Source organism: Maribrevibacterium harenarium, assembly GCF_006385675.1.
Classification (GTDB): Bacteria; Pseudomonadota; Gammaproteobacteria; order Pseudomonadales; family Marinomonadaceae; genus Marinomonas; species Marinomonas harenarium.
This window is the reverse complement of record NZ_VFRR01000010.1, coordinates 55651-110646: the sequence shown is the minus strand read 5'-3', so window position 1 is coordinate 110646 and position 54996 is coordinate 55651. Positions and strand designations below refer to the sequence as shown.

52 protein-coding genes and 1 pseudogene (1 of these 53 only partly in view) are annotated in these 54996 nt (G+C 50.3%); 23 read left to right on the top strand and 30 right to left on the bottom strand.

What is annotated here, in order from left to right:
• Positions 1 to 204 precede the first annotated feature (204 nt).
• Complete coding sequence (locus FJM67_RS07105; protein WP_140588089.1) at positions 205 to 822, bottom strand: hypothetical protein; 618 nt, start codon at positions 820 to 822, stop codon at positions 205 to 207.
• Positions 823 to 885: 63 nt separating this feature from the next.
• On the bottom strand, positions 886 to 1617 hold the full coding sequence (locus FJM67_RS07100) for a hypothetical protein (protein WP_140588088.1): 732 nt from the start codon (positions 1615 to 1617) through the stop codon (positions 886 to 888).
• Positions 1618 to 1852: 235 nt separating this feature from the next.
• On the opposite strand from FJM67_RS07100, the gene FJM67_RS07095 reads away from it, so the two are divergent.
• From FJM67_RS07095 to FJM67_RS07085, 3 genes are read left to right on the top strand one after another with little or no spacing between them, the layout of a single operon-like run.
• Positions 1853 to 2698 carry a DUF6502 family protein gene (locus FJM67_RS07095; RefSeq protein ID WP_140588087.1) on the top strand — a complete coding sequence of 282 codons (846 nt, stop codon included), beginning with the start codon at positions 1853 to 1855 and terminating at the stop codon, positions 2696 to 2698.
• Positions 2688 to 3845, top strand: a complete 1158-nt coding sequence (locus FJM67_RS07090) for a DUF5666 domain-containing protein (RefSeq protein WP_140588086.1) — start codon at positions 2688 to 2690, stop codon at positions 3843 to 3845. The genes FJM67_RS07095 and FJM67_RS07090 overlap by 11 nt, the downstream gene beginning before the upstream one ends.
• A gap of 12 nt (positions 3846 to 3857) precedes the next feature.
• Complete coding sequence (locus tag FJM67_RS07085) at positions 3858 to 4922, top strand: AGE family epimerase/isomerase (protein WP_235890008.1); 1065 nt, start codon at positions 3858 to 3860, stop codon at positions 4920 to 4922.
• Positions 4923 to 5194: 272 nt separating this feature from the next.
• On the opposite strand, the gene FJM67_RS07080 is transcribed toward FJM67_RS07085, so the two are convergent.
• A complete protein-coding gene (locus FJM67_RS07080) occupies positions 5195 to 6484 on the bottom strand; it encodes an NAD(P)/FAD-dependent oxidoreductase (RefSeq protein WP_140588085.1) in 1290 nt (429 codons plus the stop codon).
• Between the two features lie 54 nt (positions 6485 to 6538).
• Positions 6539 to 7498 (bottom strand): bifunctional Delta(1)-pyrroline-2-carboxylate/Delta(1)-piperideine-2-carboxylate reductase, encoded by a 960-nt coding sequence (gene lhpI / locus FJM67_RS07075; RefSeq protein WP_140588084.1) that lies wholly within the window; start codon positions 7496 to 7498, stop codon positions 6539 to 6541.
• A 158-nt stretch (positions 7499 to 7656) separates the two neighbouring features.
• Here lhpI (FJM67_RS07075) and FJM67_RS07070 point away from each other — a divergent pair, with 158 nt between their 5' ends.
• A complete protein-coding gene (locus FJM67_RS07070) occupies positions 7657 to 8445 on the top strand; it encodes an AraC family transcriptional regulator (protein ID WP_140588083.1) in 789 nt (262 codons plus the stop codon).
• A gap of 9 nt (positions 8446 to 8454) precedes the next feature.
• On the opposite strand, the gene FJM67_RS07065 is transcribed toward FJM67_RS07070, so the two are convergent.
• Complete coding sequence (locus FJM67_RS07065) at positions 8455 to 9621, bottom strand: aldose 1-epimerase family protein (RefSeq protein WP_140588082.1); 1167 nt, start codon at positions 9619 to 9621, stop codon at positions 8455 to 8457.
• 160 nt (positions 9622 to 9781) lie between these two features.
• Between FJM67_RS07065 and lhpI (FJM67_RS07060) the strand changes: the two genes are divergently transcribed.
• Positions 9782 to 11476 (top strand): cis-3-hydroxy-L-proline dehydratase, encoded by a 1695-nt coding sequence (gene lhpI, locus FJM67_RS07060; RefSeq protein WP_140588081.1) that lies wholly within the window; start codon positions 9782 to 9784, stop codon positions 11474 to 11476.
• A 9-nt stretch (positions 11477 to 11485) separates the two neighbouring features.
• On the opposite strand, the gene FJM67_RS07055 is transcribed toward lhpI (FJM67_RS07060), so the two are convergent.
• Positions 11486 to 11881 carry a winged helix-turn-helix transcriptional regulator gene (locus FJM67_RS07055; protein ID WP_268888262.1) on the bottom strand — a complete coding sequence of 132 codons (396 nt, stop codon included), beginning with the start codon at positions 11879 to 11881 and terminating at the stop codon, positions 11486 to 11488.
• 107 nt (positions 11882 to 11988) lie between these two features.
• Between FJM67_RS07055 and FJM67_RS07050 the strand changes: the two genes are divergently transcribed.
• From FJM67_RS07050 to FJM67_RS17895, 7 genes and pseudogenes are all read left to right on the top strand, one after another.
• Positions 11989 to 12846: an SDR family oxidoreductase gene (locus FJM67_RS07050; protein ID WP_140588079.1), complete on the top strand. Its 858-nt coding sequence runs from the start codon at positions 11989 to 11991 to the stop codon at positions 12844 to 12846.
• A 140-nt stretch (positions 12847 to 12986) separates the two neighbouring features.
• Positions 12987 to 14165: an amidase family protein gene (locus FJM67_RS07045; RefSeq protein ID WP_140588078.1), complete on the top strand. Its 1179-nt coding sequence runs from the start codon at positions 12987 to 12989 to the stop codon at positions 14163 to 14165.
• Positions 14166 to 14262: 97 nt separating this feature from the next.
• On the top strand, positions 14263 to 15105 hold the full coding sequence (locus tag FJM67_RS07040) for a polyphosphate kinase 2 family protein (protein WP_140588077.1): 843 nt from the start codon (positions 14263 to 14265) through the stop codon (positions 15103 to 15105).
• Positions 15106 to 15232: 127 nt separating this feature from the next.
• Positions 15233 to 17224: a methyl-accepting chemotaxis protein gene (locus FJM67_RS07035; RefSeq protein ID WP_140588076.1), complete on the top strand. Its 1992-nt coding sequence runs from the start codon at positions 15233 to 15235 to the stop codon at positions 17222 to 17224.
• 166 nt (positions 17225 to 17390) lie between these two features.
• On the top strand, positions 17391 to 18014 hold the full coding sequence (locus FJM67_RS07030) for an SGNH/GDSL hydrolase family protein (protein ID WP_140588075.1): 624 nt from the start codon (positions 17391 to 17393) through the stop codon (positions 18012 to 18014).
• 118 nt (positions 18015 to 18132) lie between these two features.
• Positions 18133 to 18624, top strand: a pseudogene (locus tag FJM67_RS17900) (NAD(P)-dependent oxidoreductase); the annotation flags it as partial.
• Positions 18625 to 18630: 6 nt separating this feature from the next.
• Positions 18631 to 19020, top strand: a complete 390-nt coding sequence (locus FJM67_RS17895; protein WP_328591926.1) for an NAD(P)-dependent oxidoreductase — start codon at positions 18631 to 18633, stop codon at positions 19018 to 19020.
• Positions 19021 to 19041: 21 nt separating this feature from the next.
• Here the strand turns inward: FJM67_RS17895 and FJM67_RS07020 are convergent, their stop codons facing one another.
• The 13 genes from FJM67_RS07020 to FJM67_RS06965 form a co-directional block, all read right to left on the bottom strand.
• Positions 19042 to 20100, bottom strand: coding sequence for a class I SAM-dependent methyltransferase (locus FJM67_RS07020; RefSeq protein WP_140588073.1), 1059 nt, complete (start codon positions 20098 to 20100; stop codon positions 19042 to 19044).
• The gene (locus tag FJM67_RS07015) at positions 20090 to 20698 is read right to left on the bottom strand and encodes a gamma-glutamylcyclotransferase (protein ID WP_140588072.1); all 609 of its coding nucleotides are present in this window, start codon (positions 20696 to 20698) and stop codon (positions 20090 to 20092) included. The genes FJM67_RS07020 and FJM67_RS07015 overlap by 11 nt, the downstream gene beginning before the upstream one ends.
• Positions 20699 to 20841: 143 nt before the next feature.
• A complete protein-coding gene (locus tag FJM67_RS07010; protein ID WP_140588071.1) occupies positions 20842 to 22029 on the bottom strand; it encodes a hypothetical protein in 1188 nt (395 codons plus the stop codon).
• The gene (locus tag FJM67_RS17650) at positions 22001 to 22237 is read right to left on the bottom strand and encodes a hypothetical protein (RefSeq protein ID WP_219845921.1); all 237 of its coding nucleotides are present in this window, start codon (positions 22235 to 22237) and stop codon (positions 22001 to 22003) included. The genes FJM67_RS07010 and FJM67_RS17650 overlap by 29 nt, the downstream gene beginning before the upstream one ends.
• Positions 22238 to 22270: 33 nt before the next feature.
• Positions 22271 to 23158: a cytochrome c peroxidase gene (locus FJM67_RS07005; RefSeq protein ID WP_219845919.1), complete on the bottom strand. Its 888-nt coding sequence runs from the start codon at positions 23156 to 23158 to the stop codon at positions 22271 to 22273.
• Entirely contained in the window at positions 23151 to 24362 is a 1212-nt protein-coding gene (locus tag FJM67_RS07000) for a methanobactin export MATE transporter MbnM (RefSeq protein ID WP_140588070.1), read from the bottom strand. Before FJM67_RS07000 ends, FJM67_RS07005 begins: the two co-directional genes overlap by 8 nt.
• Before the next feature lie 4 nt (positions 24363 to 24366).
• Entirely contained in the window at positions 24367 to 25998 is a 1632-nt protein-coding gene (locus FJM67_RS06995) for an MbnP family copper-binding protein (RefSeq protein WP_140588069.1), read from the bottom strand.
• Between the two features lie 126 nt (positions 25999 to 26124).
• Positions 26125 to 26646: a copper chaperone PCu(A)C gene (locus FJM67_RS06990; RefSeq protein WP_140588068.1), complete on the bottom strand. Its 522-nt coding sequence runs from the start codon at positions 26644 to 26646 to the stop codon at positions 26125 to 26127.
• A 50-nt stretch (positions 26647 to 26696) separates the two neighbouring features.
• A complete protein-coding gene (locus FJM67_RS06985) occupies positions 26697 to 27092 on the bottom strand; it encodes a hypothetical protein (protein WP_140588067.1) in 396 nt (131 codons plus the stop codon).
• Positions 27093 to 27304: 212 nt separating this feature from the next.
• The gene (locus tag FJM67_RS06980) at positions 27305 to 28834 is read right to left on the bottom strand and encodes a DHA2 family efflux MFS transporter permease subunit (protein WP_235890007.1); all 1530 of its coding nucleotides are present in this window, start codon (positions 28832 to 28834) and stop codon (positions 27305 to 27307) included.
• A 14-nt stretch (positions 28835 to 28848) separates the two neighbouring features.
• A complete protein-coding gene (locus tag FJM67_RS06975; protein ID WP_140588066.1) occupies positions 28849 to 29910 on the bottom strand; it encodes an HlyD family secretion protein in 1062 nt (353 codons plus the stop codon).
• Positions 29911 to 29942: 32 nt separating this feature from the next.
• Complete coding sequence (locus tag FJM67_RS06970; RefSeq protein WP_140588065.1) at positions 29943 to 30395, bottom strand: MarR family winged helix-turn-helix transcriptional regulator; 453 nt, start codon at positions 30393 to 30395, stop codon at positions 29943 to 29945.
• A 232-nt stretch (positions 30396 to 30627) separates the two neighbouring features.
• The gene (locus tag FJM67_RS06965; protein ID WP_140588064.1) at positions 30628 to 31410 is read right to left on the bottom strand and encodes a sulfite exporter TauE/SafE family protein; all 783 of its coding nucleotides are present in this window, start codon (positions 31408 to 31410) and stop codon (positions 30628 to 30630) included.
• Positions 31411 to 31609: 199 nt separating this feature from the next.
• Between FJM67_RS06965 and FJM67_RS06960 the strand changes: the two genes are divergently transcribed.
• Entirely contained in the window at positions 31610 to 32107 is a 498-nt protein-coding gene (locus FJM67_RS06960; protein WP_140588063.1) for a hypothetical protein, read from the top strand.
• A gap of 21 nt (positions 32108 to 32128) precedes the next feature.
• Here FJM67_RS06960 and FJM67_RS06955 read toward each other — a convergent pair whose 3' ends face one another.
• Positions 32129 to 32866, bottom strand: coding sequence for a ferritin-like domain-containing protein (locus FJM67_RS06955; RefSeq protein ID WP_140588062.1), 738 nt, complete (start codon positions 32864 to 32866; stop codon positions 32129 to 32131).
• 198 nt (positions 32867 to 33064) lie between these two features.
• Between FJM67_RS06955 and FJM67_RS06950 the strand changes: the two genes are divergently transcribed.
• Both FJM67_RS06950 and FJM67_RS06945 read left to right on the top strand, forming a co-directional pair.
• Entirely contained in the window at positions 33065 to 33310 is a 246-nt protein-coding gene (locus FJM67_RS06950; protein ID WP_140588061.1) for a type II toxin-antitoxin system CcdA family antitoxin, read from the top strand.
• Positions 33310 to 33627 carry a CcdB family protein gene (locus tag FJM67_RS06945; RefSeq protein WP_140588060.1) on the top strand — a complete coding sequence of 106 codons (318 nt, stop codon included), beginning with the start codon at positions 33310 to 33312 and terminating at the stop codon, positions 33625 to 33627. The genes FJM67_RS06950 and FJM67_RS06945 overlap by 1 nt, the downstream gene beginning before the upstream one ends.
• Before the next feature lie 79 nt (positions 33628 to 33706).
• On the opposite strand, the gene FJM67_RS06940 is transcribed toward FJM67_RS06945, so the two are convergent.
• Entirely contained in the window at positions 33707 to 34060 is a 354-nt protein-coding gene (locus tag FJM67_RS06940) for a RidA family protein (protein WP_140588059.1), read from the bottom strand.
• Between the two features lie 76 nt (positions 34061 to 34136).
• The gene (locus FJM67_RS06935) at positions 34137 to 35390 is read right to left on the bottom strand and encodes a D-amino acid dehydrogenase (protein WP_140588058.1); all 1254 of its coding nucleotides are present in this window, start codon (positions 35388 to 35390) and stop codon (positions 34137 to 34139) included.
• Positions 35391 to 35806: 416 nt separating this feature from the next.
• Here FJM67_RS06935 and FJM67_RS06930 point away from each other — a divergent pair, with 416 nt between their 5' ends.
• A complete protein-coding gene (locus tag FJM67_RS06930) occupies positions 35807 to 36619 on the top strand; it encodes a MurR/RpiR family transcriptional regulator (protein WP_235890006.1) in 813 nt (270 codons plus the stop codon).
• Here the strand turns inward: FJM67_RS06930 and FJM67_RS06925 are convergent.
• A complete protein-coding gene (locus FJM67_RS06925; RefSeq protein WP_140588056.1) occupies positions 36616 to 37041 on the bottom strand; it encodes a GNAT family N-acetyltransferase in 426 nt (141 codons plus the stop codon). The two genes, FJM67_RS06930 and FJM67_RS06925, sit on opposite strands and share 4 nt — an antisense overlap.
• A 204-nt stretch (positions 37042 to 37245) precedes the next feature.
• Between FJM67_RS06925 and FJM67_RS06920 the strand changes: the two genes are divergently transcribed.
• The 6 genes from FJM67_RS06920 to FJM67_RS06895 all read left to right on the top strand — a co-directional run bounded on the left by FJM67_RS06920 (position 37246) and on the right by FJM67_RS06895 (position 44124).
• Positions 37246 to 38427: an amidase gene (locus FJM67_RS06920; RefSeq protein WP_140588055.1), complete on the top strand. Its 1182-nt coding sequence runs from the start codon at positions 37246 to 37248 to the stop codon at positions 38425 to 38427.
• Positions 38428 to 38430: 3 nt separating this feature from the next.
• Positions 38431 to 40002 carry a gamma-glutamyltransferase family protein gene (locus tag FJM67_RS06915; RefSeq protein ID WP_140588054.1) on the top strand — a complete coding sequence of 524 codons (1572 nt, stop codon included), beginning with the start codon at positions 38431 to 38433 and terminating at the stop codon, positions 40000 to 40002.
• Between the two features lie 302 nt (positions 40003 to 40304).
• Positions 40305 to 41123, top strand: a complete 819-nt coding sequence (locus FJM67_RS06910; protein ID WP_140588053.1) for a sulfite exporter TauE/SafE family protein — start codon at positions 40305 to 40307, stop codon at positions 41121 to 41123.
• A gap of 9 nt (positions 41124 to 41132) precedes the next feature.
• The gene (locus FJM67_RS06905) at positions 41133 to 42359 is read left to right on the top strand and encodes a pyridoxal-phosphate-dependent aminotransferase family protein (protein ID WP_140588052.1); all 1227 of its coding nucleotides are present in this window, start codon (positions 41133 to 41135) and stop codon (positions 42357 to 42359) included.
• A 3-nt stretch (positions 42360 to 42362) separates the two neighbouring features.
• Positions 42363 to 43589, top strand: coding sequence for an allantoate amidohydrolase (locus FJM67_RS06900; RefSeq protein WP_140588051.1), 1227 nt, complete (start codon positions 42363 to 42365; stop codon positions 43587 to 43589).
• A gap of 169 nt (positions 43590 to 43758) precedes the next feature.
• The gene (locus FJM67_RS06895; RefSeq protein ID WP_140588050.1) at positions 43759 to 44124 is read left to right on the top strand and encodes an AraC family ligand binding domain-containing protein; all 366 of its coding nucleotides are present in this window, start codon (positions 43759 to 43761) and stop codon (positions 44122 to 44124) included.
• Between the two features lie 70 nt (positions 44125 to 44194).
• On the opposite strand, the gene FJM67_RS06890 is transcribed toward FJM67_RS06895, so the two are convergent.
• The gene (locus FJM67_RS06890; RefSeq protein WP_140588049.1) at positions 44195 to 44395 is read right to left on the bottom strand and encodes a YgaP family membrane protein; all 201 of its coding nucleotides are present in this window, start codon (positions 44393 to 44395) and stop codon (positions 44195 to 44197) included.
• 220 nt (positions 44396 to 44615) lie between these two features.
• Here FJM67_RS06890 and FJM67_RS06885 point away from each other — a divergent pair, with 220 nt between their 5' ends.
• Complete coding sequence (locus FJM67_RS06885) at positions 44616 to 46604, top strand: LTA synthase family protein (protein ID WP_140588048.1); 1989 nt, start codon at positions 44616 to 44618, stop codon at positions 46602 to 46604.
• Between the two features lie 72 nt (positions 46605 to 46676).
• On the opposite strand, the gene FJM67_RS06880 is transcribed toward FJM67_RS06885, so the two are convergent.
• The 6 genes from FJM67_RS06880 to FJM67_RS06855 form a co-directional block, all read right to left on the bottom strand.
• Positions 46677 to 47411, bottom strand: coding sequence for a substrate-binding periplasmic protein (locus FJM67_RS06880; RefSeq protein ID WP_235890005.1), 735 nt, complete (start codon positions 47409 to 47411; stop codon positions 46677 to 46679).
• A 205-nt stretch (positions 47412 to 47616) separates the two neighbouring features.
• A complete protein-coding gene (locus FJM67_RS06875) occupies positions 47617 to 49743 on the bottom strand; it encodes a TRAP transporter permease (RefSeq protein WP_140588047.1) in 2127 nt (708 codons plus the stop codon).
• 89 nt (positions 49744 to 49832) lie between these two features.
• The gene (locus FJM67_RS06870; protein ID WP_219845917.1) at positions 49833 to 50861 is read right to left on the bottom strand and encodes a TAXI family TRAP transporter solute-binding subunit; all 1029 of its coding nucleotides are present in this window, start codon (positions 50859 to 50861) and stop codon (positions 49833 to 49835) included.
• Positions 50862 to 51192: 331 nt separating this feature from the next.
• Positions 51193 to 52563 (bottom strand): sigma-54-dependent transcriptional regulator, encoded by a 1371-nt coding sequence (locus FJM67_RS06865; RefSeq protein ID WP_140588045.1) that lies wholly within the window; start codon positions 52561 to 52563, stop codon positions 51193 to 51195.
• Between the two features lie 7 nt (positions 52564 to 52570).
• Positions 52571 to 54670 carry a sensor histidine kinase gene (locus FJM67_RS06860; protein ID WP_140588044.1) on the bottom strand — a complete coding sequence of 700 codons (2100 nt, stop codon included), beginning with the start codon at positions 54668 to 54670 and terminating at the stop codon, positions 52571 to 52573.
• A gap of 57 nt (positions 54671 to 54727) precedes the next feature.
• Positions 54728 to 54996, bottom strand: the 3' end of a protein-coding gene (locus tag FJM67_RS06855; protein WP_140588043.1) for a sugar MFS transporter. It continues 973 nt past the right edge of the window; only the last 269 of its 1242 coding nucleotides appear in the window; its start codon lies beyond the right edge, outside the window; the stop codon is at positions 54728 to 54730.

The window sequence follows — 54996 nt, the reverse complement described above, 5'->3', positions numbered from 1 at the left end:
CACTTGGGACGAGCTCATCAATGGAGACAAACTCTAGAGTCGATTGGGTTTGGGGGCGTTCTTTAAGCATAAGGCTATTATAAAAAGTCCCCGTACGAAGGCGAGGACTTTATCAGCAGTCTGACCAGCCCGAAGGCTGGCCAAGCTCCCTATCAAATCGTGAAATTTAATCGTTACAGGTGAGGTTTCTCAGTAGCGCTTTGGCTACATGTTGGCAAATAAACGCAGTTGCATGGTGTAGGCTTCTGGATCTGAAGTCGTACTAAACACATCGCCTTGGTAGGCGGCTGGGTTACGGTAGGCGGCTTGGGCATCGATGGAGAAATGACCAAAGTTATAGCCGATGCCAATGGGGGCTTGGATTCCGCTGGCGCCATATTGATTGCCACTGGTCATGGATTCCCAAGTCTCGCTGAAATAGCCAACTCCCACGTAAGCAAAGAAGCCTTCGTCCACCAAAGATGAACCCAACAAGAAGTTCACTTCCAGGCCAGAGTTATCGAACACGGAAGGGCCAGACTCACTGCCCTTGGTATAGCGGCCGCCGCCAAAATTGTAATAGTTGGTCTCTAAGGCAAAATTTTTCGCGGGGATAAGGCGGGCAGAGAATACGGGGGAATTAAAATTCACCGCGTAATCATCATGGGTTTCACTAACAAAACGCCCATGATAGCCACCGCCGATTTGGGCATGTAAATTCGTACCGACGCTCTCTGTCACCGTCGCTGGTGTTGGCGCTATCTCTACCGCTTCCTCGGCATAAGCTTGGGCAACGGCGACTGTAAAAAATAGCGGCATAATAAATGGATTAAATTTGTTCATAACGCCTCCGGGCGAATAGTCTGGTTGAACCGATTCGATAAAATGGTTATGGATCTAGTCGGATTAGTGGCTACGACTACCGCCACCGCCCTTATTACCACCAGAAGCGCCGCCATTTGAGGAGCCTCCAGAAGAGCGGCTGCCGCTGCTTCGCTCAGATCCCGAGGAGGCTGAGTTACTGTGTCCAGATGAGGACTTTGCGGAACCGCCGGACGAAGTCGAGCTGCTCTTTTTTTCAGTGTTGCTGCTTCTGTTCCCTGTCGTAGTCTGTTCTTGGTCTCGATCACGCTCTCGCTCTTGAGTGCGCTCATCTCGTTGCTGGTGGGCAACGTCTTGCTGTTGCTCACCGAACCAACGGGCCATGCGCCCCAGCAAGCCCGTACTCGCTGCCTGCCCTACGGCGCTAGCATGGTCGCTGGCAGGGCCTGTCGCTGCATCGCCACCAACCGAACTTTCTTCGGAACTAGTAGAAGCCGTTTCTTCAGCTGTGACGGATGTGCTGCTATCCGAGCCAACCGTTTCAGACTCAGTACTACTGCTTGCTGCCTCTTCGGCGGCTGCATCGGTGTTGGTTTGCACCATGGTATTTTCTTCTGTTGTGGTGGTTGTGCTGTCCTCGTCAGTTGCTGAGGAAGTAGAGGCTGCCGTCACCGATTCTTCTGTTGTGGTCGAGCCTTCTTCCTCGACCACCGTTTCCCCATGTACATCCGGCTGATAAGTCAACGCTAGGAGCCCTATCATCAGACTCATGGTGAATTTGATTTTCGCTTGTTTACGTCGTTGCGCCCGTGTCATCTGGCCTACCTCGCTGGAGTTGGGAGACATGCTTGGAAAAACTATTTGTGTGATTTTTTCCCACTTGATGTTTTTAGCTTATCGTGTGATTATTTCCCGCGTCAAGAAACTTTACGGATTTTTGACACAGCAAATATTGGCGACAGAGACCAGATCAGCGTTGGCAGAGCTGCAACGGTGGATATATTGACGCTGGCTCCCTAGAATATCGGTGAATCACAAGGTAAAAATATGTATGCCGACCATTGACCCACAACCCACTGACGACACCAGTCAGGACACGAAACAGCTTATCGCCAAGGCTATGAAAAAAGTGCTTGGCTCGTTGGTGCGTTTGTTGCTGCGTCAAGGTATTGACTATGGTGCGGTACAGGAATGGCTAAAACAGGCCTTTGTCGAGGAAACCCGCAAAGAGCTAGAGCGACGCGGTGAGAAAGTCACCCTAAGTCGTATCAGTGTCATTAGTGGTGTGCATCGTAAAGATGTGAAACGCCTGTCGGAAATTCAGGAGCAGGAAACTCCCCGCAACGAAAGAAGTTCAATCACCTCACGCTTGGTAAGTTTATGGCTGGGTGATAGCCAGTATTTGAATGAGCAGGGACAGCCTAAGTGCCTTAGTCGCAGCGGTGAAGACTCATTTGATGCTTTGGTGGAAAGTGTGAGCAAAGATGTCCGCCCCCGCACCATTCTTGATGATTGGCTGCAACGGGGTCTGATCTCTGGTAATGATCAACAGGGCTATGAGCTCAATGCTCAAGCCCTATACCCCTCGGAAGATCAGGCGACCAAAGTCGCGTTCTTTGCCCGTAATACCGCCGATCACATTGCCGCCTGTGAGCATAATTTACGGGGTGAATCCTCCCCCTTCCCGGAACGTTCCGTGTTTTACAACCACCTTTCTAAAGACTCCGTGGATGAGCTACAACAGCTCGCGAGCGAACAAGGCCAAGCGCTGCTAATTCGGCTCAATAAACGCGCTCAAGAGCTCGCCCGCCAAGATGATGCGCAAGGAGGCGGTGACCATCGATTTATTTTAGGCACCTATTTTTACCGGGAACAGGAGCGCAAGGATGATGCTTAACTGGCTTAAACTGATTATTGCCGCTACGGCCTTCGTCACTCTTGTTTGGGCAGGGGAAGACAGGGGCATCGGTGGCACCGGCAAATGGTTAGGCGCAGATGAGGAGCGCGGTCTCGGTGGCACAGGGGTGATTGGCACCTTGACCCAATTCGGTAGCATCTGGGTCAATGGCTTAGAAATCGAAGTCAATAGGCAAACTCACATTACCATGAATGGCATCCCAACCGAGGAAAGAGCCCTACGGCTTGGCCAGCAAGTAAAAGTACTAGCCCTACCAAACCCAGAAGGCAGCCGTTACCAATGGCGCGCCCAGCAAGTTTTAGTTGACCATGCGGTCATCGGCACCGTATCGCAACTCAATGACAATACACTCTGGGTGCAGGGGGTGAAGGTCGTTAGTGACCCAAACCGTCCCGGCGAGTGGCCGACGCTAGCCCTTGGTGACGGTGTAAAAGTGAGCGGATACTTCCATCACAACACCCTGTTTGCCACCGATATACAAACAGCATCGGTGGATCAATGGCAAATTTCGGCGCCAGTATCCCGCAACGCTTTGGGACAATGGCAAGTTGCTGGTTTACCACTACCTGAGGATGTACTGGAAGCTCAAGAAGGTGAAACGCTTACCCTGAGAGGAGAGTCAGATCAGGTACGTTTTATCCGCCATGACGACGGGGTTCCCTTTGCACAAGATGCGACGAAATATGTCATTGAGCGTCGCACCCCAGAGCGCAGCGAAACCATCCATATTGATAAACACAGACCGGAAAAAAATGGCCTTTCGGTTAAAGGTGGTAAGGGTACACCGACCTCCATGTTCGAGCTAATGGGTAGTGTGCCCAGCCATTCCAGTATAGATAAAGGGGATGCTAACGGACAAAACCAACTGCCCCGGGCCCGCTTTGAGCGTCGGCTAGACAGCCCAACATCTAGCAGAGCAAGCAGCTCGAACAAGAACCGCGACCAAACCATCAGTACTGGTAATCCAAGTGGTTCTGGTCAATCATCTCCTTCCAACGAGCGTTCAGCGTCTTCCAGAGAAAGCAGTCGCTCTTCCAATTCCGGCCCCAGTTCGACCAGTCGCGAGCACGGCGGCCCCTCAGCATCCAATAACGGACGGGGGGAACCCCCTAATCGTCGACACTAACGAGGATTTTCCATGACAACACCGGTGTTTTTCTCCTCTGACTTTCTACGCCAACATACTCAAGCCATCTTGAACTTTTACGAGCCAGTTGCCAAAGATCCTAGTGGTGGCTTTTTCCAGAACTTTCTCGATGATGGTACTGTTTTCGATGCTGATAACCGGCACTTAGTCTCTTCTTGCCGTTTTGTTTTTAACTACGCGGAGGCCTACCGCCGAGGTTACGGTGACCATTATGCCGAGTGGGCAAAACACGGTTTGTCTTATTTAGAAAGCCATCACTTTGTCCCAGAGACTGGCCATTACGCCTGGATGACCGGGGCAACGGACGACAAAACCGCCATGGCCTATGGTCAAGCCTTTGTGGTACTGGCGTATGCTCATGCCCATCTCGCCGGTCTTATCGACGCCCGCGACAAACTGCTACAACTCTTTGATTTGCTGGAGCAGCATTTCTACCAAGCTGAGTTCCAGGCTTACGCCGATGAAGCCTCAGGCGATCTGGCAACGCTCGATCCTTATCGTGGGCAAAATGCCAACATGCACATGACCGAAGCCTTCATTGCGGCTTACCGTGCCACCGGCGAGACGGTGTTTCTGGAACGGGCACAGCAGCTAGCTAAGCGCTTCGCTGGGGAATTATGTGACCTAGCTGGGGGCATGATTTGGGAACACTACAACCAACACTGGCAGCCCGACTGGCAACACAATATCGATAAGCCCGACGACCTATTTAAACCTTGGGGGTTTCAACCCGGCCACCAAGTGGAGTGGACCAAACTGCTGCTGCAATTGGATCAGCTGTCACCGGATACTTGGTATCAGGAACGGGCGCAAAGCTTGTTTGATCAAGCAGTGGTAAAAGGCTGGGATCACGACTTCGGCGGTTTGGTATATGGCTTTGCCCCGACCACCGGGGAATTTGCCGATTCCCAAAAATACTTCTGGGTTCAGGCGGAAGCCATCGCCGCCGCTCATCGCTTATACCAGCTTACAAAGGATAGCGCCTACCTCGATTGGTATAACCGCTTGTGGCAATACAGCTGGGATCACCTAATCGACCACCAACACGGTGCTTGATATCGCATCGTGTCCCGGGAAGGACAAAAGATCACTAATGAAAAATCCCCCATGGGTAAGGTGGATTACCATACCCTAGGTGCTTGTTGGGACGTGATGGATACCATGAAAATCACTGACCGCTAAACCAGAGTTCAGACGGTTACGTATAGCCAAGGTCAGGGTAATTTCTTTATCTCGACACAGGGCACAACCCGGACTAATAGGCTTATGGTTTGCTCTCTCGCGCAAACGGCTCTACCCGATATGAGTAGAGCCGTTTTTTATGGCTGCTAGAAGCGATCAACTCGCATGGCATGGAGGGAGATAGAAGCCGGTTGTTTTTGAATTTTCGCCAGCATCAGCTCCGCTGTGATCGCGGCGTGAGTTAACCCCAAATGCTGGTGACCAAAAGCAAATGCCAAACGGGGGAAGCTTGGATGTTGATCAATGACCGGCAAGGAGTCCGGCAAGGTCGGGCGATGCCCCATCCATTCTTCTACCTGGATGCCATCTTTGGTGACATCCGGTAGCAAGGCGGCGGTATGCTCCCGAAGTACCGCAAAGCGTTTCTGGATCGGCGGGAGCCGTACTCCACCAATCTCGCTCATGCCCACCGAGCGCAAACCTGATGCCAGCGGCGACATTACAAAACGACGCTCGGCAGCACCGATAACATGGTTCAGTAGTTGTTCTTGACCCGTATAGGTCACATGGTAGCCGCGCTCCGCCTCTAGGGGCACAGTGAGACCGACCTGTTCCAATAGCTGTTTACTCCAAGCACCGCCACAGATAATCACCTGTCCAAAGGCCTGTTGATCTCGGGCGAGATGCACTTCGATATTATGGGTGCCAGCCTGTAGGGACATCACATGTTCTTGAATGAATACCCCACCCCGCTCTTGAAACGCCTGATACAACAACTGACAAACCGTAAAAGGGTCGCTGACGCGGGTCGCTTTGGGATAGTACAAGGCATGGCTAATACGTTTGGCCAAAGTAGGTTCTAGCTCGGCTAAACGCGCCCCTTCCACATATTCACAAGGAATATTGAAACGCTGCATCTGGGCCAAATGCTCGCGGGCGTCGGTTTTTTTGCTCGGGTCTTCCCATACCAATAGATAACCATCGGAGATCAGGTGTTCTTCCCCACCCACATCTTGCATCAGTCTGTGCCATGCGGGAACCGCTTCCGCATTCAGTGACAGCAATGCCTTGCGGCTATACTCGGCGCGCTCATCACTGGAAGCCGCCACAAACTTGAGTAGCCAGGGTGCTGCCTTGGTAAAGTGCTTCCACGGCAGACAAACCGGCCCCTTCGGATCAAGCCAAAGTTTCGGTGCCATTTTCAGCACTTTTTTCGTTCCCAGTGGGTCCATCAATTCGGTGGCTAAGTAGCCAGCATTACCAAATGAAGCCGCTTTTCCCGGTGGATTGGAATCCAACAGAGTGACATGATAGCCCTCTTTTTGTGCCGCGAGCGCCGTACACAGACCCACCACACCGGCGCCGATAACCGCCAGATTGGGCTTGGTTGCATGGATCGAAGCAGCAAAAGGTGACGCTAAGGTTTGGTCTGACATACGCTAGTCTCTACAAAACAGGCAATCTGCCTAGGTTACAGTTCTGGATAATGGTTATTCAGCGGTGGCTGTTTCATAGGCAAGGATAGCGGCCGCCAAATCCTCCCGTGAATCACCGACCGATTTAAACAAGGTAATGGCTTGCTCTGGGTCAGCTAGCTGGTTGCGACCACTATGTTGCGCGCCACAAAGCTCGGTTAATTCTGCTTGAATCTGCTCCGGGCTAAAAGCGCCAGACTGAATCGGCAGGATCAAGTCGCCAGTCTCCACCAATGCCCCCGCACGGGTATCCACAAACACCGCCGCACGCTGCATCGCACTATCATCCACCTCACGCATGGTCGGAGTAAAGCTACCGACTAAATCCACATGGGTGCCGGGAGCAAGCCATTCACCGCGAATCACGGGCTCCGTTGCCATGGTGGCACAACTGATCAGATCCACCTGCCCCGCTACGGTAGCTAAATCGGTGTCCTCAACCACACGGGCATCCATCCCCTGTTCCAATAAATCGGCCACTAAGCTGGCGCAGTTCTGGGCGCTACGATCCCACACGTAAATGGTTTCAATGGGGCGCACACTGCAATGGGCTGGGATCAAGTTACGCCCCATACGACCGGCCCCGACCATCAGCATAGTACGGCTATCCGGACGGGATAAATAGCTGGATGCCAAAGCAGAAGCCGCCGCAGTACGTAGCCCGGTCAAGACATTGCCATCCATTTGTGCCAAGGTCTCGCCGCTGGCGCCACTGCTTAGGGTGTACAAACTCGTTAGCCCTGGTTTGCCCTTGGCGTTATTGCCAGGAAATACACTGACTTGTTTCACTCCAAGGTATTTACCCTCAATCCAAGCGGGCATTAATAGCAAAGTGGCCTGTGGCTCATTAGGAACATCGATAAAATGATGATGACGTACTGGGGCGATCACATCGGCAATAAAAATATCCCGCAATGCCTCCACTAATTGGGGCCATGGTAGAAAGGTTTGTAATTGTTCGGCACTGATATACATAAAGACTCCTCGCACTGGTTGCCTCCATAGTAGCAACCCTTTCACTATTGGAGTTGATCAAAACTCTGATTCTGTTCGCCAAAACTCTGGACTTGTTTTAGCATGAGGGAATAACACCCGTTCCACTGGATCATACCGTTACCGCGTCAGGATCATTTATGCCCAGTTGTATTCGTCACACCGTCATAGCGACCGCTCAAGGCACCCATTGCCATGAGTACGGCCAGCTATTATTTGGTTGGCAAGGGCAAATGGACTGTGAACTACCAACAACGGGGGTGCGTTTGATTCGGGGCAATTTCGCCATTTCTCCACAAGGAATGCCCCACGGCTTTTCAGGCAAAAATGAAGACTGTGCTCTAATCGTGGTGGACTTGCATCATCAAGACCCGCTCTTGCAACTGATCGAGGAACAGACCCAAACCAACTTGGCAGAGCTGTTGTTAAATACACCGCCTCAAGGCAAGCTGGCAGCAGATATGTTGCCCCTGTTGGAGTTCGCGGCAAAGCGACTCACCAACGCGACCCCAACCCAGCAACAGCGTCTCAGCCAGCAGCTACTCCCCATGCTGTTAGGGGAACTGGTGACGATGAAGGAATGGGCACCAAATTTACGCGCCACGTTGCAACAACGACTCGATGTAAGCGCCCTTGAGCATATCGCCCGACAGCACCCCGGAGACACCATCAGCAATGGGACGCTAGCGGCTTATTTCAATCTAAGCGAAAGCCACTTTTACGCCCTATGTCAGCAACAACTCGGCTGTAGCCCACAAAAGTATTTACTACGTTGCCGCCTGCAAATGGCGAGGGAAGCATTGCTCAATACGTCTATTCCAGTGGCGGTACTGGCGAGCGAATTTGGTTTTGCCAGCACTTCGGCCTTCTCTCGCGCTTATAAAAAGCATATGGGGGTGTCTCCCGCGCAAACCCGGCAAGGTGGTTAGCACAAACGGTCACAGTTGTACTGTTGGTTCTGTTTTCACACAAAGAGTCTGATTCCCCTGAACCCTAACGATATTATCCCGACTCGCAGTTACTTCTTGGGAAGAGGTAAATAACCCAAAGCGGACTTTAAAGACCTTACTCGTTTTAGCAGGAATCGTTGGCACCAATCCTAAATCCCACTGGTGACGGCGGTTATAGGCATAGGAAGTCCCCGGTTCAATACCAACCACATAGCCCTGTTCTCGGGTGTCTACATTCTTCCACAAGGTGAGCACTGGCAAGGTATCGACCGCATAAGCCACCTCGATGCCTTGGGTCTGATCCGCATTTTCTAGCAAGGCATAAGCAGTACCCTCCTCGTCTGCTAACGCTTCGATATTAAAGACCATCTCATCAAAATCTTGGGTTGGCGCTGGCATGGTCATCCAAGTCTCGAGACCCGTCCCTGCATACTCATTAAATGGAGCTATTTGTTTGCCTGTGATATGCAGCCGAGCGCCAGGCTGCAGAATCGGGGTACCGAAGTTATTGTGATAGATCGCCTGGTAGGTATTGTCATAGCTGGCAAGATTGTAAAGGGTGTCTTCTACCTCTAGGTATGGGGAATCAGGCGCTGCGCTCAAGCAGGTATGCAGGGCAAAATTAGTAAATTTAAAGCGCTTTTCATCCACTCGACCACGTAAACGCACTTGATAAGGCGGGGTCAAGTCTACTTCGAGTATCACCTCATCCGCTGGAGTGTTTTGGATACGTCCATGCAAGGTGAGAAACTCGCCTCGATCTTCCCCTGGGTGCCCGGCCCATTGATAGCCGCAGCGCACCAGCATTTCATTAAATCCATCAAGCCAACCGAGGCCACCAGCTGACTCTTGATTGATAAAACTAGGATGTACCACCTCCGTCACTGGGGAGTCCCAACCAAAACGCACCTGGTCCCGTTGCACGTCCAGAATCGCCATCCCACGGGTTGGTACGACGCGAATCTCCTTATCGCCGACCATTAGGGTCAATAGGCGCGAACCCTGTTGTTTACCACCAACCAAGCATTGTTGCCGAACAGCTATCGGTACGCCTTCTGGTAGACCTAGCTGTGCCCCATTTAATTGAAAATTACCCAAATCAATGCCGTGTTGGGACGAAAGGATCGTCAAGGTAAATGTGGCGTTTGCCGTCATGGAGCTCACCTATATGGGGACAAGGAAATAAAAACGAGTCTGTGATCATAATGCCGGGCCCCCTCCGTGTCTGTAACATATCTTTGCGACCTCCCTTGACTCCTGCGTCGAGCAACGTATTTTGGATACATATTTTCAATAGGTAGAGCAGGTACTCGAAATGGCACGTTCGATTTTGGCAGGCGCCACCCAAGGCAAACTTATCGTCACCAACGAAGGTTTGAGCTTTTGGGGCGGAGTAAACCCTCACACTGGTGACGTATACGATACTCATCACCCATTACACGGCCAAAGCCTAGCTAATAAAATCCTGATGCTGCCCACTAGCCGTGGCTCCTGCTCTGGCAGTGGGGTTTTGCTGGAATTGGCGCTCAATGGTATCGCCCCGGCAGCGTTGATTTTCCGAGAAGCAGAGAGTGTGTTAACTCTAGGAGCCCTCGTGGCCGCTAATTTGTTTGATAAAACCATTCCAGTGCTACAGGTGAATCAGCAGGAGTGGGAACAACTTAGTGCCTGGGATGGGGAACACGTCCAAGTCAGCTTTGAGCAACTGCACTTACCTGATGGTGCTGCGTTGCCCCTTTCAACGACGCCTAGCACAACATTGCAGTTGAGCGAGCAAGATCAAGCCATGCTAACAGGCGAGCATGGACCTGCGGCACAAATCGCCATGCGCATCCTGTGCGCGATGGCGCAAAACGCTCAAGCAGATCAGCTCATTGATGTGAGCCAAGGTCATATTGATGGTTGCATCTACGCCAGTCCAGCGAACCTAGTATTTGCCAATATGTTCAAAGAGTTAGGCGCCAAAGTGCGGATCCCCACCACCATGAACGCCATTTCTGTGGAAATGGCCCACTGGCGGGAACAGCAAATGGATAGTGCTTTTGGCACCGGGGCTGCGGCACTAGCGCAAGCTTATGTGGATATGGGGGCGATGCCTTCGTTCACTTGCTCCCCATACCTACTAGAAGATAGGCCAAAAACAGGCAGCAATATCGGCTGGTCAGAATCCAATGCGGTGATCTTTGCCAACAGCGTACTGGGGGCCAAAACCGATAAACACCCAGATTTTCTCGACCTGTGTATTGCCCTAACCGGACGGGCGCCCTATACGGGCATGTACCTACCCCAGTCACGTACAGCCACCAAGATCATAGCTGTAGCTCACTTTGATCAAGTCGATGATAGTTTCTGGCCGTTATTGGGGTATATAGTGGGGCAGTTGTCCCCTGATCGGATTCCGCTGATTACCGGTGTCGATCACCTTGCCCCCAGTGAAGATGACCTCAAAGGCCTATGTGCGGCCTTTGGCACCACCTCGGGGGCACCTATGTTGCATGTGGCAGGCATCACTCCAGAGTGCCATTTGGTCGCCACCGATGCGGTCACGGTGCCATTAACTTGGGAAGATTTACTCCAGGCCTGGCAGCACTTTAACCCTAGCGCTACCGCTATCGACCTCGTGGCGTTAGGTAGCCCCCACTTCTCCCTAGAGGAGTGTCGCACCCTAGCCCATTTGATTACTCAAGAGGGGGCAAGTACTAACCAGAATCTCGCCCAAGGCATCATTACCCTTGGACAAGCGGTGAAACAACAGGCTACGGCGGAGGGGCTGGTGGCCATTATTGAAGCCGCCGGCTTTCGTTTCCATACGGATCTTTGCTGGTGCTCCATCAGCGAACCCGTGTTTCCTACCTCGGCAGCAACCGTACTCACTAACTCCGGCAAATATGCCCATTACGGGCCAGGGCTCAGCGGCCGCAAAGTACATTTTGCAGGGTTAGCCAGCTGCCTTGCTAGTCTGCGCTGCGGTGAATTTTCCGCTACCCCGCCTAACTGGTTGGCGGTATAACGGATTGGCTCAATGGTTGGTTTGTTCTGCTTTTGGGGTACTGGAAAGTAAATCGATAAGATTGCTTTCCAACCAATCCACCAACTCGAATACCTTCCCACCAAACTGTATCCCGAAGTCGGTGAGTTGGTATTCCACATGGGGTGGAACGACAGGATAAACGATACGGTCCACAAAGCCGTCCGCTTCCAGCTGCTGCAGGGTTTGGGCTAGCATCTTTTCGCTGACGCCATCGATTTGTTTACGAATTGCACTAAAGCGTTGGGGCTCCCCATTGCGCAATACAAAAAACACCAGTAATCCCCAGCGGCTGGTGACGTGTTTTAGTACCTCTCGGGAAGGGCATTTGGTCGATAACACATTACCCCGATCAAAGCTGCCCATTAGGTTGTCATTTGTTTGCACACTATTTTTCATACTTACCTTTTTGTACGTACTTACTTTTTGTAAGTGTTGAGTTTACCTTATGCCCATCGAATGCAAAACATATTTTTACTCGTAAGGAGAACAGCATGATTTTAGTAACAGGTGCAACCGGTCAATTAGGTCAACTTATTATCGCTAGCCTATTAGAGCGCGGCGTGGCAGCAGATCAGATCGTTGCCGGCGTTCGCAGCCCAGAAAAAGCAGCGGATTTGGCGGCACAAGGCATTGTGGTGCGTCACTTTGATTACACTCAACCTAGCGTGCTTGAAACCGCATTAGCCGGCATCGAGCGTTTAGTACTGGTATCCTCCAGTGAAGTGGGTCAGCGCGCAGTACAACACCAAAACGTAATTAACGCGGCGAAACAAGCTGGCGTAGCGCTAATTGCTTACACCAGTATCTTACATGCGGACAGCTCGCCACTTGGTTTAGCCGAAGAGCACAAAGCGACAGAACAAGCTTTGGCGGAATCAGGCGTTGCCCATGTGATCTTGCGTAATGGCTGGTATTCAGAAAACTACACCATGGGTGTTGGTATGGCTCTGGAGCATGGTGCTGTTTTAGGCTCCGCCAAAGATGGCAAATACGCCACCGCTAGCCGTAAAGACTATGCCGAAGCGGCTGCCGTTGTAGTCGCAACTGACGGTCATGCAGGCAAAGTTTACGAATTGGCTGGGGACACGGCGTTCACCTTGGCAGAATACGCTCAATACATTGCGCAAGCTGCTGGTAAACCCGTGGTCTACCAAGACCTGCCAGCAGAGGAATACACCAAGATTCTAGTGCAAGTTGGCTTGCCAGAAGGCTTTGCCGCGCTGTTGGCAGACTCCGATGTAGGTGCCAGCCAAGGTGGTCTATTTGACGATAGTCGCACCTTGTCAACACTGATTGGTCGCCCAACCACGCCAATTCAAGACAGTATCAAAGCGGCACTAGCCCAGTAACACGACAGTCGGTCAGGCCTCTCCCCTACTGACCAACATTTTGGTAACAAGACAACAGGGTCTGCCAACACAGACCCTGTTTTTCTTGGTTGTAGCCGTGGCATACTGGCTTTATCCCTAAGCCAACCCATGGATGCCCTATGTCAACGCCTCATCATGACCCTATTTTCACCGAGCGATTTGCCGAACAAAGCCCGCAGCAGGGAGCCTTGTCTGGCGTAACAGTGGCCGTCAAAGACAATTTGGATGTGGCAGGCTATCACACTCGGGCCGGTTCATTGCTCTTAGGTCATACACCCGCCAAGCAAGATGCCGAGGCGGTAGCAAGGCTAAGAGCCGCTGGAGCGGAGCTAATAGGGCATACCAATATGACCGAGCTAGCCTATTCTGGACTAGGGTTGAACCCCCACTTTGGCACACCGGCAAACCCCCTCTTCCCCGACCGCATTCCCGGGGGCTCCACCAGTGGTGGCGCGGTAGCAGTAGCAACTGGACTGGCTGATGCAGCATTGGGCACCGACACCGGGGGGTCACTACGTATCCCCGCCGCATTTTGTGGTTTAGTTGGCTTTAAGCCGACTCAAGAAAGTGTCCCCAGCCAGGGCTGTGTTCCCCTTTCAACTAGCTTAGACAGCATCGGTCCCATGGCGAAAGACGTAGCCACCTGCGAACAGCTATGGCGGGTACTAAGTGGGTCGAATCAAACCGCTGGGCAGCTAAACGACTTAGAATTTGTGGTGCCGAGCAATTTCGGCTTAGACCAATTGGACGAGGCAGTAGCCACTGGTTTTTGGCAAGCCATCGAGACCCTGAAACAACAGGGGGTAGAAATCCAAGAGCGACCACTGGCCATACTGGAGCACTATAAGAAATTACCTGTCTGGCAGTTTGCCGCCGTCGAAAGCGCCAGACACTTCGCGCCGTTGTTCGACTTAAATTCGGAACAACTTGATCCACGAGTACGCCGACGCATCGCTCGGGCAGCTAGCGTGAGTCCAGAGGAATTTGCCCAAACCCAGCAGGATCGTTTGGCATGGATCCATTCCTATACAGAGACCCAAGCCAATACCATCCTACTATTGCCTACCGTCGCCTGCCTGCCACCACGCTTCGAGCAGGTTTCCCGTGACGAAGATTTCGACCGCCTCAACCTACTGTGCCTACGCAATACCAGCCTCGCCAATGTATTGGATGGTTGTAGTTTGTCGCTACCGCTTATCAGTCACCCTGGCGTTGGCTTACTGCTTACCGCCGTAGGCAAAAAGGATGCGGAGTTACTGGCGTTGGGCGCAGCCTGGGAAACTTTACTAACGAACTAAGCCCCTCTGGTGTGAAGTCAGTACTTGGCGATATTTACCCCATTTGCCCTGAAAAATAAGGTTATTATGTTCATTTTTACAGTACGGAGACTCGGGCATGTATCAACCCAGCGATATTATTTTGCAATCGGAACCACCGTATCTTGAGCAAATGCAGCTCGATCACGCTGACTTTCAACTGAAGAGTAAAGCCAGTTATTTGAAAAAGCTGAAGAAGTGGCAGAATGCCATACTTGAGGTACAGCAGGCCTACTTCCATCAAAATCGCCGTGCCATCTTAGTTTTCCAAGGCTGGGACGCAGCTGGTAAAGGGGGCGCTATTCGCCGTTTGAGTGAAAAGCTTGATCCTCGTGGCTACAAGGTTCACCCTATCAGTGCCCCCACCGCAGAAGAGCAAGGCCGCCACTATTTGTACCGTTTCCAACAGCGCTTGCCGATTCCGGGTACTATTTCGATTTTTGACCGTTCTTGGTACGAGCGGGTATTGGTAGAGCGTATCGAGGGCTTTGCTTCGGAACAACAATGGCAGCGCGCATACCAAGAGATCAACGAATGGGAACGGATGCTGACCGACGATGGGGTGCGTATCGTCAAAGTCTTTATGCACATCAGCAAAGAAGAACAACTCAAACGCTTCACCGAGCGTCTTCACAACCCCGCGAAGCACTGGAAACTCACCCATGAAGATATTCGCAATCGGGACAAATGGGATGACTACGTGGTTGCTACCAACGACATGTTCCGCCACACCTCAACCGTGAGTAATCCGTGGCATATCATCCCCGGCAACCGCAAATGGTTTGCCCGCATAGAAGTACTCAAAACGGTTTACCATGCTTTGGCTGAAGGGGTTGATCTGGCGCCGCCAACGTTGGATGAGTCCATTGTCAGAGCAGCAGAAAAGGAGCTGGGGATTAGCGTGCCCGACCAGTTTATGTAAACCAAAGTAAGGATTTGCGCCGTTTAGCTGCAAAGTGCTGCTTTTCGTCAGTGAAATATAGCTTTTGCGACATCAATCAGGCACATTAACTCCAAACTCGACATAAATTGAGCACAAGGAGCATGTTATGAAACCTGCATTGATGATTCGTCAAAAGATCAGTGTCGGCTTTGTTGCCATATTGGTACTAGCCGTATTGGCTATCGTTGCAGTGATCGAAGGGAAAGTAAAACCTGATCTGATTGCAGAACGTCAGACCCAAATCGCGGTCAATCAGACAGGTTTGAATGACCTATTGAGCGCGAAGTTTGAAGAAATTCAACTACTGACTAGCACGCTTGCCCTAGCGACGGAAAACCTACCGAAAGACGAAGCGCTATTCAAAAAACTCTTCCCCAGCATTGTGGACAATCATGGTGATACGGCCATTGCCGGTGGTGGCATCTGGCCTGAGCCCAATGCATTTACCCAAGGGGTTGAGCGTCGTAGTTTTTTCTGGGCTCGTGGCGACAACGGCATCGACTACCTAGATGACTACAACGACCCGAATGGGGGCGGTTACCATGGAGAGGGCTGGTATCAAGTCGGAAAGAAAACGCCCGTTGATCAATGTGCTTGGTCAGAAGCCTACATAGATCCGTTTTCTAAAACGCCCATGGTGACCTGTACCGTACCAATCAAACCAAATAACAAATTCACCGGTGTCGCTACCGTAGACATGATGCTCGACGGTATTACCAAAGTTTTTAGCCGTTATGGGGCGGATAACAACGGTTACGTATTTGCAATCGACAATATGGGACAGATGCTCAGTTTCCCCACTGGCAGCGTCAAAATTGTGAAATCAGACGATTCCATGCTAACGGCTGATGAGCTGGTACAACAGGCACCATGGTTGAAAGAAGCCATCGCAGCCAGCAAGAAATTACAGTCTTCCACTCTGATTGAGATTAGCAATGACGGCATTTTGGGCGAATCTGCCTATGTGGATTTATTTAAACAACCGGAGACCGGCTGGGTAATCGGTCTCGTGGTGCCCAAAGGCGTTATGACGGCGGCAGCGAATGATATGGGGCTGTTTTTGTTAATCGCTATCGGTGCCCTGCTCATTGTGGTGGGTCTCATTGCCCTTTCTTTCTTACGTAGCTTGCTTAATAAAGTCCAGCACACCACAGATCAAATTAATGAATTGGTTGCAGGCGGCAGTACCAAAGACTTAGAAGTCGGAACTCTGAATGAAATTGGTCAGCTACGCCAAGCCGTCAACGCCTATGGCGGCAAGCTGAAGAGCCTATTGGAGCAAATCCATAACGAATCCGAACGTTTGGTTAGAGATGCGGGACGTTTGAATGCCTTTAGCGGTAGTTTCCTCAGCAAAGCCAACAGCCTGAACGATGAAAACCATACCCTTGCTGCTGCTACGGAAGAGTTTGGCGCCACATCCCACGATGTAGCCATGTACGCGGAAGAGACTAAAAGCACAGTAGAACGCATCCACCAAGATGTCTTGCGCAGCGGCAAAGAAATGGACGAGGTGATTCGTACCATGCGTAGCCTCACCGATGCCATGTCCAAAGCCCAACAAAGTATCATCAAATTGGATGCCGACAGCCGTGAAGCGAACAGCATGTTAAGCGTGATTCGCGATATCGCCGAGCAAACTAACCTATTGGCACTGAACGCAGCTATTGAAGCCGCCCGTGCAGGAGAGACTGGTCGAGGATTTGCAGTCGTTGCTGACGAGGTACGTAACCTTGCAGCCAAGAGCGAGAGCTCTGCGGTAGAAATCGAATCCGTTTTGAATCGCCTACAAGTTGCGTCAAAAGACTCTGTTAGCGCCATGGAACATGGTCATGGTGAAACCCACCGCGCAGTGGCTTCGGCAGAATCAACGTCAACTCACTTACAGCAAGTGGTCGAGGCCTTCTCGCAGATCACCGACCAAGCGATGCAGATTGCAACAGCAGCCAAAGAACAGCAAAAAGTCTCCAATGACTTGAGCCAATTTGTCGCCCGTTTACAAGATTTGACCAGCAGTAATGCGGAAGACTCAAACCAGCTACGGCAGATGAGCGAAGAGATCGACGCTATCGCCCAACGTTTGAATGCACTCAAATAAAGCTTGAGCAAGACAATCCAAGCCCCTAATGTGAAAACCTTAGGGGCTTTTTTTACCGGCAAACAAAAATTTGCCCTGTTTTTGTCATGTTTTACGGAGTTAACTATACGCATAGACGGGGGTAAACCACTACACTCGTACCCTCTATGCCAAAAAGGAGATGAAGATGGCGACGATTCTTTGTTACGGGGATTCTCTCACTTGGGGCAGTGTTCCCAATGGAGGACGTTATGCGGTCGGTGTACGTTGGCCAACTCTGCTACAAGAAGAACTAGGTGGCACTCACCAAGTAATCAACTATGGTTTACCCGGTCGTACGACGATTTGGGAAGACCCATTCCATGAAGGGCGCAACGGTTTGGCTTACATCCAAGCTGCTTTGGAAACCTTCGGCCCAGTGCATGTGTTGATCATTATGCTCGGTACCAATGACCTAAAACGTTACTTCAACGTCGGTGCCTTCGAGGCGGCCAAAGGGGTCGAGCAAATTATTCATCGCGCTCGAATGAAGCTGGAGCCAGGCTTCCCAAGCCCCAAAATCATCGTCGTCGCGCCACCCAACATCACCTCCCCCACCGGTGAGCGGGCGGAAACTTTCTCTGGCGCTGTCGAGAAATCCCAATATTTCCATCAGCACTTCCAAAATATGGCATTCGCCAATGATGTGGAATTTCTCAACTCAGCCGGGATTCTGCAACCCTCCGAAATTGACGGTGTGCATCTCGATGTTAATGGCAACCAAGCTCTTGCTAAAGAGCTAGCCCCCATCGTGCGTAAGTTACTAGTGTGATAATCGAGGCAGAAGTGAGACGTTGCTCGCTTCTGCCATTCACATCTGTATGCCTGCCTTTTAACGAAAGTGTGGATACACCTGCCGTTTAAAATCCCTTACCCTTGCTCTATCAGCCACCAGCGAGGATGAAGCAATGCAAGTCAGCTTTTTAGGTTTAGGAACCATGGGCTACCCCATGGCAGGGCATTTAGCCAACGCCGGCCACAGTGTCACCGTTTATAATCGCACTACCAGCAAAGCCGAGGCTTGGTGCCAGGAATATTCCGGTGCCCTTGCTGCGACACCGACCGAAGCCAGTGTTAATCAAGAAGTCGTGCTCACCTGTGTGGGCAATGATAACGATCTACGGGCGCTCTATCTTGGTGCCGATGGCATTATTGCAGCAGCAAAACCCGGCACCTTATTTATTGATCACACCACCGCCTCAGCAGAAGTCGCCCAAGAGCTTTATCAAGCTGCGCTACAGGCCGGTTGCTATTTTCTCGATGCGCCTGTGTCGGGCGGGCAAGCGGGGGCGGTAAATGGCGTACTAACGGTGATGATTGGTGGCGATCAAGCTCTGATTGATCGGGCCCAACCCATTTTAGACTGCTACGCCAAATGCACTACTCGCATGGGCGATGTTGGCGCTGGGCAAATCGCCAAGATGGTGAATCAAATCCTGATTACTGGGATTCTGTCTGGATTGTCTGAAGGCATTCGCTTCGCACAAAAAGCTGGGCTAGATATTGCCACCCTAGTGGATACCCTCAAGGTCGGTGCCGCCGGCTCTTGGCAGCTTGAAAACCGCGGTAACACCATGGCCAAGGACGAATTCGACTTTGGCTTCGCTATTGAATGGATGCACAAAGACCTAGGGATCGCCCTTGCCCAAGCCGAGAAGATGGGGATCAAATTACCGCTAACCGCCCAAGTTGATCAGGCTTATCAGGGGTTAATCGAACAAGGTCGAGGCAGACAAGACACCTCGGTGTTAATCAAGGACTTCGATCAAAAGCAGTAAACGCGTGCTCGCAACAGCGACTTAAGAGGGTCGCTGTTGTCTTGCGTGGTAAACCGCGAAGCCACTGCCCCGATGGAGTTGAGTGTGCTTACCAAGGGCGGCATCAATACAAGGAGCGTAACGCAAGAAGTCATTAGCCACCACAAACAACTCGCCATTTAAGGTCAGATGCTGCTTCACCCCGGCGAAGAACTGTTCCGCAATGGAATAATCCGTATTGATGCCCGTATGGAAGGGGGGATTGGTCACCACGTAATTGAAACGCCCTTTCACATTTTGTAGGCCATTGGAGGCGAGGCAAGTCACGGACTCCTCACAACCATTCGCCGCAAACGTTAGCTCGGTGGCTTTGAGGGCCAAAGCAGAATCATCCAATGCGGTGAGCTTGGCACCGGTTTTCTGGTGCAACCACATGCTGATGATGCCATCACCACAACCGAAATCCAGAATACGCGCATCGGACACGGTGCTCATAAAGCGGTGTTGTTGCAATTGCTGTAGTAGAATCTCGGTGCCTTTGTCCAATTTACCGTGACCAAAAACCCCCGGCAAACTACAAAGCGTGAAACTTTGACCAGCGACTTCTTGTTGCCAAGACGTAATCCAGTCGTCGAATACAAATTCGGGTGCTGAGCCTTCCAAGCGCCCATTAAACAACAGGCAGTGCTTCGCCCCTTCGAACTTAGTCACATCCACAATGTAGCTTGGCAGTTTTTTCACCGTAGACTTCACACCACTTTTGTTGTCACCCACTAACCACACTTGGGCACCGGGCTTCAACCGCGGTAAAGCCACCGCCAGAAGATAACCTAGTAACTCTTTCGCTTTAGGTTGATAGATCACCAGATGATCGAAATCTTGCCAGTCTTTGCCCTCTAAGCTAGCGCCGAAGTGGCGTTTTGCTTCTGCTAAACCAGTTCCTAGTTGGGAAAAGACCGTATAAGACTGAGCCCAAGCATAAACATCAGCTTCCTGACTTAATAAGGTAGGAAAACTGTCTTCAGGGTTGGCAAATAAAACTTTGCCGCGCAACTGCGCGGCATTGCGTTCAAGCAGCAAGCTTGGGGGGTTAAGCGTCATAGGTAATGGCTAACTCTTTGTTAGATAAAGTACACACCGGTGCCAATAAACGGTTCAGACGCTCAGTAGGCAGCTCAGGCTGTGCACGTGGGTAACGTGGTTGTGGACGGTCATTGATCAAGGGGCTCTGCCAACCTTTGGTTAAGGCTAAAAAGTCCAAGGCAAAGGCATCACCATGCTCTAGACAACCCGACAAGATCACATCCACGTAGCTAAGCACAATCGGGCAGGCGTCCTCTGGGTGCTTAATTTCTTCAGTGTGATAAACCCAATAGGTGCCTTCTGGTAGGGGCTCATCTAAGTAGGCCGTCAACTGCTCCGGTAGCACCTGCGAACGCTGATAACCGATTTCACGTTCGTCAAATAGAGCAATTTGATCTTCCGCCACGGCCACCAAGATACCATTACAGGCGGCATTTTCAGACTTTTGAATCGCCACCGTACTCATATCCATATCTGGGTCCACCACCGCCCAGTGACGCTCAAAGCCGTGGAGTTTCACTGGCCAGACTTGTCCAGTTTCCCCAGTTTTGGCGCGGCTTTCGCTGCTAATCAAACTGCCGTATGCGAGTATGAAATGCTGGTTTGTTGCTGTCATCTCTCCCCTCCCGTTGCGTGTTGCACGCTTATTGTTCCGCTCATCGTTGTTGGACGCCCATCATACCTTGCGGGTCAAAGGGAGACCAGTGACCCACGTTGGCAAACAGACCTTGGTTTAGAACATCATCGGGGGGATTGGTTTCATTTAGATAACATATAGTCAAAAACAAACTGATAACGTAGTAAATATACGTCATACTGATCCCTCAGCCAGGTATAACGACCGCCCTCAATACTGAAAAAATGCCCCGTCCAAGGACGCCAGTTTAGCGCCACATTCGCCGAACGATAGGGGGAATCGGACTGACTGATGCCTACTTGGTCAGTTATCAAGTTAACGTTACTGCCAACCAAGGTATGTCCAGCTACCCCATGCTCCACGCGTCCCCACAGCTGCCAACGCTCTGCCAACTGCCAGCCCGCTTCAAGCCAAGCCCCTACAAACTCACCCAGGTAATCCGGTGTGCCGTATATGCTGTCCAAGTAACCACTGTCCTGCTTGTAATAGACTTCTGTGCCAATCCAAGTGCGTTCCCCCTCATAGGAAAGGGCGCCATTAACCACTTTGGCTTGACCAACAAAACAGACTCGCTCGGCATTAACTTCTGAACAATTGGGCAAAGTATGGGTATGACGACTGGAATCCACTGTAGACAAAGCTCGACCATCTACATCCAAGGATACGAACGACACGCTTGCATCCCAGCTATCATTCCACCAACCCACCGTCATACTGGCGCTATTTAGAGCATCATTCGGCGCGCCGGGGAAAGCATCGACTTTCCATGTTCCCAAGGTAATATAACTATTGCGCCCTGCCGTCAGGGCCAAACCGTCCGCTCGCAAACTGTCCCCTAACACCGCCCGCATGGTAAGAGGAGCAAGACCGATCGACCAACCATGCATTTCTTGGCGATTGAGTTCACCAATAGGCAACATTTGGCGACCAAGTCGATAGCGATAATTGCCGGTGTCCTCCAGCGCGCCACCAACCCAAGCGGCTTCCGCATCCCATTCGTTTTCTTCCCCATGGGTGCCGATACTAAGGAGCAGCTGGTGGGTTTTGCCCCATAATAGATTCGCCCCGATTTCAACATAGGCTAACCCATCACCATGTTCATCTTCCCGCTTATTACCAGCTTCCAAAACACCGGGGAGACGATCGACCGGCCATACCTGATCGGACTGCAGGGATTGAGCGCCAAGCCCCAAAAAGACTGAGCTGGTGTCACCGCTTTCATGGGCGAGCACTGATGCGCTGACGCCGATGGTAAGCACACCAACGACAAAACTCAGCCGACTATTTAAAAGGATTCGAGTAGCGTTCATTGGTAGCGATGGTCTCGTCAGTTAGGGTTTTCAAGAAGGCGATCAGGTCGGATTTCTCTTGTTCGGTGAAATCAATGCGGACAATCAAATCGCTTTTATTGGGGCTAAAGCGACCATCACCGGCGTAGGGGCCAGTGGTGATATTGCGGCCGCCTTCCGAATAAAAGTCCACCACCTCTTCCAGTGTGGCAATACTGCCATCGTGCATATAGGGCGCCGTTAGCGCTACATTCCAAAGACTTTACGCACGGAACAAACCTTTATCTGTTTGCCTGCCGGTAAAATCGTATAAGCCCTGATTGTTGGCGGGGAAATCCCCGGTACCGCCCACATTGTATAAGCCGGTATTATGAAAAAGGTTTTCCTCAAATCGCTTACCTACATAGGTCACTTGATCGTTAAAGTTAAAACTACCGTGACAGTGGAAGCATTCCGCTTTTTCCCCATTAAACAACAAGCGTCCCCGCTGCTCTGCTGCGGTGAGTGATACTTCACCCCGTTGATAACGCTCTAACTTAGAATTACCTGTCAGCAGCCCCCGCTGAAAAGTTGAAATCGCCTTGATGATATTATCGAAGGTGACTGGTGTTACCTCGTCAGGAAACGCCCCTTTAAAGCGTTGTAGATAATCCGCATCATCAGCAAAACGCGCTAGTATCTCAGCACGATTATTGTCATTTACCCCCATTTCGACGATTTTCTCTGCAAACAGAGGCACCGCCATTTGGGTTTCCAAGCTGGTCAGATCCGGGTTTACCCAGGTAAAGGTGCTGTTGTAAGCCACATTCATTAGGGAAGGGGCATTCCGGGGTAAGACATCGCCAGTAGAGCCAATGGAGACCGTCAGCCCATCGGTAAAGGCTTTGTCCTGATGGTGACACGATGCACACGCGAAGGTTTGATTTCCAGAAAGCTTGGTATCGTAAAATAACCGCCGCCCTAGTTGGAACTTGGCCTCGCTCATGGGGTTATCCGCTGACACGGCCGGGGTTGGAAAGTTGGGTGGCAGATGCCATGTCCAGCTGCCATCGGCCAAACTGGGATCCGTTGTTTCAGTGCCTGTATCGATGCAACCACTTATCCCTGTGGCTATTCCCATACTAAGCACACCCCATAACCACCTATTCATGGCTCCCTCCCGTTTGACTCACCAAAAAAGGGTCAGCAAACCGAGGGTTGGCGATAAACTCATGATCTGTCAGGGTTTTCAAAAAGGCGATAACAGCCTTTTGCTCGTTCTCGTCGAGTTCAATTTGGTCAATCAGAGGATCTTTTAACGGCGATAACGCCCCATCCCCTTTGTTTGGCCCCGATTCGATCAAACGACCATGGCGGGCATACATCGCCACCACCTCTTCTAAGGTGGCCATAGAACCGTCGTGCATGTAAGGAGCAGTAAGCTCGATATTGCGCAAACTCGGTACTCGGAACTTGCCCATATTGCCTTCTTGGGGCATCACACCGATTAAACCGACGTTATCGAGCGGGTAACCGCCTTTGCCATCCACATTATATAAACCATTGTTATGAAATGGTTTTTCTACAAACTTACTGTCCGCACTGTAAGTCTGGTTACTAAAATTAAAGCCACTATGACATTGGCTACATTGGCCTTTGCCATTAAATAGAGTCTGTCCCTGCTGCTCCAATGGGGTTAAGGAAACTGCACCCCGTAAGGCTTGGTCATAACGGCTATTGGCGGAAATCACACCTCTTTCAAAGGCGGAAATCGCCCGCACAATATTCATAAAATGAATCGGCTGTGGCTCGCTGGGAAACACCTCGGCAAACCATTTTTGATATTGAGCGTCCTGCTGAAAACGCGCCAGTACTTCGTCTTTGTTTTCGTCGTTAATACCCAACTCAATGCCGGTGTTTTCCACAAACATGGGCACTTGCGCCTGAATTTCTAAGGTGTATTGGGAGGGGTTTGCCCAAGTCAACGTCGGGTAATAGGCCACATTGGCAATGCTCATGGCGCTACGAGCGATAGTGTCACCGGTAGAACCAATCGGCTTCGCCAAGCCATCTGTGAACGCCAACTGTTGAAAGTGGCAGGAGCCGCAAGATTGGGTGCCATTGCCCGACAAGCGTTTGTCGTAAAACAAATGCCGCCCTAGCTGAAACTTCGCCTCCGTCATTGGATTGTCTTTGGGGACAAAGGGAACCGGGAAATGCTCGGGAAGCTGCCACTGAAACTCCGGCGTTGCGGTGGCTTCGCTCACCACCACAGACACCTGAGAACTTGGGGACTCTCTTTCAATCAGCCCCCAAGCCAACAGCGCAGCGCCCCCAACCCCAAATAGGGTCAGAATACGATGCGACGTTTTCATAGGCTTACTGCACCGTAAAGACCGTTTGAACGGCATCCCCGGTTAAAGTTTGACCCGCTTTGTCGCCGATTAAACCTAGACCCAGGGCTTTAAAGATAGGCGTACACTCTGGGTCCGTTGTACCAGACATACAGCCTACAGCACCACCCGTATCTTTGGTCAAATCAGACTCGGCGAAAAGCTTCTGAATATCCAACACCACTTTTTGGCTAGTGGAATCAAAGCTACTAAAGTTCAGATCTAGACGGTTGGGGTTTGAACAGGTTGTTTCATTACCAGAGATTGTAGGGTCACCGTAACAGCCTGTTGATCCCAAATGCACCATCCACTTGGTCGCTGCCTTGTCATCACTGGTATCTTCTGTCCCCATCGTACGAGTAAGGCCATTTGTCGGCGCGAACTCGATACGAGTAAATTTACGACCACCCTGCCAACTCCACCCCATCGCGGTATTCACTAAAGGCTTGGGTACATTCTCACCTCCTGCTTTATTGCTATGATTCAGTTTCGTTGTTCCATCAGCCGAATAAATAGGCACGCCCACTGTCATAGTCACACCAGTGTAATTGCCGGGGGCTACATAACCAGTAATAGAGATTTTATAGCTTGTAGAACAATTACCATCAGTGTCGAAGCCAAAGTCCATTAGCGATACGCCTTTGCTCTGGCTATAGTTTTCATCAAGATAAACCAACTGAGCATTACCGTCCGCATCAGTCATCATCAAATTTGAAATATAAAAACGAGTATCAACGAGCTTACCGGCCGTATCTGAAGCATTTACATCATTGATGGTTATGGCATCACCGCAACGAACTGGCGTGCCATTGTTTTGCATATCAAAGTTAATAGTGACTTGCTGAGTTGCCGATTCCCTAGCACTGGTACTTGCCGCCAACATGGCTTTCAGCGTCGCAGCGGACTCTGAATTGACTGTTGCGGTATCTAAATCAGCACCTTGACTCTGTACCGTTTGCTTCGCAATCTTAGCTAAAAGGCGCTGCGCTTTAACAGGCTCAATGCCATCTACAGCAGCTGCATTAGCCTGCATCACTTTCACCATAACCTGAGCAGCTTTATGAGCATTCCCATAAGCTGTTTGAGTATCCGCATCATTTGTCGAAGCCGTTTTGTGGGCAATGTAATCTTTAAACAGATCCACATTAGTCATACCTAACTCGGTTTTGACTGCTGCCGCAGCGGTATCAGGGTTTAAGCTCGAGTCTTCTGCCATCGCTTGATGAACTAGTGTTGAAAGCGGACTAATAAACTCATGCTTTCCTGCAGGTGCAGTAAGAGTATAAGCCGTGCCGACAGCTTGGTTAGTATCTGAATCTATTGCTGTGGCAGGCACCTCAACCACTAAGGGATAAGAGCTTACATCTGACTCGGTCGCTGCCAACGAGTAGGCGCCGTTGTCACCCGTTACTGCAGATGGTTCACCTGAGTCACAAGCTTGGTTTTTATTGATATCTAGGCACACTTTCGCACCTTTCAGATATCCATCAGCAACAGCGCCGCTAATGGTGGTTTTTGTCGAGGTAGCGTTATCAGTCGTCGAGTCGGAATTATCACCACAACCCGCTAACATGGCAGCCATCACCGCAGTCAAGGTAAACATAGGTAGTTGTTTCATTGCTTATTATCCTTTTTCAAGGCGAGCGCGGCCGCAGCGGCTTTCCAGCCACTGAAAAAAGGCACACGCAGGCCAAGCCCTCAGGTAGACCTGAAGGCTAAAATTTTATTGGGAGAGTAGGAACGCTTAGTGGTGTTTATGCTCACCGGACATTTTCATGCCTTGCTTCATATCACCGTGCTTCATGGCGTCATGCTTCATCGGCATGCCCAGTTCTTCAGGCATAACAATTTCCGCATTCATAGGGATGCGCTCGCCAGATTTCAGAATCAAAGTGAAGTCAACGGACTCACCTGGAACCAAAGTGCGGTTTAGCCCCATCATCATCACATGGTAGCTACCTGGTTTAAACGCTACGCTGCCATCGGCAGGAATCACGATTTCGTGGACTTGGCGCATTTGCATGGTGCCATCGACCATATCGTGGGTATGTAGCTCGACAGCTTTCGCCACGTCGCTCTCAACGCCAACAAGCACTTGTTCTTGGTCAGTATGATTGTGTACCAACATATAAGCCGCGCTATTTGGCGACGCAGGTGGCATCGCACGAGCTTTCGGATGATGAAATTCCAAAGAAGCAGCAGACGCCACCGCAGAAGCCACAGCCGCAGCCACAAGAGCAAGACGAGACAAGGTACGAATAGACATAAAGCATTCCTAATTATTCAAAATTGAGTAAGAGATTAAAGGATGAAAAATCAGCTTACGTGCGGCGGTGCGCGGCTTGAATAAACGGGAATCCAGGGGGAGGTAAACGACGTTGCTCTCTGCCCAGCAACGACGTTAGAAGAAAATACCGGTAGCGGCAGCTCGAAGTTTGCCGTCACCAAAGAAGAATGATCGACTGTCAGACCACATTTACAGCTCGCATGTAGCTGGGCAATGTTGTCCTGCATGTTGGCATTGTTGAAATCCTTCAGCGGTATCTCAACGTACTGTACCCCATTCAACAGACTACAGACGCGCACAATGACACTGTCGCCTTGGACTACCGGCTGCGTCGGCACCACCAGCGGCGCCAACATAGCCAACATCCAAGCCACCAGTACAAAGCGGGCTTGCCGTAGCAATGTTTGAGAAAGGGTAGCGGTCATATTAGAACCAGTTATCGATCGAGGGGCTATTTTAGCCTTTCTTTCCTGACCAATACCAGACCAGTTGCCGGCGATAGCCTGCGCTAAATCAGCGAGTGTGGGTGAATTGCCCCAAGGTTCTTAGCATATTTGAGGAGTCGCCTCGTCCGTGAGGCGCTTTTCATGTCGGATGAACTGATTGAAGATCGATGTAACAACTACTAAGAAATGCTTTAGCGGTGTACATTTTTAAGCGGATTCGATAGAAAAAAAACCAGTGGCATCGCGGCAATGGTCACCCACATCATCAAACGAAAATCTTGCAGATACGCTAAGGTCGCGGCTTGCTGGTTCACCATACTATCCAACATGGCCAGTCCGTATTCACTCTTCACGCTTATGCCCGCCGATGATGGAAGAACATCTAAGCCAAAGTTAAACGGTGAGATCGACTGGGAAAACACCGCATGATTTTTTTGTACTTGCTGTGACAAATAGGTCGCCACAATCGAAATACCAATACTGCTACCGATATTTCGCACCAAGCTAAACATGGCCGTACCTTCGTTACGATATTTTGGGTTTAAGGTGGCAAAGGTAATGGTAGAAAGCGGCACAAACACCAAACCCAATCCGGCACCTTGCACGACGCCGGTACGGATGATGTCCGCACTGGTCACTTCTAAGGTGAATTGGGTCATTTCCCACATGGAAAATGTCACCAATGCCAAACCCATGAAGATAAAGTAGCGCGGATCGACTTTGCCAGATAAGCGCCCGACGACCATCATGGAAGCCATGGTGCCAAATCCACGGGGTGCCAAGATACTGCCCACATCGACCACCGGATACCCCATCAGTTTCTGCATAAACGGAGGTAATAGCGCCATAGTCGCCAGTAAAATCACACCGACAATAAAGATAAACAACAAACCAACGGCGAAGTTTCGGTCTTTGAACAACACCGGTTCGATGAAGGGTTGATGGTGGGTGTGAATATGAGCAATGAACATGTAACCCGCCAAAACCGCGACAAAGGCTTCGATGGTGATCTCGATATTCTCAAACCAACCAAGCGTTTCGCCACGGTCAAGCAACATCTGTAAACAGCCAATCGCTAACGCTAGCAAGGCAAAACCATACAAGTCAAAGCGGCGGCCTTTTTGTAATTCAGACTCTTTCACAAAGGTGGCAATACCAAACCATGCGAAAATCCCGAATGGCACGTTAATGTAAAACACCCAACGCCAGCTGTAATACTCGGTCAGTAAACCGCCCAAGAATGGCCCCAAGATGGGCCCGACCATCACCCCAACACCCCACATCGCCATGGCAGAACCATGTTTTTCTTTAGGATATGTGTCGAGCAAAATGGATTGAGACAAGGGTACTAAGGCGGCACCGAAAACCCCTTGTAGCAAGCGGAACAGGATGATTTGATCTAACGACTGGGCTAACCCACACAACACAGACGTGACCGTAAAGCCAAATACTGACCACAGAAACAGCTGCTTTCGACCAAATTTCGCTGACAAAAAGCCCGTCAATGGCAAGCAAATCGCCGACGCCACAATGTAGGAGGTCAACACCCAAGAAATTTGATCTTGAGTCGCCCCCATGGTGCCCTGCATGTGTGGCAAGGCGACGTTCGCAATGGTGGTATCCAATGCTTGCATAATGGTGGCGAGCATCACCGACAAGGTGATCATCAAACGCTCGGCTGCTTTGTCTTCATAGGATGCGGTCATGGTCTGTTCCGACATTGCCAACTCCTAAATTACAGGCTAAACCCAGCCAATTGACGCTGATGATGTGTATCGACCGTAACAATGGCACTCAAGCCAGAACGCAACGGTGGTAAGTCTTGCTGTGTGTCGAACTCAATACGCACAGGCACGCGTTGGGTAATTTTGACCCAATTGCCCGTCGCGTTTTGCGCCGGAATCACGGAAAACTCAGACCCCGTTGCCGGGCTAATGCTGGCCACATGACCGATCAAGTGACGGTTTGGATAGGCGTCAATTTCGATATCTACGCTTTGCCCCGGCGCCAAATGCGCCAAATCTTTTTCGGGAAAGTTGGCTTCAATCCAACCTTTATCACCACCAATCAAGACTAAGCTGGTGCTACCGGCTGCGACAAATTCCCCATTCGTCGGCACCTTCGTCACCACGCCAGTACTCGGCGCATACACAGCCACATGTTCTAGGTTCAAGTTTGCCTGAGCCAATGCGGCTTGAGCAGACAGGTAACTTGGGTGCTGTTCGATGGGACGCTCGACGTTACCACCAAGCGCTTCGCGCAATCGAATGAGGTCCTTTTCTAAGGTTGCTAATTGCAACTCACTCACCGCTACTGCTTGTTTGGTGGCGTCGTATTGGGAAGCCGATACGAAATTCTGTTTTGACAAGTTCGCTTGGCGGTCAGCTTCTTTACGGTTGTAGGCGAGCTGACTCTTCGCCAGCTCGATCTCGGCTTGCTTCTCAACGTAGGCGGCTTTTTGTGACATCAGATTAATACGTACCTGATCCAATTGTGCTTGGGCTTGGGCGACCGCCACTTTGAAGCTGCTGTTATCTATGCTGAATAGCAGTTGGCCTTTTTCGACCGACTGGTTTTCACTCACATTTAACGAATTAATCACCCCAGATACTTGGGCGGTGACCGCCGTTTTATTTGCTTTTAGGTAAGCATTTTCGGTTTCCACATATCGGCCACCATTTAAATACACCCAGCCACTACCAAGCACAGCAATCACTGGGATCACACCCAATAGCATACGACGCTTGGCTTTCGCTTGAGGTTTGACGGCTGGTGCAGATGTTGCTTGTTCAGACATGATATTTCTCTCGAATTTGGACAGTGCGGGGCTTAGCGCCCGGCTAAATTACTGTGAATCGTGCGCAGAGTTCGTTCAAACTGATCGATCTCTTCTTGGCTTAAACCTGCCAAAGCATCCTCTTGAACCTCTTTTACGATGACTCGAATATCGCTCAATCGCGCTTGTGCGGCGTCAGTCAAATACAGACCATACGCACGACGATCATCAGGATCTGGGCGTCGTTCAACTAAGCCATCCTCCGCTAACTGATCAATCAAACGGGCCAAGGTAATGGGCTGAATTTCCAAAATATCGGCAAGGGCGACTTGGCGTATCCCTTCATTGCGGCTGACATACACCAGGGCACGAGCCTGTTGTGGTGTCATGGGCAACTCGCGCTTTAGGTATTCCCGGCGCATCAGTCGCTTAATGTCAGTCAGCAAAAAGCCTATTTCATTAACGGGTTGTGAAGATTTAACGGGTTGTGAAGATTTAACGGTCATATTGGATGGATGTCTGTATTTGAAAGGCTAACGATTCATTTAAGATAGGAAGATTATTATATACATTGCTTACTATATACAATGCAGACTAGATACGATGCATAGTTCTTTCACCATTTCCCCATAATGCAAAGCGCCCACGAGCTAAATGACGGGAAAGCAAAAAGGCCGTGCTTCACTGAAACACGGCCTTAGCTTGACGAGATTGAATGACGATTGCGCTTTTGAACGCTTACAACAAGAAGTTCAACCCAACACAAAGCAGTAGCAACGCGAATAAACGCTTTAGCATCACCGGGTCAAGTTTGTGGGCAAGCGCCGCGCCGAAACGAGCAAAGATCATGCTAGTGGAGGCAATCCCGACCAGTGCTGGCAAGTAAACATAGCCGATGCTCCAACCTGGCAATGACTCATGACCCCATCCCATTACCATAAAGGACAAAGCTCCGGAAACCGCCAACGGCAAACCTACCGCAGCAGCGCTCGCGACTGCTTGCTTCATCTCTACCCCGCGCCAAGTGAGGAACGGCACTGTCAAAGAGCCGCCGCCAATACCAAAGATGGCCGATGCCCAACCGATGATGGTTCCAGCGACGCTCAACAGAGTATGACCAAGAGTGGATTTCGCGCCTTTCGGACGCCAGCCAGTCGCCATTTGTAGCGACATTAACAGGGCAAAGACGCCGATGATAATTTGCAGCTCGCGTCCAGGGATGTAGGCTGCCGTAATACCACCGAGGAAACTACCAATAATAATACCGCCACTGAGCCACAGCACCACCGGCCACAGTACAGCACCCCGTTTATGATGGGCGAGCACAGAATTAATGGAGGTAAACACGATGGTTGCTAACGATGTGCCGACCGCAAGGTGCGTCATAACCTCAGGCGTCATCCCTTGTAAGGTAAAACTGAAGATCAGCACTGGTACTATGATCAGGCCACCACCGACGCCAAATAAACCCGCTAACGTTCCCGCACCGGCGCCAAGCAACATATAAAGTAGAAATGTCATCGCTATACCCCTTCAAATCAGGCGCATACGATACTCTTTCAATCCATGCAGAACCAGTTCAAAAACTGCAACGCTGGGTTTTGCAGCAAATAAGGAACGTCGCCCGAGCACCTGAGATTGGCGAACTTTGACATACATCAACACTCTATTAAGGAGTAAACTAGCACCGATTAAAACGAGATCGAAGAATACCCTGCTTATGAAAGCCTTTAGCAAACTTGAACTTGGTTTTTACGCCGTGGCATTTGCTTCTGTATTTGGCATTGCCGCCTTGCTGCGCACCGTCCACTCTGAGCCACCCATGCCAGATGATGTCGGTCTATGCGACCTAAAAAGCGGATTCTGTGACGTGCAGACCAACAACCGTTTCGATGGCTCCCAAGTGCAATTTGAAAATGGCATTAATATTAACCGCCGTATTCCAACGACCCTGACCCTACCCGCTGCTATGGCCGATGCACCAGATGATGTAACACTGGTATTAGAAGGCCGCGACATGTACCTAGGTGTGTACGAATACCCTCTACGTCGAAAAGAGGGTAACCAATGGCACGGCAAAGTTGTCATTCCCTTGTGTACCGACAACCGTATGCAATGGGCATTGAAAGTAAAAATGCCCAACAAACGTGGCGAGCTAGAAACCTTGTGGGCCTATCAATTCGATATTGATAACCCCAATGCCCTAGCAGTGAATTGATCATCAAGGACTGGATTGAATCTACTTAGGATATTCCGCGTGACAATAATTGACGCCGTCTATGGTGCCGAGAGAGCAACATCCATTCTCAACCCCTTTATTTCTTAAGCCGTCATCGAAGGCCCAATAGTGGTTATAACTGCCATCACGTAGAAAGTCGAAAACGGTTTCGATATCGCTAGCATTGCTGCTCTGAGCGATGGCGATTTTTTCATTCAAATCATTAACATCCGTTACTTCAACCATGCACCCGACCTCTAAAGCATCCGTTTCTGAAACAACACCTTTTGCATACAAGGTATCATACAGTTGCTGAATCGCCTTTATATCGTAAGTCCCAGCTTGCATGTCAGGAATATCGGTATTTTCATAGCCTAACGGAGAGCCATCTATATTGGTGAAGTCATTTTCATCATAGATATACTTCTGAACTAAGAGCTGTACCGCAGCGATATGCTTGTATTCCGATTTTGTCGCAATGTTATTGAGCTGGTTTAAATTTGGGTACTGTTTGTACAAAGCATTGTAGAGGTCATAGGCCAATCGCTCTTCATTCCCCATAAAAGACAGCGTGTTTGTTAACTCCTGATTCAACGTGGATTTCTCACTGTCTATAGCGCTTTGCACTTCAGCCGGTAGCGATGACTTGTTATCGGTTGCTGATGCACTATCTGCTGCTGAGGTAGCATCCTCTCCCCCACACGAGATGAGAAAAAGGCTACCCAATATAAGTAGACTCGGTAATGTAAATTTGCTCATGGACGCCCCAAAGAATTAGACCCAACTAATATATCGAAATAATTTAGATTAATCTAATATTTAAGCATTTAAATACCGAGCGGATGACAATACGACAGCGTAGGCACGCCTGATAACGGTCATTGGTTAATTTCTTGCCTGCGCATAGACATGCGCATAGAATCAGACTTTATATTCTCTATCTTCTGGGAGAGTCTCATGGCTCAACTATATAACTCAGCCGCCCCCAAAAAAGCAGCAAATCTCTCTATCAATAGCGATCTTCTGCGTAAAACCCGAGAACTCAACATTAACTTGTCTGCCACACTGGAACAGGCTTTAAAAGAAGAACTCGCGAAGCACGAAGCTGCTCAGTGGGTTGAAGAAAATCGCGCGGCAATAAAAAGCTACAATGACTTCGTCGAACAATACGGATGCTTCGGCGACGAATTCAGGGAGTTCTGATGGCACAGTTCGATGTATACCCCAACCCAAGTAAAACTAGCAAAGGATACTACCCTTATCTTGTCGATATTCAGAGCAGCCTCTTGGGCGATCTGACAACTCGAATTGTGATTCCCTTGGGCAAACGCTCTGCGTTCGGTGGTGAAGTCATGCAAGGACTCACTCTCGAAGTCAGCTTTGCCGATCAAGAGTTGTTGCTATTAACCCCGCAAATTTCCTCTGTGCCAGAAAAACACCTCAAGAACCCCATTGGTTCTCTCTCTCATTTCAGAGACCAGATTGTTGCGGCTTTAGATCTGGCGATCACCGGCATTTAACGCCCGAGAGGATGATGGATAAGTTATTTCAAAAGGAAAGCACCACCGACCACCGGAGTAGCCAGTGGTGGTAGCTTGATTATGCTTTAATGGCGGCAATAACGGAGATTTCGACCAGTAGTTCTGGAGACGCCATTTGTGCTTGGACGCAGGCGCGGGCTGGGGCAAATCCGGCTGGCACCCAGTTATCCCAAACGGCGTTCATGTCGGCAAATAAGCTCATGTCTTTTAGGTAAATGGTGGCAGACAAGATGTGTTCACGGTCACTACCCACGGACGCCAGTAAGTCATCGACTTTGGCAAGCATGGTTTGGGTTTGGTGGGTGATGTCGGCGTTGCGGTCTTCGGCCACTTGGCCACACAAGTAAGCGGTATTGTTGTGCACGACTACACGGCTCATGCGGGCGCCGGTTTCATAACGTTGGATAGACATAATGTACCTATGTTTTTAATGGGCTTTTATAAATTGGCTTATGGGAAATAACAGGGGGAGCCGCAGCTCCCTCAGATTAACGATAGCGAGCGACAGATAGCTCGTCCGCTGGAATATCGGTTTTGGTTTCGCACATCAGGTCGGCGATCACGCGGCCAGAGCCACAAGCCATGGTCCATCCCAAGGTGCCGTGACCGGTATTCAAGTACAAGCCAGACACGTCAGTAGCGCCGATGATAGGGGTGCCGTCGTAGGTCATAGGACGTAGACCCGTCCAGTATTCCGCCTGATTCAAATCACAGCCCTGTCCGAACAAGTCCCCTACCACGTGTTTGATGGTTTCTGTGCGGGATTCCGGCAGGTCTAAATTGAAGCCGTTAATCTCAGCCGTACCGGCAGCGCGGATACGACCACCTAAGCGGGTCACGGCAACTTTATAGGTTTCGTCCATGACGGTAGAAATCGGTGCATATTGCTCATCTTGGATGGCAACAGTCAGTGAGTAACCCTTGATCGGATAAACCGGGATGTGAATACCCAAGGACGCCATGAGCTCCGTTGAGTAGCTACCCAAACAGACCAACACCTTATCGAAGTTCAGAGTTTCCTTGTCCGTGGTGACACCGCTAAGGCGACCAAACTGAGCATCAATAGATTTGATGTTTTCGTTAAAGCGGAAGGTAACACCAAGTCGATCACACTCAGTTTTTAGGTTTTGACAGAACAGGTAGCAGTCACCGGTTTCATCACCGGGCAAACGCAAACCACCGGCTAGCTTATCTACTACCGGGCGCAAACCGGTTTCGATATTGACACATTCTTGGGCGGTTAGTTGCTCGTGGGGGACTCCCAGAGCTTTTAGCACTTTAATGTCTTTTTCTGCGGCATCCACTTGTTGTTGCGTGCGGAACAGCTGCAATGTGCCTAACTGACGGTCTTCGTAGGTAATGCCAATGTCCTTGCGTAGCTCCACAAACTGGTCACGGCTGTACTCAGCCAAGGCCATCATGCGCGACTTGTTCACGTTGTAAGCGGACTCGGTACATTGCCCTAGCATCTTCGCCATCCAAGTGTATTTCTCCACTGAAGGGGTGAAGTTGACCCGCAGCGGTGCGTGTTTTTGAAATAACCATTTCGCCGCTTTTAACGGAATGCCCGGTGCCGCCCATGGAGCAGAATAACCAGGGGAGATTTGCCCCGCATTGGCAAAACTAGTCTCCATAGCTGGGCTGGCTTGACGGTCAATCACCGTCACCTTAGCCCCTTTTTTGGCTAAATAGTAAGCAGAAGTTAATCCAACTACACCGGAACCGAGTACACAAACATTCATACTGAAAAACCCAATACAAAAAGACGATATGGGCATTATATTTACGATTTAATAGTTTTATTAACTTATTTACAAATACCAAACAGTTAATTAGACCATAAAAATATAAATAATAAGAATTTTTCACCTATTGACTATTTTTATGGTTTCTGAAAATCCTGCACACAGTTTCCACAACAATATCTTGACCTAGCTCGTGACTTTCAGCGCCAGTTTATTGGGAACCTTGATCTCGGTCGGTAATAGGTGGATTGAGTAGTAACGGCGGGAGTTGTGAGGATAGATGGGGAACGGCTGAAACGAGCCTTGGCTCCCGCTACCAAGCAACACCCCGTTTCAACGCTCCCTTGGCATGGAACCCGCTTTTAATTCGCGTATACTCAAGTTTCTATTGTGTTTAAGGCAGTGATCTCATCGTGAAGCAGGACGTACTTTCCCTTATCGAGCAGCATTATCCTTCCCTATCGCCCTCGGCTCGGGCGATTGCGAGCTACCTGCAACAACATCCATTGGCGATTGTGAGCCAAACCACCGCCGAGATAGCAGATAAGACCAATACCTCAAAAGCCACCGTCAGCCGCTTTTTCCGCCAACTGGGTTTCGCCTCCCAACAAGATGCCAAGCAGGCACAGCTAGCTTTACGGGATAGCGGTGTCCCGGTATTGACCCAAGGGAATGAAATTGACCAAACCGCTACCGAGCTCAATAACCTGACCCGCACCTTTGACGGGTTGCGCCCTGAAGTACTTCAGAACATTAGCGAGCAGTTAGCAACCGCACCGCGGGTGACGCTTATTGGCTTTCGAAACAGTTACCCGGTTGCGCTACACTTTCGTCAGCAACTGCAACAGATACGCAAAACCGTGCGGCTCTTGCCCCAGCCAGGGCAAACCCTTGGGGAAGATTTGCATGATATTGTCGCAGGGGAAGTGTTTGTGCTGCTGGGTTTCCAGCGTCGTACCAAGGTATTTAAACATGTGGTAGCGGCTCTCACTGGGCAGAAGACAGTATTGATTACCGACCCCACTGGGCAGATTTATAATCAGCAAGTGGAGCATGTGCTAGTCTGCCATTTAGGTAACGACAACCCTTTTTACAGCTATGCAGCGCCCATGAGCTTGGTTTCCATGCTGTGCAATATGGTGTATCGCCATATTGGTGAAAGCGCTCAAGTGCGCACCCAAGCCATCTCTCACCTCTATGAAGAATTGGACGAGCTAGAACGCTAGTTCAGTCGCTCTATGTCTTTGAGAATCCAAGCGCTGTGGTGTTGGTCGAAACCGATTTTCGGGTAGTAATCCACCGCTTGGGGTGCCGCCAACAGGTTAATCATGCAGTTGGGGTGCAGCTGCTCTTTGGTCAAACGCACCAACTGCTTGCCGATACCGCTTGCCTGAACCGTCTCGTCCACCGCTAGGTCCGACAGATAGCAGCAGAAATCAAAGTCGGTCAGTGATCTGGCAACGCCAACTAACTGATCCCCTATCCAAGCTGTAATCAGCAAGTTGCCATGCTTTAACATGGATGCCACCACATCAGGGTGCGCTACCGGACGTCTTGCACCTAGGGTGGTTTTGTTCAGTAAATCGATAAATTGCTGTACGGAAATGGGGTCGTTGATTTTATATTGAACGGATGGTGTTGCTGACATGACTCTCTCCACAAGGAACGCCAAAAGGGCTGCTCCCATCCTGAACCGATTTTGCCGTTAGCGCAATCATGATCCAAGTTGCGCAGTCACTTACAGAGTGATTGTCAGCTTTCCCGAACATAACTTTTTAGTAATAGTGCCATTCGTTTCTCTTGACAGAACAGAGAAACAAATGTTTCATAGGTAGAAATTTAGGAGACAAATATGCCACACCGTCTAACACCAAACCCATTTCTGCCGGTCTCGGTAAATACCAGAGCAGGCATTACAACGGGCGCTCAAAGCTTGGCTGGGTTACGTTTGGCAGTGAAAGATTTGTTTCATATGGCAGGTGTCCCCACCACGGCGGGCAATCCAACTTGGCTCGCCACCCATGCCACACCAGAGCACACCGCAGCGAGCGTTGTCGCATTATTAAATGCTGGCGCTAAGTTTGTCGGCAAAACCATCACCGACGAACTGGCATACAGTTTAAACGGGCAAAATATTCATTACGGCACACCGACCAACCCGATCACACCCGAGCGCTTGCCAGGGGGATCTTCGTCTGACTCTGCGGTAGCGGTGGCCGCCAATCTTGCGGATATTGGCTTGGGCACGGACACCGGCGGTTCCATTCGCGTTCCGGCGAGCTACAACGGTCTGTTCGGCTTACGTCCCACCCATGGGCGCATCCCTATGGATCATATGGTAGGACTGGCGCCATCCTTTGATACGGTTGGTGTGCTCACTCAGGATTTAGACTCCTTAGCAAAAGCCATGTCAGTACTACTTGGCGATACGGCGGATCATGCACTGCCGATGATGCAACGGGTTCAAATCGCCCATTTGCAAATGGAACAGGTCGAGCACAGGGATTTGCTAAAAGCCAAACTGAAACAGTGGCAACAGTCCAGCAAACTCAGTGAGCTTCATTCGCTGTCCATTGATGCGGATGCTTGGCAAACTGGCGAGACCTTTCGAGTACTCCAAGGTGCCGAAATTTGGGCAGAACATGGGGATTGGATTCAAACCCAGCAGCCAGAATTTGCACCGGATATTGAGCAGCGTTTGCGATGGACGCAGACCATTTCGCCAGAAGAGGTGACTCTGGCGAAACAGCGCCAAATCGCTTTTACAAAATGGCTCGACGGTCATCTAGCCAACGGCTTGTTGCTGTTGCCAACCACGCCAGGACGTGCGCCTTTGATCGGTACACCAGATGAAGCACTCGCCGACTACCGCAACCAATTGCTGTCTATGACCGCAATTGCAGGGCTGGGTGGTTATCCGCAACTGCATCTACCAATTGTGGATATAGAGGGTGCCCCCTGTGGTTTATCGTTGCTAGGCCCGAGAAACAGCGATCTTGCCTTGATCGCCTTTGCCAAATCTTTGCTGGAGTAACCTATGTCTCAGATCGCCTTCACCACCCCTCATCACGAAGCCACCAAAGCTGGCGAAGCCATTTTGGCCCAAGGTGGCACGGCCATCGAAGCCATGGTAGCAGCCGCCGCGACCATCGCCGTGGTGTATCCCCATATGAACGGATTAGGCGGCGATGGTTTCTGGTTAATCAGTGAACCGGGCAAGGCACCGATTGGTATCGACGCCTCCGGCAAAGCGGCGCAAATGGCCGATCTGTCGTTTTATCAAGGACTTACCGAGATTCCAACACGCGGCGGGAAAGCGGCACTTACCATGGCGGGCGCGGTCGCCGGATGGCAAGAAGCTTTGGCCATCAGTCATCAGTGGCAAGCTGGCTTACCGCTACCGACACTGTTAAACAATGCCATTGACCATGCTCGTTCTGGCATTGAGGTTACCGCCAGCTTAGAAGCTGCCAGTCGTAAGGTGCATGCCGATCTTGCGCACTTGCCGGAGTTCTCGCAGTTCCTTCAGGATGGCAACATCCTTAAACAAGGCACGACGCTGAAACTCGAACGCCTTGCCGCCACCCTAGAACACCTTAGCCGTATGGGATTAGCCGACTTCTACCAAGGCGAAGTAGCCATGCAATTGGCGAAAGATTTAGAAGCCGCAGGCTCACCCATTCGTTTGGAAGATTTCTGGTCGTACCATGCTCAGCAGGTAAAACCGCTGTCAGTTACCACGTCAAAAGGCACCTTATACAACTTGCCCGCGCCGACTCAGGGCATTGCTTCCCTACTGATTTTGGCGCTGTATGATCGCATTTCCATTCTGGGCGATGGCAGTGATACGGACATGGCGCATTTGTTAATCGAAGCAACCAAACAGGCCTTTATCGCTCGGAATCAATACGTCACTGACCCAGCGCGTTTGGCATTGAACCTAGAAGAGTTACTGACGCCGCCTTCACTGACCAAAATGAGCGCCAATATCTCTGCCACACAGGCATTACCTTGGCCACATGAAGCCAAGCACGGAGATACCATTTGGATGGGCTGCTGTGACAGCAAAGGCCGAATGGTGAGTTACATCCAGAGTTTGTATTGGGAATTTGGCAGCGGCATCGTGAGCCCAAGCACCGGGATTGTGTGGAACAACCGCGGTTCCTCGTTCAGCCTCGATCCCGAGCATTTACAGGCACTTAAGCCGAATTTAAAGCCATTTCATACCTTAAACCCAGCTTTTGCGGAATTAAAAGACGGCCGCCGCATGAGCTATGGCACCATGGGTGGCGAGGGGCAACCACAAACTCAGGCCGCTCTGTTTAGCCGCTATGTCTACCACGGAATGCCGCTAGACAAAGCCATTAGTACTGGACGCTGGTTACTTGGCCGCACCTGGGGCGATGTGAGTCACAATTTGAAAGTAGAAGCGGATTTTGCAGGTGATTCTGCCGAGACATTGCGCCTGCGTGGCCATGATTTGGTGGAAGTACCCGCTTGTAATGAATTGATGGGGCACGCCGGTGCGGTGGTACTTCACCGAGACGGTACAACCGATGCTGCTACCGATCCACGAAGTGATGGTTTGGCAGTTTCATCTGGGGCGTGAGGCTGGGACAGACAACCCTTCAGAGACCAGCAATCAGGATGATTGCGTAGGCTTAACCGGCACAGGGATGTGCCGTATAAGCCGGGTCAGCGAAGGTGTTGCTGGCTCGGTAGTAGGGATATTCGGCCTCAGGCTGAGGCAGACAACCCTTCAGAGACCAGCAATCAGGATGATTGCGTAGGCTTAATCGGCACAGGGATGTGCCGTATAAGCCGGGTCGGAGAAGGTGTTGCTGGCTCAGCAGTCAGCCAAGTAAAGAATTTATTAGATAAAACCAGTTAAGGTGGGAGTAAACACAAATCATGTCATTCATAGTGGAACACCTTTCCATGATTAGCGCCATGATGGGCACCGGCGTGATCGCTGGCATCTTGGCGGGGCTGTTGGGTGTCGGTGGTGGCATTGTCATCGTGCCCGTTTTATTTTTCCTCTACCAAGGATTAGGAGTCAGCGCTGACAGCGCCATGCTAGTAGCCACAGCGACCTCCCTCGCCACCATTATCCCCACGTCAATCAGCTCCATTCGTTCCCATCACGCCAAAGGCAATGTGGACTTCCCGCTGCTGAAACAATGGGGCGTGTTTATCTTTATCGGCGTCATGATCGGTAGTGTGGTCGTCACGAAAGTAGAAGGCCAATGGCTGACCCTATTGTTTGGCATTATCGCCACCCTATCGGCCATCAATATGCTGCTGGGTAAAAAAGACGCCTTGTTTCAATCTCTTCCCGGCAAAGCGGGTCAGAGCGCGATTGCCACGGGCATCGGTTTCTTCAGCTCCATGGTGGGCATCGGTGGCGGTACGCTGACTGTCCCGACACTGACCTTTTGTAATTACCCTGCCCACCGCGCTGTCGGCACCGCCGCTGCGGTTGGCTTGATTATCTCGCTACCAGCGGCAATCACCATGTTGTTAGTTGGTCAAACACCGGCAGATGCCCCGTTCGCCACCGTAGGTCTAGTGAATCTGGTTGGCGCGGCCTGCATTATCCCGCTGACGGTGTTATTTGCGCCGGTGGGCGCCGGTTTGGCCCAGCGTTTGAATGCGGCCATGTTGAAAAAAGTCTTTGCGATTGTGTTGGTGTTCACCGGCCTTCGCATGTTGTACCAAGTGTTGATGTAGGAGTCTGTCATGCAACCACTAACGCTTCCCCCAAGATTGCTCATGGGCCCCGGCCCAATCAACTGCTACCCAAGGGTTCTGCAAGCCATGGCGACTCAGCTGGTTGGACAATATGACCCGGCCATGACGGACTATATGAATGAGACCATGGCCCTTTATCGCCGCGTGTTCAACACACAAAACCAGCAAACCTTCTTGATTGATGGCACGTCTCGCGCCGGAATCGAAGCCGCACTGGTGTCGGTGTTGGAGCCGGGCGATAAAGTGCTGGTGCCGATTTTCGGGCGCTTTGGTTATCTACTTGCCGAGATCGCCGAGCGCGCCGATGCCGACGTTCATACCATCGAAGTTCCTTGGGGCGAAGTGTTTGCGCCGGAACAAATCGAAGAGGCGATAAAGCGGATTCGCCCGAAGGTGTTGGCCATTGTGCAAGGTGACACTTCCACCACCATGCTTCAGCCGCTGGACGCATTGGGGGCGATTTGCCGTGAATACGATGTGCTGTTCTACACCGATGCCACAGCCTCGATTGGTGGCAACCCATTTGAAACGGATAAGTGGCAAGTGGATGCGGTGACTGTCGGTCTGCAAAAATGCTTAGGCGGCCCTTCGGGTAGTGCGCCAATATCCATGAGTGATCGCTTCGTCCAAGCCGTGCGTCGCCGTCACCATGTAGAGGCGGGCATTCGTGACAGTCACCATACAGGAGCGAAAGGGGCACGAATTCGCTCGAATTACTTCGATCTGGCCATGATCATGGACTATTGGGGCGATGAACGTCTCAACCACCACACTGAAGCCGCCACCATGTTATTCGGTTCCCGAGAATGCGCCGTTGCCTTATTAAGCGAAGGGCAAGATGACGTGTTAGCGCGCCACCAAACCGCAGGACTGGCGATGTTGAGAGGTATTCAAGCCCTTGGACTTACGCCTTTTGGCGACTTAAAACACAAAATGAGCAACGTGGTCGGGGTCTACATTCCCGATGGAGTAGACGGAGAACAGGTTCGTCACGACTTGCTCCACCTCTTTAATATTGAAATCGGCACCAGTTTTGGGCCCTTAAAAGGCAAAATCTGGCGCATCGGCACCATGGGCTACAACGCTCGCCAAGATGCCGTTTTGCATACGTTGCAGTCCTTAGAAACCGTGCTGCGTCGCCAAGGCTTTTCAATGCCCGCCGGTGCGGGTGTCGATGCGGCAATGGCGGTCTACGCCGGTCAGGCTCAGGGTTAACCTATGTTAGATTTTCAAACCCTAGCCAATCTCGCGATGAGCCGACTCGAAGAACTGGGCAACATCAGCCAATCAGCAGACTATCTCGACCGACGCTACCTCAGCCCCGAGCATCAACAGGCGAATCAACTAGTCGGCGGTTGGATGCAGGATGCGGGGATGTCCACTTGGCAGGATGCCGCAGGCAACCTTTGGGGACGCTTTGCTGCCCCCGAGCCAGATGCGCCTCGATTTATTCTGGGCAGTCATTTGGATACGGTACCCAACGGTGGCAAATACGATGGCATGCTCGGCGTTGTCGCGCCGGTGACTTTGATCGGTGCTCTGCACGAATCTGGGATCAAGTTACCGTTTCATCTCGACGTAGTGGGCTTTGGGGATGAAGAAGGCACGCGCTTTCGCTCAACCTTGTTGGGCAGTCGCGCTCTGACTGGGAAATGGCCGCAAAGTTGGGCTGATTTAGAAGATGAAAACGGCATCACCTTGCGTCAAGCCATGGCGCAATTTGGCTTGGAGTTTGACCAAGTCCTTCAAGCTAAGCTCCCAACCGGCAATATCAAGGGTTACCTTGAACTACATATCGAACAGGGGCCGGTGCTGGAACAACAGAATTTACCCGTCGGGGTCGTAAGCGCCATCGCCGGAGCAAAGCGCTTTGAATTTATCATCACTGGCATGGCGGGACATGCCGGTACAGTGCCCATGACGCTGCGCCAAGATGCCTTAGCCGCTACCAGTGAAATGATCCTCGCTATCGAATCCTGTGCCAAACGGCACGATGTGGTGGCAACGGTCGGACAAATCAGTAACCGCCCAAATGGGGTAAATGTGATTTCCGGACTGACGACCTTTTCATTAGATATCCGCAGCGAACTGGATGAACGCCGGGAAGCCGCCCTTGAGGATATTTTGCAGCAATTAAATGCTATTGCAGAGCGACGCAATGTCCGCCTTGATCGGATTGAAACGCACGCGGCCAATGCGGTGCAGTGCGATCCTGCGTTACAAGCTTTATTACGCCAAGCGATTGCAACTCAAAATATCGCCCCTTATACCTTGTTCTCCGGGGCAGGCCACGATGCCATGGCCATAGCCGAGATATGTCCTATCGCCATGCTGTTTTTACGCTGTGATAAAGGCATCAGTCACCACCCAGCGGAATCGATTCACACACAGGATGTCGCAACGGCCTTAGCGGTGTTAAGCCATACCCTACAGCACTTTACCTAACTCCGTATGCGACTAGATTGCCAGCCACTCCGAGGCTAGGACAAGTACAGTATTATGTCCGCCGCTCCGGCAGGCATCCATGCCTGCAAGTCGCGGTGCGCCCATCCATGGGCGCGGCTCAACATAATCTGTACTTGCCCCATGCCCGACTTAACAGAGGAGCAATACGATGCAAATCACCCGAATTTTCAACGATGAGCAAGGCAATAGCCACTTTGGAACGGTACAAATAGAAGTTAGCGATGGCGGCCCCATTGGGATGTTGTCAAAGCGGTTCGAAGTCGGTCAGATGCTCTTTCGGGAAACACCCGCCGACTATGATTTCAAATGGCACCCAGCACCACAACGGCAATTGCTCTTTATCATCAAAGGCCGTTGCGAGTTTATGGTGTCATCGGGAGAAACACGCCAATTTGGCGCAGGGGATGTGCTGCTGTTAGAAGACACTGAAGGCCAAGGTCACTGCTCAAAGGCCCTATTTAATGAAGTGCGCCATTCCATTTTTATCACTTTGCCTGATGATGTCCGTTTTTAAGTAACAACAAAAAGCCGCTGGGGAAACCTGCGGCCAAAATAGGACAACTCAACCAAAAAAATTCCAGTACTTAAAATGCACAACCTGGTTTAACACCAACTTTCTTCAGCACCATTGCCAACGGACAAAAACCCGTAAAGGCAGATTGCAGCAAGTTAGCACCAACAAACGCGGTCAACCACATCCAGTTCGGGTTAACCCATTGAGACAAAGCTAGACTAACTAGAATTACCGTACCGGCAAATGCCAAAACCACACGATCAATAGACATAACGCACTCAACGAATTCAAAAGCGTGCTTTAAAGCACTAAAATAATTAGATTTAACTAATATAGATATGTCTACTATAAAAATCCAGTGATTTTTTGTTCTCTGTTACATGCTCGGTATTTCCCTATTTATCAAACTCGCCACCGACTTGCTCAGTCCAATTATGCTGGGTAAATGCTATCATAAGCACCAATTTGGAATGCTCAGAGTGATGTACCACATGTATCAACAACGGATGCGTTTATTTATTCAAAGTGCCTTACCGCAGCTACTTTGGTTAGTGCTTATGCTGCTACTCGCACGTGGAATGATGTTCTACTTGTTTACAGAACCGGATCAACTCAACGGTAAGAGTGGCGATATTCAGCGCATGTGGCTAACGGGCTTGCGTTACGATTTGCGAGTCACCAGTATCTTTATCCTGCTGTTATTCTTACCCAGTTTGATCTTTGCAGCGCACCGATTGACTTGGCGGTGGTGGAGTAAACTCCTGATCATACTTTGGCCACTGCTGGGATTTACCTTTGCCTTATCGGCGATAGCGAATATTTACTATTACCAAACCTACCATAACCATTTTGATATGTTCGTATTTGCCTTGGGGGAAGACGACACCCTAAGTGTGCTAGCGAACATTTGGCAGGACTACCCGGTTATTCGGATTATCACTATCAGTCTGCTCGTCACGGGAGGAAGCTATTGGCTAGATAGGAAAGTTCGCCTCCGCGATGTCGCTAAGCCTTGGCACTGGGCTTTGTTTAGTTCATTTCTGATCGTCGTATTTCTTGGTCTAGCGATCTTAGCTCGGGGTAGTCTAGGCACCTTTCCGTTACGGGAAAACGACTCTCATGTATCGGATCTACGGATTATTAACAAACTTACGCCTAATGGTTTAATGACGCTCAGTTGGGCCTATGACAGCAAGAGCAAGGATCTTTCCTTTAAACCGGTGAAACTTAGCGATGGGAAGCGTTTACAAGCGACTCTTGGTTTAGAATCACTAATTGAAACCACCCCCGAAAATAGCTGGCTTGCCGATAACCCACCCCATGTGGTGATGAATTTAATGGAAAGCTTCGGCAGTAATATGCTGGCATTAGATGAAGCAGATACCAACGATATGCTAGGGCAGCTGCGCCCTCATTTTGAACAGGATTTCGTCTTCAAACGCTTTGTATCAGAGCACAATGGCACCGCCCCCTCTTTCGCCGCCCTGTTCTTTCAGAGCCCGATGGAAAACATCAGCCAGAGCAGTGTGCAAAATACTCGGTTGGATTTAATCCCTTTCGACGTGTACCACCAATCGGGGTACGAAGTGATTTTTATCTCTCCGGGCAATATGGCTTGGCGAAATTTTAGCGGTTACCTACCCTCTCAGGGAGTCGACAAAGTATACGACCAAAACAGTTTGATTAACTTATACCCCGAGGCCATTGATGAAATAACGGCTTGGGGCGTACCGGATGATTACGCCTATCGCTTGGCAGAAACTTTATTAAAGGAAGCCACCCACCCGGTGTTTATTACCATTTTGACGGTTACGAATCACCCTCCCTATATCACACCGGAGCGCTATCAGGCTTACCCCGTTACTCTGACAGAAAAGGTTAAAGCACATTTAATTGATGGGGATATTGGCTTGGAAAATATGCTGACCACATTCCAGTTTGCTGCGAATGCTTTTGGTGAGTTTATCAACAAAATTAAACAGTCTGATCTAGGGCGCAAGACCCTCATTGCCGCTACCGGCGATCATCAAATGCGTCGTCTACGCGCCACCTACCCGAACGAACAAGTAATAGACCGTGCGGTGCCCTTTTATCTGTACGTACCGCAGCCCATCCTAGATAACACCGACTGGAAATACGATATGGAAAGAGTTGGCTCCCATAAGGATATCTTCCCAACGATCTATCATTTCAGCTTGTCAAATGCCCAATACCGCAGTTTAGCAGGCAGAAATATGCTAGCGACAGAAGACGCCCCAGCCCGAGCTTTTGGCTATAACTCCACCTTATGGATTGATGAGAACGGTGCTTACCCTCTTGATAGCAAAGTGCAGTTTTATCCCTGGGCTCAGGCCGGTGACTTGGAGCTAGCCGACAAAGGACAACCGCCATCTCCTGAACAAGAAGCTAAATTAACGGCTTTGCCGCAACTACTGCACTGGCAAATCAACGCTCGCGTGAAAGGAATAAATGCGCAATAGGGCGCTATGATAGTGGTGACCACTAGGAGAACCGTAACCAGTCAGCAACTGGTTACGGTTGTAGTACGTAGTTTACTGATTAAATTCTTTCAGAATTTCTTCATAACGACCAGACGCCTGAAGTTCGATCAAGCCTTTGTTAAAGGCGTTGCGTAGCTCTTCAGAGTTAGGAATCGCTTTCGACACTAATAGATAAAGATCATGTTCTTCCAATGGCGGGATCAAGATTTGTAGATCCATTGGATCCATACCTTGCTTTTTCGCTTCTTCACGGGCTGCGGACAAGCTGTCTGCATACAGGTCAATCTTGCCAGCCTCTAGAGCGGCAACGGCTTGATCTACTTCTTTGAATACTTGTAACTGACTAAAAGCGTAGTTATCGAATGCTTCACTCGTGACGAAGCCTTCCACTTTACCGATTTTGTAGTTGTTTAACGTTGTGAATGAATCGTAGCTGCTGATATCAAGTTTTGGTGTTTTGATAACACCCACCATGACGGTGTAGAGAGGAATAGAGTATAGGTAATCTTTAGCACGAGCCTCTGAGTAGTATCCACCAACGACGGCATCCTTTTCGCCAGCTTTAACAGTATCTAGGGCAGTTTGCCAAGCAGTGAACTCAACGTCACTGGTGTAACCAGCGGCTGCCAAAGATTCTTGAACGATTACGTTGATAAAACCACCACGATCTAGTGAGTCACCAACAAATGGCGGCCAGTTCAAGGTAGTAAGAGAAACATTCGCTGCCTGAGCAGCCATTGCAGAAGACGCTAACGCTGCGTAAGCCAAGAAACGTAATTTAGACACAGTAAACTCCTTATCATTTAGTGGTCGTACTTTCGATCTTAGTCGAAAAATTGAACACCAGAAGGGGGGGAGTCGCTGTAGAGCCCGTACAGGTCGCTAATTGTGACCAAATTTTGGAAAAACAGGCAAATACGTTCAGAAACCTTAACCGTAGATATCAAACAATTAAAAGACTGGGTCAGATGGCTGACCCAGTCGGCGTAAATTATTCCTCTCGATGTTTACGACTGTAAATAAATAGAGCTAGGAATAATACCAAACCGGCGCTATCGATCAGAATGCTCTGATGGGGCCATAACATCAGCAATGCCGCCACTCCAGACAATAAGCGCAGCAGTAGTGGCAACGGCCCTTCCAAATAACCTTCCATAAAGCCGACAAACGCATAGATACCAAATAATGCGAACACAAAGATACGCAAGACATCGCTAGTCTCGCCACCGATAAAATCCGTGTACGCCAGCAACAACGGCACAATGTACAAGCCCTTGGCGAGTTTCCAAGCGGTAAAGCCCGTCGCCATCGGTGGTGTTTTGGCAATCGCTGCCGCCGCAAAGGCGGTGAGACACACCGGCGGGGTAACGTTAGAGTCTTGGGATAACCAGAAAATAATCATATGGGCGGATAACAGCGCCGCACTCAAGACAGTGGGGTTAACCGCCTGCTCTAATAACTGATTTTTAAAGTCTGCAGGCACTTGGGCGATCAAAGCGAGGGCATCTGCCTCTGCCATAGGAGCGGATAACAATGCATATTTCGCAGGGTCAATCAGCATAAAGATGATCTTAGCTTCTTCTGGCAAATTACCGGCTACCACCAGATCTACCAAGTGGGACTCAGCAATCAAACCATATAATGCGGGAGCCGAGAGGGTTGCCAGTACGATGTAAGCCGCAGTGACCGGCAAGCCCATACCCAGAATCAAAGAGGCCAAAGCCACCAGTGCCATCATAATAATCAGGCTACCGTCCGACCACTCTGCAATCATAAGAGAGAAGGTATTGCCGATACCAGTCATGGACACGACGTTGACAACCAAACCCACCGCGATCAATAGAATCGCCGTAGTTGCCATATTCCGGGAACCTTGTGCTAAAGCGTCTAATACATCTTTTAGCTTCATCGGATTCTTAGACAACCAAGATGAAACAATCACCGCGATAATGGAAATCCCAGCCGCATAGGTAGGCGTAAAGCCCCAAATCAACAGCGCAACTAACACGGCTAACGGTAGCAAGAAATGCCAACCTTCTTTGAATACTTCCCCTAGTGGGCGGCTATCAAGCTCTACCGCATGGGCGTGGGAGCGCATGGCTTCCACGCGCACATAAAAGCCCACCGACATGAAGTACAGCAAGGCCGGCAAGGTCGATACCGCGATGATTTCCACATAAGGGATCTGAGTATATGACGCCATAATGAAGGCGCCCGCCCCCATTACTGGAGGCATCAACTGCCCACCGGTAGATGCGGCAGCTTCTACCCCAGCGGAGAAGCGTGCCGGAAAGCCAGCACGTTGCATCATCGGAATAGTAATCACACCAGTTGATACGGTATTGGCAACCGATGAGCCAGACACTGAGCCCATCAAGCCTGAGCCAAGAACCGCCACAAAACCGGGGCCACCCACAAAGCGACCAGCCGCACAGCGGGATAATTCTATAATGAAGTCCCCTGCCCCGGACTTCACCAAAAAAGCACCGAACAGGATAAACATGAATACATAGGTCCAGGAGATACGGGCGATGGAGCCGAACATCCCCTCAGACGAAAAATACGAGCGGAACATCACGGTCTCTAGGCTTAAGCCAGCAAAACCGAAAATGCCGTCTATATAAGGCCCCCACCAAAATACATAAGTGAGCGCGACAATAATCATGGTGGGGATAAACCAACCGGTAGTTCGGCGGGTCAGTTCTAACGCTATGGCAATAGCAACAAAAGACACCACCCAATCACTGGTGATAAAAGTCACTCCCCGATCATATAGGGCATCTTCAAATAAAATCAGATAGACGGTACAGGCAATCGCCAACACACCAATGGCGATATCAAGCAGCAACACTTTTTTCTGACCACTCGCACTAGAGGTACGTAGCGCTGGCACCATCAAGGCACAGATCAATGCAAAACCGCTAAAATGAATTGCCGACACCCATAATTCAGAAAGTGTGCCTAGGGTATTAAAGTAAATATGTGCTAGCGCAAACAGCACCCCGGCCCAATAAACGAATCTTCCCGACAAGGAATTTTCTTCCCGCTGGGTCAGTTCTAACCCTTTTAGTTTTTCTTGAGTTTCCTGATCGTGTGCGATCGCCGCTGACTCTGCCATAGTTATAACCTAGTTGGTAAGGGCGCTGTCGAGCAGCGCCGAGGATTCCAGTGAACACAGGGAGAATGGGGAGCAAGCTCCCCGAGGTATTACTCGATGATCAAATGATCAGGAATGGTCAAGCCAGCTTCGCGGTAGTAACGGGCCGCACCTGGATGTAGCGGTACTGGTAAACCATCAATTGCCTTCGCTAGCGACATATCTTTCGTGGCTTTGTGAATACCGTTTAGGAAAGGTAGGTTTTCGTAGATGGTTTTAGTCAACTGGTAAACGTCTTCTTCTGGCATGTCGTCATTAACTGCCAAGAAGTTTGGTTGAGCAATGGTTTGGATGGCTTTGGTCTGACCTGGGTAGGTATTGGCTGGGATCTCAAAGCGCGTCCAAAGTTTGAAGTTACCGTTCGCCTGTTTAATTTGCTCGTCAGTAAATTCCAAGATAGTGATGTCGTTCCCCAAAGAAGCATAAGCACGGGTAACAGCACTGGTTGGCACACCAGATGGGATGTTCATACCATCAATGGTGCCATTCTGTAGGGCATCGGCAGAGGCCGCATAACCCATATAAGCCATATCTAGCTGATCCACTGGCACTTTCATATTGCCGAGAATGGCTAAACCTGAACCTTCGGTGCCAGAGTTTTTGGTGCCGATAGAAAACTTCTCGCCGGCCAAATTATTCATATCGGCAATGGTGCCAGTTTTAGCGTAGTCTGCTTTTACCACAAACTGCTCGACGTTTTGCCATAACATACTGATAGAACGTAGGTTTTTCTGAGGGCCTTCAGAAGCCATTCGACCTTCCCCATCCCACGCCCAAGCACCATATAGACCTTGTAAAATAGACAACTGCGCTTCGTTTTCACGCATCAGCTTGATGTTTTCCCCGGAGCCTGCCGAGTTGATGGCCGACATAGAAATACCGAGAGTAGGTTCTAACTTCACCTTTGTCAGAGTCGCTAGCGCCACACCGACTGGGTAAAAGGTGCCGCCGGTAGAGGCTGTTGCTAATACGTAAGAACGCTTTTCTGCGGCTTGGGCAAGCCCCACACTACCAATGGCCGTTCCCATTACCAGTGCGGCACTCATGGCTTTGATCAGCGTACGCTTTGTCATTTTCATGGTCATATCCTATCTATGTTGTTGTTATTGAAAAGGAGTCCGAGCACCTTACAGTGCGTTCAGATAGGCTTTACTAGGCAAAGGCAGTGCCAATACTAAAAAATCCTCATAAGACACTGATTTATAAATAAAAAATTGAATAATTTCGCCGAATAGTAACGCACCAATGAGCCATTTTATGCCGATAACAAGGGAGTTGGATAAGCAAAATTTGGCCTATTTCGCCCATCAACAGCGAAGTTAGGAGCTTAACAACCAAACTGACCAGCGGTTTTTACCCTCTAAAGGTACGCATAAGCCAATTTTTGCCGATGTAGGTAGTTGGTAGGATTTACCCGGTGAAATCACTACGGTTAAGCCCATAGCGGGTCATTTTCTGATTTAGCGTACGCCGTGGTAGGTCTAACTCATCCATGACCGCTTTAATATTGCCTTGGTGGCGATGCAAAGCACGCTTAAGAACTTCCGCTTCAAATGCTGCCACTTGAATGGCTAGAGGCAGTGGTCGATGCTCCACTTCGTCCGCATAGCTTATCGCAGGTTGACCACTCACAAGGTCGGCCAGACTCGCGCGACTGTCTAGAGCAAAACGAATGGCGATATTTTTGAGTTCGCGCACATTCCCTGGCCACTGATGACTGCGTAGGACTTTTTCATCCTGAACACTTAGTTGGCGACTTTCTTTGTCCCGTTCCGTCGCTGCCTGATTCACGTAATGCATGAATAACAGCGGAACATCTTCCGTGCGTTCACGCAGGGGCGGTATATATAATTGGGACACGTTAAGACGGTAAAACAAGTCCTGCCGGAAGTTCTCATCGTCTCGTAAATCCGCCTTGGAAGCGGCAATCACCCGAATATTTACTGGTATAGTTTGGTTGGCACCCAAGCGCTCGATTTGCCCTTCCTGCAGAGCGCGTAAGATTTTGATCTGTAAATGGGCTGGGGTGCTTTCTATTTCATCGAGAAATAAGGTGCCACCATCGGCGTGCTCAAATTTGCCAATACGACGTTTCGCCGCGCCGGTAAACGCCCCGGCCTCATGGCCAAATAATTCACTTTCGATCAAGTGTTCTGGGATGGCGCCACAATTGATCGGAACAAAACGCTTGGTTTTTCTTGGACTAAACTCGTGTAAACACTGGGCAACCAATTCTTTACCGCTGCCAGTTTCGCCGTAAATAATGACATTGGTATCCATTTCCGCGGCAGCCAATAACTCCCGCTTGAGACGGGTTATGGCAGGGGAAAAACCAATAATTTTGCCGTCTATCCCTGAACGCGCTGCAAGGTCGGTCTGTAAACGGGAGTTTTCCAGCATCAGTGCCCGTTTATCACAGGCTCGAATTAAGGTTTCTACCAATCGTTCTGGCACAAATGGCTTTTCGATAAAGTCATAGGCACCATCTCGCATGGCCTGAATGGCCATATCAATATCCCCGTGCCCCGTAACCAGAATCACTGGCAAATCTGGAATACGCTCATGGGCCGCCTGCATCAGCTCTAGGCCACTCATACCAGGCATTTTCACATCTGTTAGCAAAATACCGGGGAAAGCATCGTTCAGATGAGGCAAGGCCTGCTCGGCGGAATCGGCACAAATAACCGTTAACCCAGCCATCTGTAGCCACTTTTCTGTGGCTTTACGAATCATGGGGTCATCATCAACGAGCAAAACGGTTCCGGTATAGGGTACTGGCATAGGTATTTTATTCTTCTATCACGATATCGGAGTTGAGGTTGGCCGCTGGCAGTGTAATAGCGAAGCCCGCCCCACCAAGAGGGGAGTCTATGGGCTGAATCGTACCATGTAAATCCCGTACGATAGCGGCCACGATGGCCAGCCCCAAACCAAGCCCGCTGCCCATGGGCTTGGTAGTATAAAACGGCTCAAATAAGTGCTCACGACTGGTTTCCTCAATGCCTGAACCGTTATCAAAGATGGTCAGACAAATTGCGTCGCTACCTACTGATTGGCTGGCGATTTGAATTTGTTTGTTGTATCGCCCCTGTAAAGCATCGCAGGCATTGGTCAGTAAGTTAACTAACACCTGTTCTAGGCGCGCATTGTCCCCCATAACCCAGTGGTTTTCCGCTATCTCTGTCTCTAACTGGATGTGTTCTTCTTCTAGCCGTTTACGCAATAACAGTAGCGTCTGTGCCAATGCGGTCTGAATCGACACTGGCGTCACCGCTGCTGGTTTCTTATAGGCGAAGGTTTTCAACTGAGCCGTAATCACCGCCATCCGTTGGGTTAAGTCTTCTAACAAAGTTAGATTTTCCGCCAGTAATTCCGGTTCACTAAGTAACTGGCGGCTAATGGCAATGTAAGTGCGCATGGCGGTCAATGGCTGGTTTAGTTCATGCACAATAGCGGTGGACATACGCCCAAGGGCCGCCATTTTGCTGGTTTGAATCAGTTCTTGTTGAGCATTTTGTAGAGCTAAGGTACGTTCCTGTACCTTGTGCTCCAGGGATTCATTCATATCTAACAGGGCTTGCTCCAAGTGCTTGCGACGACTGATATCGACAATAGTGGCCAAGTATTCAAATTGGGGATTATGTTGCATTTCCCGCAAGGAAATTAACGCCGGAAACTGAGTATCTGGCGCCCGCAACGCTACCGCTTCAACCCCTGCTACACCTGAAAATTGATCTTTGCCGATGCTGTTCAAGGCCGCCGCCAGGGTTGAACCAATCGGAACATCAAGCAATAGCTCCGACAATGTCTGACCAATCAGATGCTCTGGCGCTTGATTGAATTGCTGGGCAGCTTTGGGGTTAATAAAGCGAATCTGACCAAGCTGGTTTAGGGTCAGTAACCCTACTTCGGCATTGCTGATAATGGAGCGCTGTTGCTCCTCATTGCGTGCTAATGCGGCGCGAGTCTCCTGCTGAGAAAGCTGCTTTAAGCGACGTTCACGCAAGTACAATAGCAAAATACCTAAGATCCATAGGCCTGCGGTGGACAGCACTGCCAACAAATCCGCATAACGTTCACTGGCTTTGGCAGAAATTAGGGTAGTAAACGTCCAGCCTAAATCATCTAGGCGCACCTTATGGGTAAGATAATGCTGATGCTCGATGGTCCACATCTGCACTTGGGCGCCATTGGGCAAACTGACCTCGGACTGTTGGGCGATACGCCCCCGCTCTTGGCCGATCCAGCGCCTTGGAGAGGCGATAAAAATCCGTTGTTTATCATCGCTGATAGCAAACAACTCATCGGCCGGACTATCTGGTAGTAAACGCTCTAATTCGATGCGTACAATCGCAGCACCAACAAAACGGGAATGGTTATAAATCGGAGCGGAAAGATAATAATAAGCCTGCTCGCCCAACTGATTATCATAGAAGCGTCCTTCTTCTCCCCGTTTAGTCAGCTCAAAGATGGGTAACTGGGCAAATTCATTGGGCTGGGTATATTGCTGGTCGCGCCAATTACTGTAAGCCACTGTACGGCCAGCATGGTTGACAATAAACAGTCCCGACGCCCCAGCCACCAAGTTGGTTTGCTCTAAATAGCGGGATACCTTCTGCGCCAACGTTGCCGTTGCGCCCCCTTCCGACTGCTGGGTCAGGGCAACCACATCCTCGTTTTGAGTCAGTAGAAAAGGCAAATAATGATAGGCATTGAGCGCACCGCGCACCCGGTGAATCGATGCCAACAGGCGATCAGCGGCTTCGCCATGGAGCGCTTGATAGCCGAAGTCTTTCGTAACCTTGCCTACCCCGATGCCTATTAACACCGAGGCGAGACACCAAGCGAAGCCTATCCAGACAACGCGCTTGCTGGTTTTCAAGAGCATAGTGTGACCTTGTTATTGTACTAAGCAAGGTCACAGCATACACGAAACGGAGGAAGTTTAGTGGCGTACTTTGGCCCCAGACACGCCGTAGTAAGCGATGTACAAGTAGCACAAAAGCGGTAGAGCAAAGGACAATTGTAGGCCGATGGTGTCGGCAAATGCCCCTTGTATCACTGGCACAATCGCACCACCCACGATACCCAAACACAGCAAACCTGAACCGCGGCTGGTATTCACACCAAGTCCTTTTAGAGCCAAGCTAAAGATGGTCGGGAACATGATGGAATTACACAGCCCTACCAGCAAAATCGCCCACATAGCCACCC

Coding starts and splice junctions, on each gene's coding strand:
- FJM67_RS07105 (WP_140588089.1), bottom strand. CDS start 822: ATGAACAAATTTAATCCATTTATTATGCCGCTATTTTTTACAGTCGCC.
- FJM67_RS07100 (WP_140588088.1), bottom strand. CDS start 1,617: ATGACACGGGCGCAACGACGTAAACAAGCGAAAATCAAATTCACCATG.
- FJM67_RS07095 (WP_140588087.1), top strand. CDS start 1,853: ATGCCGACCATTGACCCACAACCCACTGACGACACCAGTCAGGACACG.
- FJM67_RS07090 (WP_140588086.1), top strand. CDS start 2,688: ATGATGCTTAACTGGCTTAAACTGATTATTGCCGCTACGGCCTTCGTC.
- FJM67_RS07085 (WP_235890008.1), top strand. CDS start 3,858: ATGACAACACCGGTGTTTTTCTCCTCTGACTTTCTACGCCAACATACT.
- FJM67_RS07080 (WP_140588085.1), bottom strand. CDS start 6,484: ATGTCAGACCAAACCTTAGCGTCACCTTTTGCTGCTTCGATCCATGCA.
- lhpI (WP_140588084.1), bottom strand. CDS start 7,498: ATGTATATCAGTGCCGAACAATTACAAACCTTTCTACCATGGCCCCAA.
- FJM67_RS07070 (WP_140588083.1), top strand. CDS start 7,657: ATGCCCAGTTGTATTCGTCACACCGTCATAGCGACCGCTCAAGGCACC.
- FJM67_RS07065 (WP_140588082.1), bottom strand. CDS start 9,621: ATGACGGCAAACGCCACATTTACCTTGACGATCCTTTCGTCCCAACAC.
- lhpI (WP_140588081.1), top strand. CDS start 9,782: ATGGCACGTTCGATTTTGGCAGGCGCCACCCAAGGCAAACTTATCGTC.
- FJM67_RS07050 (WP_140588079.1), top strand. CDS start 11,989: ATGATTTTAGTAACAGGTGCAACCGGTCAATTAGGTCAACTTATTATC.
- FJM67_RS07045 (WP_140588078.1), top strand. CDS start 12,987: ATGTCAACGCCTCATCATGACCCTATTTTCACCGAGCGATTTGCCGAA.
- FJM67_RS07040 (WP_140588077.1), top strand. CDS start 14,263: ATGTATCAACCCAGCGATATTATTTTGCAATCGGAACCACCGTATCTT.
- FJM67_RS07035 (WP_140588076.1), top strand. CDS start 15,233: ATGAAACCTGCATTGATGATTCGTCAAAAGATCAGTGTCGGCTTTGTT.
- FJM67_RS07030 (WP_140588075.1), top strand. CDS start 17,391: ATGGCGACGATTCTTTGTTACGGGGATTCTCTCACTTGGGGCAGTGTT.
- FJM67_RS17895 (WP_328591926.1), top strand. CDS start 18,631: ATGGGCGATGTTGGCGCTGGGCAAATCGCCAAGATGGTGAATCAAATC.
- FJM67_RS07020 (WP_140588073.1), bottom strand. CDS start 20,100: ATGACGCTTAACCCCCCAAGCTTGCTGCTTGAACGCAATGCCGCGCAG.
- FJM67_RS07015 (WP_140588072.1), bottom strand. CDS start 20,698: ATGACAGCAACAAACCAGCATTTCATACTCGCATACGGCAGTTTGATT.
- FJM67_RS07010 (WP_140588071.1), bottom strand. CDS start 22,029: ATGAACGCTACTCGAATCCTTTTAAATAGTCGGCTGAGTTTTGTCGTT.
- FJM67_RS17650 (WP_219845921.1), bottom strand. CDS start 22,237: ATGCACGATGGCAGTATTGCCACACTGGAAGAGGTGGTGGACTTTTAT.
- FJM67_RS07005 (WP_219845919.1), bottom strand. CDS start 23,158: ATGAATAGGTGGTTATGGGGTGTGCTTAGTATGGGAATAGCCACAGGG.
- FJM67_RS07000 (WP_140588070.1), bottom strand. CDS start 24,362: ATGAAAACGTCGCATCGTATTCTGACCCTATTTGGGGTTGGGGGCGCT.
- FJM67_RS06995 (WP_140588069.1), bottom strand. CDS start 25,998: ATGAAACAACTACCTATGTTTACCTTGACTGCGGTGATGGCTGCCATG.
- FJM67_RS06990 (WP_140588068.1), bottom strand. CDS start 26,646: ATGTCTATTCGTACCTTGTCTCGTCTTGCTCTTGTGGCTGCGGCTGTG.
- FJM67_RS06985 (WP_140588067.1), bottom strand. CDS start 27,092: ATGACCGCTACCCTTTCTCAAACATTGCTACGGCAAGCCCGCTTTGTA.
- FJM67_RS06980 (WP_235890007.1), bottom strand. CDS start 28,834: ATGTCGGAACAGACCATGACCGCATCCTATGAAGACAAAGCAGCCGAG.
- FJM67_RS06975 (WP_140588066.1), bottom strand. CDS start 29,910: ATGTCTGAACAAGCAACATCTGCACCAGCCGTCAAACCTCAAGCGAAA.
- FJM67_RS06970 (WP_140588065.1), bottom strand. CDS start 30,395: ATGACCGTTAAATCTTCACAACCCGTTAAATCTTCACAACCCGTTAAT.
- FJM67_RS06965 (WP_140588064.1), bottom strand. CDS start 31,410: ATGACATTTCTACTTTATATGTTGCTTGGCGCCGGTGCGGGAACGTTA.
- FJM67_RS06960 (WP_140588063.1), top strand. CDS start 31,610: ATGAAAGCCTTTAGCAAACTTGAACTTGGTTTTTACGCCGTGGCATTT.
- FJM67_RS06955 (WP_140588062.1), bottom strand. CDS start 32,866: ATGAGCAAATTTACATTACCGAGTCTACTTATATTGGGTAGCCTTTTT.
- FJM67_RS06950 (WP_140588061.1), top strand. CDS start 33,065: ATGGCTCAACTATATAACTCAGCCGCCCCCAAAAAAGCAGCAAATCTC.
- FJM67_RS06945 (WP_140588060.1), top strand. CDS start 33,310: ATGGCACAGTTCGATGTATACCCCAACCCAAGTAAAACTAGCAAAGGA.
- FJM67_RS06940 (WP_140588059.1), bottom strand. CDS start 34,060: ATGTCTATCCAACGTTATGAAACCGGCGCCCGCATGAGCCGTGTAGTC.
- FJM67_RS06935 (WP_140588058.1), bottom strand. CDS start 35,390: ATGAATGTTTGTGTACTCGGTTCCGGTGTAGTTGGATTAACTTCTGCT.
- FJM67_RS06925 (WP_140588056.1), bottom strand. CDS start 37,041: ATGTCAGCAACACCATCCGTTCAATATAAAATCAACGACCCCATTTCC.
- FJM67_RS06920 (WP_140588055.1), top strand. CDS start 37,246: ATGCCACACCGTCTAACACCAAACCCATTTCTGCCGGTCTCGGTAAAT.
- FJM67_RS06915 (WP_140588054.1), top strand. CDS start 38,431: ATGTCTCAGATCGCCTTCACCACCCCTCATCACGAAGCCACCAAAGCT.
- FJM67_RS06910 (WP_140588053.1), top strand. CDS start 40,305: ATGTCATTCATAGTGGAACACCTTTCCATGATTAGCGCCATGATGGGC.
- FJM67_RS06905 (WP_140588052.1), top strand. CDS start 41,133: ATGCAACCACTAACGCTTCCCCCAAGATTGCTCATGGGCCCCGGCCCA.
- FJM67_RS06900 (WP_140588051.1), top strand. CDS start 42,363: ATGTTAGATTTTCAAACCCTAGCCAATCTCGCGATGAGCCGACTCGAA.
- FJM67_RS06895 (WP_140588050.1), top strand. CDS start 43,759: ATGCAAATCACCCGAATTTTCAACGATGAGCAAGGCAATAGCCACTTT.
- FJM67_RS06890 (WP_140588049.1), bottom strand. CDS start 44,395: ATGTCTATTGATCGTGTGGTTTTGGCATTTGCCGGTACGGTAATTCTA.
- FJM67_RS06885 (WP_140588048.1), top strand. CDS start 44,616: ATGTATCAACAACGGATGCGTTTATTTATTCAAAGTGCCTTACCGCAG.
- FJM67_RS06875 (WP_140588047.1), bottom strand. CDS start 49,743: ATGGCAGAGTCAGCGGCGATCGCACACGATCAGGAAACTCAAGAAAAA.
- FJM67_RS06870 (WP_219845917.1), bottom strand. CDS start 50,861: ATGAAAATGACAAAGCGTACGCTGATCAAAGCCATGAGTGCCGCACTG.
- FJM67_RS06865 (WP_140588045.1), bottom strand. CDS start 52,563: ATGCCAGTACCCTATACCGGAACCGTTTTGCTCGTTGATGATGACCCC.
- FJM67_RS06860 (WP_140588044.1), bottom strand. CDS start 54,670: ATGCTCTTGAAAACCAGCAAGCGCGTTGTCTGGATAGGCTTCGCTTGG.